The following is a 57,671-nucleotide window of genomic DNA, read 5'->3' as shown; positions in this document are numbered from 1 at the left end:
AGGTCTTTATCCGGAATCGTTAATCCTAAGAATTCAGCCTGAGAAACGGTAACGTCGATAAATCTCTGACGAAGACTGTCGTTACTTTCTCTTTTTACTCTGTAATTCATAGAGATTTTAGAGTTTGGCGAACTGTCATCGTTTGGTCCGAACATCATTAAAGCCGGCCACCAGAAACGGTTTAATGAAGCCTGAGCCATCTCTTTCTGCTGCTTGGTTCCCCGGCAAAGTGCCATTAGAATCTCATATCCCTGTCTTTGGTGGAAAGATTCTTCTTTACAGATCTTCACCATCGCTCTTGAATAAGGACCGTAAGAGTTCCCCATCAGCATTACCTGGTTCATAATGGCTGCACCGTCTACCAACCAACCGATGGCGCCGATATCTGCCCAGCTTAATGTAGGGTAGTTGAAAATACTTGAGTATTTTGCTTTTCCTTCCAGCATATCATCATAAGTAGCGTCTCTGTCTGCCCGGATACTTCCGTCTCCTAAAGTTTCAGTGGCAGAGTAAAGATATAAACCATGACCGGCCTCATCCTGAACTTTTGCCAAAAGGGCCATTTTTCTTCTCAATGAAGGCGCTCTGGAAATCCAGTTCGCTTCCGGCAGCATTCCTACAATTTCAGAATGGGCGTGCTGTGAAATCTGACGAACCAATAGTTTTCTGTAATCATCCGGCATTACATCTTTTGGTTCTACTTTATTTTCCTCGTGAACATATTGAACAAATTTTTCTAAGTCCATTTCTTTTGTTTTTTTGTATTAAAGTAAAATGTGGGGTGTACAATATATTTTGATATACTTTGTACATTTTACATTTTACAAAATATTAAACATCATAATTAAGCATCACCACATTCGTTGTCGGGTGACATTGACAGGTAAGAACGTAACCCCTGGCTACTTCATCTTCGGTAAGCGCAAAATTTTTCTCCATGAAAACCTCTCCTTCTAAAACCTGTGCTTTACACGTACAGCAAACACCTCCTTTACAAGCGAAAGGAACGGGAAGCTGGTCTTTCAATGCTTTATCTAAGATACTTTCTTTTTTAGAATTCAGGTGAAACGAATATTCATCATCATCGATAATTACCGTTACCATACTTTCTAAATTGGCAATCGCCTTAAACTCATCACTCATTTCCGCCGTATTTTCTTCGTCAGGAGCGGTGAAGTATTCAAATAGAACCTGGATAGCAGGTACTTTTTTATCTTTTTTCAGATAATCGGCAATTCCTTTAATCATTTCTGCAGGGCCACAGATGAAATACGTGGAATCTTTTACATCAATCTCTGTATATCTTTCAAATAACTGTTCCAATTTTTCAGCAGAGATTCTTCCTTCAAAAACAGGATCTTCATGCTTTTCACGGCTTACCAGGTAAATAACTTTAAGCCTTCCGTTGAAATGCTGCACCAGCTTATCAATTTCAGCTTTTCTTAAAATATGTTGCATGCTTCTGTTGCTGTAAAACAGATAAGCATTACTGTTAGGTTCCTGATAAAGACTTTCTTTAATATTGGATAAAACAGGAGAAATTCCGCTTCCTGCTGCCAAACCTACATACGTTTTCGTGTTGGTTGGGTGATAAGAGGTATTGAAACCGCCCATCGGAGGCATTACTTCCAGCATTTCATCCATATGAAGATGCTCATTGAAATATCCTGATACTCTTCCGTTTTCCAATAGCTTTACCAGTACTTCAAGTGTATTGCTTTTTTCACTTGGAGCATTACAGATCGAGTAAGAACGTCTCTCTTCATTTCCGTCAATCATCATTCGGAAATTAAGATATTGCCCCTGTTTGAATCTGAACTTATCTTTCAGTTCTTCAGGAATTTCCACCGCTACATTTACAGCATCCGGTGTATCTTTCTGAACTTTAACCGTTTTAAGTTTATAAAATGAATTCATTATTTTTTTAGTATTCTATTAATTTTTCCACCTTCGCACTTTGGCAAACTGTCCTGGGCATGAACTTTCACTGTTGTAGTGATGCCTACCCGTTTTTTTATTTCGTTTTCTATACTTTTTCCAAAGCTTCCGACAAAATTAAAATAATCATCGTTATTGGCGCCTATTTTTTGAACCTTTACAAATTCATCATCAATTTCTATATCAATATCCAGGGCTACACACATATGTTCTTTTTCGATGGGTGTCAGATAGTAATTGGGAACTACCCCTTTTACATAAGAAAAAGCATCTTCTATCTGGCTTGGGTAAACATTTACACCTCTTACGATCAGCATATCATCTGCTCTTCCCACAATTGGCTTCATTTTCACCATTGTTCTCTTGGCATTTTCGTCGTAGTAAAGACTTGTGATATCATTTGTCCAATATCGTAAAAGCGGCATTGCTTTTTTTGTCAAAGTGGTAATCACCAGGACTCCTTCTTCTCCAAATGGTACCGGCTGCTTGGTAATCGGATCTAAAATTTCAGGATAAAAGTGGTCTTCCCAGATATAGGCACCTCCTTTTTCTTCGAAATCCTCCATTGAAACTCCCGGCCCGATAATTTCGCTCAACCCATAAATATTAGTAGCATGAACTCCCAATCTCTCTTCAATATGGCCTCTTATAATTTCTGTCCAAGGTTCTGATCCCAATACAGCATATTTAAGACTGATTTCATCCGCTGAAATTCCTCTCCTGGCAAACTCGTCAGCAATTGTCAAGGCATAGGATGGTGAACAGCAGATTACTTCAGGTTTAAAATCCACAATCAGATCAACCTGTCTTGCTGTCATTCCTCCTGAAATAGGAAGAACACTCATTCCAAGCTTTTCTGCTCCGTAATGAAGACCAAGTCCTCCTGTGAAAATTCCGTAGCCATATGCATTGTGCAGCTGCATTCCCGGTCTTGCTCCTGCTGCATTTAAAGATCTTGCTACCACTTCACTGAAAAGATCTACATCTTCTTTTGTATATCCTACTACGGTTGGTTTTCCGGTTGTTCCGCTAGAACAATGAATTCTCTGAAGTTCATTCTTCGGAACTGTGAACAAACCAAAAGGATAGTTATCTCTCAGATCCTGTTTATAAGTAATCGGAAGTTTCGTGATATCTTCAACCGTCCTTATATCCTCTGGAGATATTTGCAATTCATCAAATTTCTTTTTATAAAATTCCGACTTCTCTCCCAGATAGCTGATCAGGCTGATCAACCGGTCGGTTTGAAGCTGTCTCAACTGACCCAGCTCCAGATATTCAACTGAAAAATCCATAAAACTAACTAACATTTGTTAGGTGTAAATTTAAAAAGATTTTGCTAGCTGGCAAAATTTTTATGACTTTTGTCATATTTTGAATCATTCTAAATAACGAAATAGAAGCTGAACGGCTTTATCTGTAAAAAGTATAATGTAAAATGTATTAATGATTTTCCTTTGCAGTAGGTTATTATTTCTGATTTCCTAATAAACCGAAAAGAATTTTCTCTCTGATTTCATCGGTGATTTCATCAGTGGAATCACTGCTTCTTTTGAACCAAAAATAGGAATTGTTAAGGGTATGAAGAATAAATCTTGTTGTAAATGTGGGTGATCTCAGCTCCCAATTTTCTGCCTGATAGATCTCAGAAATAAGTTCTTCCACTTCCTGCTGATAGTTTTTCCTTAATTCAACAAATTCAGGAAGCCTTTCTTCCAAATGCCTCCACTCATTGGAATAAATATGGGTCACATCACGATTTTTAAGAACCACAGATAAGTGTTTATCAAGGAATAAATTCAGCTTTTCTTTTGGAGGAATCGCTGTGTTTTTTACTTCCTGAAGCTCATCAAAAAACTCCTGAGCAATACCAAAACAGACCCATTCCAGAATTTCTTCTTTTGAACGGATGTGTGCATACAGTGAAGCAGCCTTGATATTAAGTTTCGTAGCAAGGTCTCTTACCGAACTTCCCATATAGCCCTTCTCTTTGAAAAGTTCTACTGCTACGTCTAATATTTTTCTTTGTTTTTCTTTAAGTTCCATCTGGTAAAATGCAAAAGTAATTATTCTAAAATAAAAAGCTGAAATTTAACACAGACATTCAATATATTCTCTGATTTTCAAATTTGTTTTCATAAAAACCATTCATGATATGACGTATTGTTCATAGGTTTCGAAGAGATAATGATCAAATCGGAAATTTTGTCAAGTTAATTTTCCGTTAAAAATAACAAATTCGGAAATTTTGTCCTATTTTTTTGTAAATTTAATAATTGAACAGTTTTTGCGATACAGTCATCGAATAATAATTAAATAATTGATGGCATTAAGAAACTGAGCCTCACAATTTAGTTTCTTGATGTTTTTTAAAACTAAATTTTAAACCAATCATAACCAAAAATACATACAATATGAACTTAAACCAATATACCGTAAAATCACAGGAAGCCATCCAGGCAGCACAACAGGTTGCTATGGAATTGGGAAATCAAAGTATTGAACCTCAACATCTCCTTGAAGGAATTTTTCAGGCAGATGAGAACATCTCCCCTTTCTTATTAAAGAAATCCGAAGCGGACGCCAATTTAGTAAGAGAGCGTAACCGTGAAAGTTTAGAAAAACTTCCTAAGGTACAGGGTGGAAATATTTATCTGTCTCAATCTGCAAACAAAGTTTTACTGGATGCTCCCAATATTGCTAAAAAGATGGGTGACGAATATGTAACGATTGAGCACTTATGGTTATCACTTCTTGAAACAAGCTCTGAAGTTTCCAAAATGTTAAAAGACATGGGTGTTACAAAAAGCCTGCTGGAAGGAGCTATTAAAGAATTACGAAAAGGAAGCAAAGCTAATTCTGCAAGTTCGGAAGAGACTTATCAATCCTTAAATAAATATGCTAAAAACTTCAACGAGTTAGCAGCTGAAGGAAAACTGGATCCCGTAATTGGGCGTGATGAAGAGATCAGAAGGGTTTTACAGATCCTTTCCAGAAGAACAAAAAATAATCCAATCCTTATCGGGGAACCGGGTGTAGGTAAAACGGCGATTGCTGAGGGAATAGCTCACAGAATTATCAATGGTGACGTACCGGAAAACCTGATGGATAAAACCTTATTCTCATTGGATATGGGAGCTTTGATCGCCGGAGCAAAATACAAAGGAGAGTTTGAAGAGCGTTTGAAATCTGTAGTGAATGAGGTTATCAAATCTGATGGACAGATTATCCTCTTTATAGATGAGATCCATACTTTGGTAGGAGCCGGTGGTGGTGAGGGAGCTATGGATGCTGCCAACATTTTGAAACCTGCCCTGGCAAGAGGAGAGCTCAGAGCAATCGGAGCTACTACCCTGAATGAGTACCAAAAGTATTTTGAAAAAGATAAAGCGTTAGAAAGACGTTTCCAGAAAGTGATGGTGGAAGAACCGGATACTGAATCTGCAATTTCCATACTCCGAGGTATTAAAGATAAATATGAAGCCCACCACAAAGTAAGAATCAAAGATGAAGCAATTATTGCTGCGGTGGAAATGTCTCAAAGATATATTTCAGACCGCTTCTTACCGGATAAAGCAATTGACCTTATTGATGAAGCATCTGCCAAACTGAGAATGGAAATCAATTCCAAACCGGAAGAACTTGATGTTTTAGACAGAAAGCTGATGCAGCTGGAAATTGAATTGGCAGCCATATCAAGGGAAGGCAACCAGACAAAAATTGATCATTTGAAAGAGGATATTTCTAAAATTTCCGAACAGAGAAATGAAATCAATGCCAAATGGCTGAAAGAAAAACAGAAAAGTGAAGATCTTACCCAGATCAAAAAAGATATTGAATCTCTGAAACACGAAGCAGAAAGAGCTTCCAGAACGGGAGATTATGCTAAAGTAGCGGAAATCCAGTATGGAAAACTTCGTGAAAAAGAAGTTGAACTTGCCAAAGTTGAACTTGAAATGCAGAACCATCAGAATGAGTTAATCAAAGAAGAGGTTACTGCAGAAAATATCTCTGAAGTGATTGGTAAATGGACAGGTATTCCTGTAACCAAATTACTACAGTCTGAAAGAGAAAAATTATTACATCTGGAATCTGAGCTTCACCACAGAGTTGTAGGACAGGATGAGGCCATACAGGCTGTAGCTGATGCAATCAGAAGAAACAGAGCTGGATTAAGTGATGATAAAAAACCAATCGGTTCATTCCTATTTCTGGGAACAACAGGGGTTGGTAAGACCGAGCTTGCCAAAGCATTGGCAGAGTTCCTGTTCGATGATGAAAATAATATGACCAGAATTGATATGAGTGAGTATCAGGAACGTCACAGTGTTTCAAGACTGGTAGGAGCCCCTCCTGGATATGTAGGGTATGATGAAGGTGGACAATTAACTGAAGCGGTAAGAAGAAGACCATATTCTGTGGTTCTTTTGGATGAAATAGAAAAAGCCCATCCGGATGTTTTCAACACCTTATTGCAGGTTTTAGATGATGGCCGTCTTACTGATAATAAAGGACGTGTTGTTAATTTCAAAAACTCTATTATCATCATGACTTCAAATTTAGGTTCTCATTTGATTCAGGAGAATTTTGAAAATATTACTGAGGAAAATCAGAGTGAAATTGTGGATAAGACGAAAGATGAAGTCTTCGATCTTCTGAAACAAACTTTACGTCCGGAGTTCCTGAATAGAATTGATGAGATCGTATTGTTCCAGCCTTTAACGAAAAAAGAGATTGGAAAAATCGTTCAATATCAGTTGAGAGGTTTCAATGAAATGCTTTCTAAACGAAATATCATTATGACTTTCACTCAGGATGCTGTGGATTATCTGATGGATAAAGGGTATGATCCTGCCTTCGGTGCAAGACCTCTAAAAAGAGTAATCCAACAGGAAGTGTTGAATAAGCTTTCCAGAGAAATCCTTGCAGGAAATGTAAATGATGGAGACAGAATCACTTTGGATTATTTCGTAGAAACAGGTCTTGTTTTCAGAGAGACCGAGCAATAAAATAGTTTTTTTCATATATATTATTTTTGTGAATAAGTGCTGTAGAGATATCTGCAGCACTTATTTTATTATTAAATGATGGCCTACGCTCAGGTTATTTTTGGAAGTCCTAGTTACAAAATAATCTATAATTAATAAATATATTATATCTATTAGTCGTGATATATAATTACCTTTATCATTCAAACAAATTAATAACTAAAACAAAATCAGTATGAAAAAGTTAAAAAGAAATGAATTAAAGAAAATTGACGGCGGTTTACTTCCACCAGTAATCATGTGTGATCAGGACTGGGGCTGCCCCACAGGTCTCTGCTGCACACCAGGATTAATTTGCAGAGATCCCAAGAAATATCCATGCATCTAAACCTAAACCGGAGATTTTTCTCCGGTTTTTCATTACTAATATTTACATTTACTATACAATCCGTGAAATCACGGTAAAATAAACAGTAAAATTCCCTATTTATTAATTTATTTTCTAAAGTATTTTTTTACGAAATTTGCAGATCATCTGAGATGTATATTATAAACAACTAAGCTATGAATACAGAATCAAACAATCCGCAACGACCAGGGATAATGTCAATCAACTTAATTCAACAACTGATTGACAATTACCGCCAAAATCATCTGAGTGCTATCAATAACACCCTGGGCATAGAAGATGCCCATTCCATCTGGTTTGACCTTCCTAAGTTGAAAAAATTCATTGCAATGATTGAAGAAGAAGCCAACAGAATAAATCCTGATACGACAGAAGAAGATCTGGGAATCAGATTCTACTACGCTTCTTACCCGAAAATAGAAAACTGGAACATTATGGAATCTCATCCCGTTCCCAAGGAATATGCTGAAAGACACACACTTGTAATGGTTCCAACGCTAAAAAAGGAAAATGAATCCGGTGATCTTCTTGACTATGATTTTAATTCTTTAGAGGCAAACGGAGAAAAAATATCTTTAGCACTAAATGCACGAAGACCTATGCTTCCTGATGATGGAGATGGTGATAATCCGGGACTTGGAGAAAATAATGGAACACTTACCCCTCCAGGAAATCCTATATCTGAAAAATTCTAATCTCAACTCAAAAAAGTATTTTCATAAACAATGACTGAATTCCAAAAGTTTTTTTCACAAATAATGTACGCAGGAGAGGGAATCGCTGCCGTGACATCTATTATCTATTTTAACCGTGTAAAAAAACAATATTGGAAATATCTCGCTTTATATCTTATCATTATTTTCGGGTGTGAATCCGCGGTAAAATGGGCAGAAAAACCTCTTCATATTGATAGAGTTAAATTTTACAATTACTTTGTCATGCCATTACAGTTTGTATTTTTTTATTGGCTTTATGCAAAAAAGTCATTAAAAAATACAACGCTGTTTTATATCTTTTCTGGCATATATCTTCTTTCATTTATACCCAATGCTTTATTTTTTCCGGATAATAAAATCGTTTATTCATTTAATTATACTTTTGGCTGTTTGTTTTTAATGATACTTGTTATCATGGAATATTACAAACAAGTTAACTCATCAGAGATCTTAAAATTCAGCACAAATAGAATGTTTTATGTCAACTTGGGAATTACTCTTTTTTATATTGGAACTCTTCCATTTATGACATTCATGTCGCTATTATGGGAATATAGAAATATCTGGGATTTATATTTCGCTTATTTTCAGATTTCCGGAGCTGTAATGTATATTTTATTTGCAAGTTCACTTATATGGGGAAAACAGAACTCTTAATTACGATCATTTTATTCAATATATTCTTCGTAATGTTTGTTGTTGCAGTAGTCATCTATATCAGAAATTACCAGCAGCGCAAGAAAGAATACCTGATTGAGATTGAGATGAAAAATGAAATTCATCAAAGAGAGCTTTTGGCTACTCAACTGGAAATTCAGCAAGCTACTATGCAGCAAATCGGGAGAGAGCTTCATGATAATATTGGTCAGAAGCTGACGCTGGTGAGTTTGTATGTACAGCAGATGCTTTACGAAAATAAAGTTCCGGAGGCCAGTGAAAGAATTGATCAGGTATCACAGATTATCAATCAGTCGCTTCAGGATCTTCGAAGTCTTTCAAAAACACTAACGGATGATAACATCAATCAAAAGGAAATTGTAACTTTGATACAGGAGGAGGTAAATAATACCAATTCTTTTAAAAAATGCAATATAAATTTTGAATACAACTTCAACCAGCTGGATTTAGGCTTTGTACATAAGAATATGCTTCTAAGAATTACACAGGAGTTTATTCAGAACAGTTTAAAACATTCCAACTGCAAAAATATCTACATCACCCTGAATACTTCTGAGGATATCCTTTGGGATCTTACCATTCGGGATGACGGTACAGGATTCGATACGACTCATATCACCTCCAATGGTATAGGTCTTACCAATATGAAAAACAGAGCTGAAATTATCGGAGCCCAATTCAGCATTGACAGCCAGAAAAATAAGGGAACCACACTTCATATAATTTTTAAAAAACAGTCATGAAAAAATCTATTGTTATCGTTGACGACCATATACTTATTGCCAAAGCACTGGAAGGAATTATTAGTAATTTTACTGATTTTGAGGTGATCTATGTCTGTGAAAACGGAAAAGATCTGATTCAAAAGCTTGAAGAAGGCAACAAAATTCCGGATATTATCCTTTTGGACATCAGTATGCCGATTATGGACGGTTTTGAAACAGCAGCCTGGCTCACAAAAAATCACTCTGACATTAAGATCATGGCTCTAAGTATGCAGGGCGATGACAACAGTGTGATTAAAATGATCAAGAACGGAGCAAAAGGATATCTTCTAAAAAACACCCACCCAAAAGATCTTGAAACAGCGCTTTCCAGATTAAACACTGATGGGTTCTTCTATCCGGAATGGGCTTCAAAAATAATTTTCTCCACCCTGAATAAAGATCACGAATCTGAAGTGGTTGTAAAAATTTCTGAACGTGAAAAAGAATTCCTGAAATATACTGTAACTGAGCTCAGTTATAAAGAAATTGCCGACAGAATGTGCTGCAGCCCAAGAACTGTTGAAAGTTATCGGGATCAGCTTTGTGACAAACTGGATTTAAAGACCCGTGTTGGTCTGGCGGTTTTTGCTATTAAAAATGGTTTTGGAACCTAACGTAACGTAAAAAATCCCTTAAAAACACAATACTGTATAATTATTTACATTAAAAATCACTTATTTTAGAAATATTAAAAACAAAATCACAAAATAAATTAAAATCAAAATAAAATCAAATAGATTAACTAAAAATCAACAATCAAACTAAAATATTACGAAATAACCACGTATTAGTTAAAAAGTTTGCGTATTAATTTTAATTAATATAAATTCACAGCCACAAATCCAAAAAAATAATAGTATATGAAAAAATTTCTTTTGGGAGCTGGAATTATATTTTTAGCTTCTTGCAGCAATGATGCAAATTCTACCACGGAGCAACAACCGACATCATCACCATCTGAGCAAATGGCCAGTAAAAGAGTTTGTCCTTCAGACTTAATGAGGGAAAACATTTTAAAAACAGATCCTGCTGCCAGAGCAAGAGTGGAAGCCATTGAACAATTTACTGAAAAGCGTATCGCTGATTTAAAAGTAGGTAAAGTACTCGCAGATGGAACGGTAGAAATTCCTGTCGTATTTAATGTTGTATACAATACAGCCAGTCAAAATGTAACGGATGCGAGATTACAGTCTCAGATTGATGTACTGAACAGAGATTACGGGAGTACAAATTCAGATGTCAACAATACTCCATCAGAATTTGTTCCTGTAAAAGCTGGAGATACCAAAATCAGATTCAGACTTGCCAAAACAGTAAGAAAACAAGTAAGCACCACAAGCTGGAATCCGGATGAAAATAAAATGAAATCTGCCACTACAGGTATTGCAGCCACTTCACCTGACAGCTATCTAAATATCTGGATCGTAAATAGTATGACTGGAGGTACACTGGGATATGCTTATTATCCGGGAACAATTACTTCTTCACTAGACGGTGTTGTGATTGCGGCTCCTTATATCGGAACAGGTTCCGGAACCTCAGCTCCGTTTAATCTGGGAAGAACCGCCACCCACGAAGTTGGACATTATCTGAACCTTCCGCATCTTTGGGGATCTACCAACACAGGATGCCAGACTGACTATTCTAATGATACACCAGCTTCACCTGGTCCTAATTATGGGATTCCTTCCTATCCTCTTTACGCTACATGCAGCGGTGTAAGCCGTTCTCAGATCTTTATGAATTATATGGATTATGTAGATGATAAAGTAATGGTTATGTTCACAGCCAATCAAAAACAAAGAATGCAGGCAGTAGTAGCAGCTTCCGGGCCAAGAGCAGGTTTGAGAGTTAACTAATAATTAATTACATTTTACTTATAAAAAAATTCATCTCCGTGGGGGATGGATTTTTTTTATATTTTTACGCCAGAAAAAACTTGAGGACACTAAGAATGAAAAAATTAGCACTAGCATCGGGAATACTATTGCATTTACACTGTTATAAAGCTCAGGATACTATCCAATCCAGAAACCTTCAGAAAGATCTAGCATTGATCCAGCCTGATATTTCAGTTCAGGATAAAACTCCTTTCTTGAAAAAAGAATGGGTAAGGAAATCAGTGGCCCCGGCCATACTTTTTACGGCAGCGGCAGCCACATGGGGAGAAAAAGAAAACATCCGTGAAGTCCGCAACCGATATCTTCCTAGCTTTAAAGCAAAATATGATGATTATCTTCAGTATGCTCCTGCAGCAGCTGTTTATGGATTAAAGCTTTCAGGAGTTAAAGGAAGAAACAATCTTGGAAGAGCCACTCTTTCCTATGTTACCAGTTTGGCTATCATGGGAATTCTGGTCAATTCCATTAAATATACGGCAAAAGTTGAGCGTCCGGACGGATCCAAAAACAACTCATTCCCTTCCGGTCACAGTGCTATGGCATTTACTAATGCCAGCTTTCTGCATAAGGAATACGGAATGGTAAACCCGGCATACAGTATTGCAGGGTATGGTAGTGCTGCTCTTACAGGACTTGGCCGGAATTTGAATAACAGACACTGGATTCCTGATGTTCTGGCAGGCGCAGGAATCGGGATTCTATCTACAGAATTAGGATATTTCTTTATTGATAAAATTTATAAAAACAAAGGAGATAACTTAGGTCTTCTATCTAAAATACAAGGAAATGAAAATCCTTCTTTTATTGCATTAAAGATGGGAGCCGCTCTTGGAACAACTGACTTCCTGAAAGAAATTGGTCTGGATAACAAAAAGCAGGTAGGTTTTGAAGGTGGATTGGAAGGGGCTTATTTCTTTTCAAAGAATTGGGGAATCGGAGGAGACTTCAGCTTCAGTAGCTTCCCTGTTAAGCCTTTAAAAGTACCTCTTGAGGATGGAGATAGCTTCGGCAATTACAGCATCATTACACAATCTATGGGATTTCTTAGCGCCGGATTGGGGCCATATTTTTCTCATGAATTTTCAGATAAATGGCTGCTTACCCTTAAGGCAACTGCAGGATATTCCGCTACAGCCAGTGGAAAGGTTTTTGTAAAGAGTGATAATGTGGAAGCCCCTAATCATGAACTTCCGATAGCCAGATATAAACCAAAACCGGCATTCCGATGGAATACGGGAGCTGCTTTGACGTACAAATTCAATCCGGAATTAGGACTAACTCTATATTCCGATTATAACCAGATAAAATCTTCCATTCGTTACCATTTCAGTGATAGCCTGGAAGACAATGATGAGCTAAACAATGAGCTTAATAATCTTATCACCAAAGAAAAGATCAACTATTTTACATTAGGTCTGCGATTGACAGCTTATTTTTAAACAAAAAGGAAATGTTTTTTAATGCAGGATAAAAATATTTTTTCACAAAATTTCAATTATCAGTCATGAAAGATTGTTTTTTTTATAAACAGATTGACGGCTGAAAAAAAATGCTCTATCACTTTTGACAGAGCATTTTTATCTTTACAGTGTTTTACTGTTGTCTTCCGGTGTATAATCCATGAAAATATCGCCATCCAGTTTTACAGATTTGACTTTTTTCTTAGTAGGAATCGCAAGATCAGCCTTTTTCTGGTCGTTTTCCCAGATAGAAGGTGAGAAATGCAGTTTTTCTGTTGTTCCGTCTTCATAAGTCAGTATGGCATCAAATGGAATAGCAAATCCGCCTGCATTCATTACATTTACGGTAAGCAGATCATTTTTCTGGGATGCCCCTGCTACTTTTAAGTCAATATAATTATTGGTATAAAACCAGTTATTGAAAAACCAATTAAGATTTTTTCCGGAACCTGCATTCATCGAATTGAAATAATCCCATGGAACCGGATGTTTACCATTCCAGTTATCCATATAATGGTGCAGTGCTTTTTTGAATAATTCATCTCCTAAATAATCTTTCAGTGCCAGATAAGACAGTGATGCTTTCACATAAGAATTATTACCATATCCTGAACCGCTTACCTGCGTACTCATAGTAATCACCGGTTGATCTTCTTCTGCAGACGGATCATTGATCCATCTTTTAACACGGAAATTTTTATAAAACTCTTTGGCAGCAGCTTCTCCGTTTTCATCAATCCCGATGAGGTATTCCAGAGTAGTTGCCCAGCCTTCATCCATAAAGGCATATCTTGTTTCATTGATTCCCATATAGAAAGGGAAATAAGTATGGGCAATTTCATGATCTGCCGTAAGCCTTGCATCACGAAGATCATCAGGAATACTTGTATCATTGATCATCATAGGATACTCCATATCTGCATACCCCTGGATGGCAGTCATCACATTATAAGGATATTCTACTCCAGGCCAGTTTTTAGAAAACCAATCCAGGTTATAACGCATCCAGTCCACATATTGTTCAAAATCTTTTGCGCCATTTTTATAACCTGCCTGTACACTGGCTCTCTTGGTTTTCAGCTGTACACTTGCAGCGTCCCAGACATAATGATTGCTCATTGCAAAACAAAAATCAGTGATATGATTGGCTTTAAACTTCCATATATTCCACTTGTTCTGGCGGGTTACTTTTCCTGACTTCATCTCCTGCTCGGTAGCAACGTGCATTACCTTGTCACTCTTTAAGGAAGCTTTATATCTTTTCAGGTATTCCGGCTGAAGTACGGCTTCCGGATTTAGAAAATCCCCGGTTGCCCAGACCACATAATTTTTCGGAGCCGAGATCGCAAAGCTATAATCATTGAAATCGTTATAAAATTCCTGTCTGTCTGAATGCGGAAGCATATCCCAGCCATTATAATCATCGTATACAGAAATTCTTGGAAAAGAATAGGCTACGTAAAATGTTTCAGGATCTATCTGACCTTCTCTTCCGCTCTGTACGGATAGAGGATATTCCCACTCTATTTTAACCTCAGCTTTAGATTTTGATTTTACAGCTGATTTTAATTTTACTTTTTCAACCGTTCCCCAATCGTCACTGTTGATATCGTATTTTTCACCATTCACGATAAAGGATTTAATCTTTAATCCTGAAGACAGAAAATCTTTAGACACCACGCCCGACCTTGGAGACTGTGGCTTGTGAAGATTATTCACAAATCTTATAGCCAGCTCATTAAGCTGATCAGGGCTATTGTTGCTGTACACAATTGTTTCTTTTCCTGAAACGACTTTTGTGCCGGCATCTACTTTCACATCTACATTGTAAATTCCCTTATTCTGCCAATAGTTCTTGCCCGGAGCCCCGGAAATATCACGCGTCCCTTTTTCATAGGCTTTTTTAATATTTCTGGGCATATATAACTCCTGTGCAGGTATCTGCAGCAATGAAACTACCATCAGCATTCCGGAAAAAATTTTCTTCATAACGCTATTTTTAAAGATAGGTATCAAAAATAGCGAAAATGTAACAGGAAGTTGTTCAATTCTTTTATAATAATGTTTTATAGATATTAGTTTTTTATATAATAGATTTTACATTCTCCCTTGTTCATCGGTTTTCTTAATTGGCTTGGCTGCTTTCACAGATTGATTTCCAAAGTTATACTTTAAAGAAATAGTAAAGTTTTGTGTATCTCCATAGTCAAGATAAAAATTATCCTGATTAGCATATTTTGTGCTAACCTTCTTTTTTGATGTTCTAAAAATATCATTGAACATAAGGCTCGTTTCCAATTTTTTATTAAATAATTTTTTATTCATTATCAAATAAGTAGAGGAAGAACCGGAGATTCTAAAAGTCCCCTGAATATGAGGCGAATTATATCTGTTTCCTATCTCTAGCTTCCACTCTGTAGCCTTATTCAATATAAAACTGGTAGAAATATCTGACTCCAGATTTACTATCTTATTTTTATGTAAAACAGCATCAACACCAATAAAATAATTTTCATTATGCTCCAGATTTTCAGAAATATTCAAAATCCACCATTTTTTAATTTGAAAATTTTTGTATAAACTAAACCCGAAAGCCTGTTCTTTTTCAATATTTGTCAAATGATAAATTAGATTATTATTGGTGGGATTCTGATATGAAATTTCCATTGATGGATTAATTTCCTTTCGGTAATAAAAATCAAGATTCCAATTTTTCCAGGTATAATTAAAATTTAAATTATGAATAATTGTTGCTTTCAGATTTGGATCTCCTTGAAAATAAGAGAATAAATTATAATATGACTTTGCCGGATTTAACCACGAATAAGATGGCCTGCTGATTCGTTTTCCATAAGACAATCCAAAATGATGATTGCTTTCTGTAGTATATTGAGTATATAGAGTTGGAAATAATTTCCAATATTTGTTTGTATTCACTTCATAAGGGTCTGAAACAACTCCCTGTATATCTGTATTTTCAGCACGTAATCCTCCTTTGAAATTCCATTTACCAATATTATAAGAAAGCGAGGTATAGAGTGCAAAATTATGTTCCTTATAATCAAAAATATTACTTTTATCATTTCGATAATTTAATTTTCCATTTTCATTGTCTGAAAAAACAAGTTGATTGCCGGTCTTTACAAAGCTGTATTTTAATCCAGATTCCAAATTCCATTTTTCTCCCTTCCATTGATAATCAAGCTGGGAAGAATACAATTCAATATTGCTTTTATTATTGGTGATAAAATTATTTTCTTTAGGAGATTGATTTGCAAAATTGAGAAGCGTAATAACATCTTGATAACTACAAGTATTATTTCCTGTAAAATAATTTGTCCAGGTTATCTGACTCTTTTTATTAAACTTTCTATTTATTTCAGCACTCAGAGCATTATTAGAAGAACTTGAATGATGATCATTAATTGTTCTATAATTAGACTCAACAATATTCTGGCTATTGTAGATCAATGTAGGAACATCATATCTCCCGAAAGATTTCGGTCTGAAGAGCCCTGAATAATTCAGGCTTAAATTTGTCAAGCTGTCAATCTCATATTCAACATTAAGGTTCACACTACTCTGGGACCTATTTTTATCTTTCCTATTCATTGTGCTTACCCATCTTGTCTGATCTTCTACATAATTAACCTGATCAATTCCTTCCCTAAAATAAGTCCCTCCATTCAGATAATAGCTGCCCATTAAAGAAAGTTTATCTTTTTTATAGTATTGAGAAATACCTACTTTTCCCTTTCCATATTGGGACTGTATATATTGGGAAAAAATACTACTGCGATAGCCTTTAATTTTATTTTCCTTCATCACAATATTAAGTACTGCACTGCCGGAAGCTTCATATTTTGCAGGTGGATTAGTTATCACTTCTACAGATCTTATATCTTGTCCCTGGGTATTTTCCAAAAGATTTTTGAGTTCATCTCCAGTAAGTATTACTTTTTTATCATTAATAGTAACTAAAATATTTTGACTGCCCTTAATTGCCAACTTTTCATTATTAACTGTAACTCCGGGGGTTTTTTGCAATATTTCCCAGGCACTGAGTGATGTAATATTGCTATTTTCAACGTTGAATTCCAAACGGTCTATTTTTCTTGTGACTAAAGGTTTTTTCTTGGTTAATACCACTTCCTGAATATCATGATCTTCCCTTTTCAGCACAACTTGAAGTATTTGACTTTGGCTTTTTATATCCAGTTTTTGCTCGTACGGCGCATACTCCAGCTCTTTAATTACTAGTTTTACAGAAGGATCTGCAATTCCATCTAAAATAAAATGCCCATCTTCATTGGTCCTGATAGTTTTCAGTAATAAATTTTGAAAATTATAAATATCTATGGGTACCAAAGAAAGTTTCTGGTTTTGTTCGTTTACAATGATCCCTTCTATTTTTTGTGTTTGGGAAAACATTACGGCAGGAAAACAAAGGAAAATTAGTAATTTCTTCATTATTTGTGTTATATATTAAAATATTTTAAGCCTTATTATTCTAGTTGGCTTCATTTTACAAATCTCCAAATTACCACGAAGAACTTCGGTTAACGGAAGGTTAAAGGACGGTTAATGTCAGTTTGGGAAAATTTAAAAATTTATCTTTGTACCCAATGATGTCAAAAAGTAAATTTCTTATTACAATTTTTTCTGGACTTTTTCTGCTTCTCCTTGGGATCCAGACCTATTTTATATACAAAACTTATCTGGTAAGGGAAAGGGAAATTTATAAGGAAGTATCTTTAAAACTAGAAGACTATACAATTCAATTAGCAAAAAAAAGAGGTGATGATAATGCTCAGAGAAAATTATTCATTGGTCTTAATAGCAACAGGATAAGCAAGCAGCAATTTCTGGATACCTTTGAAAAAAACAGAAAAAGCACAACCAATCAGATCAGCAACTATGTAGATCATGCATTTAAAAAGGAAAACTATAAAATAGCTTTAAGAGTTCGGTATATATCTATTATATTTGCTCCAACTGGTAATAAACTTATTGAAGAACCTATTATTATTTTCCAAACCAGAAATAAAGTTTCCAAACCAAGGCTCTCAAATTTCGGAACTTGGGAAACATCAAACAATAGTGAGACCTTTGTTATCCAAAGAGAAACTGATCTACAAATTCTGAATATTAAAAGTATTGTATTCAGGGAGCTTGCACTCTTAATACTCTGTTGTATAGCTTTATTAGCAGGTGTTTTGGTGTTGTACATTTTTACTACTAAAAATCTTATCCGACAACAGAAGCTTGTTGAAGTCCTGCATACTGCGGTTGATAATATTTCTCATGAATTTAAAACTCCAATTGCTACTCTAAAGGTAGCATCAAAAGCCCTAAAAAAGGAATGGAATCCGGAAACTCTCCCACTTATAGACCGGCAAATCTCCCGGCTTGAAAGTCTGATGTTTCAGCTTCATAAAGACGAAATCCCCAACGAACTCCTCCCTGTAAGACCTGAAGACTGGGATTTTTTCGTCCAGGATCTTACTTTTACCTACACGCAGACTAATTTTAAACTTGAAAATAAAGTGATGCACCAGCTTCCTTTTGATAAAAATCTCATGGAAACGGTCTTGAAAAATTTGTGTGAAAACAGTGTAAAATATGGTTCGTCTGCTGTACAGGTAAAGATTTTATCCTCACAACAAAATCTTGAAATTATAGTCAAAGATAATGGACAGGGTATTGAAAGAAAGGAACTCAAAAATATTTTCGAAAAATTTTATAGAATACAATCCAATAATATCCATAATACAAAAGGATTAGGGCTCGGTTTATATTTTGTTCAGAAGATTACAAAAAAATATAAGGGTACAATAGAAGTTACCAGCCAGCCTAAAGAAGGAACAACTTTTAAAATAAATATGCCCTATGAAAACTAAAATTCTTCTGGCAGAGGATGATCCGGACTTTGGAATGATCCTGAAACAATATCTGGAACTGGAAGATTTTGAAGTCACCTGGTTTCAGAATCCTGAGGATATTGTGGACCTCATCACTTCTGATTTTCCTTTTCAGATAGGTATTTTAGATGTAATGATGCCTAATATTGACGGTTTCTCACTGGCTAAAATGATTTTAAAGGAAAGAACGAAGTTTCCATTATTATTTTTAACAGCAAAAAATCAGAAAATTGACAGATTAACGGGTTTAAAAATCGGTGCGGATGATTATATTCCAAAGCCATGCGATCCGGAGGAACTGGTTTTAAGAATTAGAAATATATTGAAAAGAACCTTACCCATCAGTACGGAAACCCGGATAAAAATCGGACAATATCACCTGGACACGCAGAAACTTCAGCTTTCCCATCCCAAAGGAAATGTACGGTTGACGGTTCGTGAACAGGAACTTCTTCTATATCTTCTGAGGCATAATCATTCTACAATAACAAGGGATAATATTCTGGATAATCTATGGGAAACCAATGACTATTTCACAGGAAGAAGCCTTGATGTATTTATCAGCAGGCTCCGAAAGTATTTCATCAATGATACAGAAGTAAAAATCCAATCCCTCAGAGGAATTGGATTTGAAGTTGATTTTCCAACCAGTTAATTTTATAAAGAAAGATTTACAATAACCGGGAAATGATCTGATGGATAGAGAAGATTTTCTCTTCGGTCATTGATGTGTCTGTGAGATTTTATACTGAATCCTTTTGTGAAAATATAATCAATTCGTTCTTTGGGCACTTCATTTACATTAAAACCGGTAAAAGTTCCTACCGGACCATAGTGTTTGCTCTCAGAATGGTAAAAACTGTCTTTCATATTCTGAGAAAGGATTTTAATGGGTTCTGTATCGTCTGTAAGGTTAAAATCTCCGCTCAAAGTTACCGGAAGATTCTTAGGGTTGAGCTCTTTGGTCTTTTTCAGGATCAGCTCAGAAGATTTTACTCTTGCTACATTTCCTATATGATCAAAATGAAGATTCATAGCCAGAAATTCTTTTTTTGATTTTTTATCTTTAAATAAGGCATAGGTACAAATCCTGTTCAATGCTGCATCCCATCCTTTTGAAGGCTTTTCCGGTGTTTCAGACAGCCAGAATGTTCCTGATTTTACGATATCAAGTCTTCTCGTATCATAAAAAATCGCTGAAAATTCACCCTTTTCTTTCCCGTTATCTCTTCCTACCCCAACGTAGTCGTAGTTCTTTAATCCGTTTTTGATATCTTTCATCTGTTCCGGAAGCGCTTCCTGTACACCGAAATAATCAGGATGATAATAGGTTATTAAATCTGCAACGTCCTGCTTTCTCTGAGGCCATGCATTTTCTTTATCCGACTCTACATTCAGTCTGATATTAAAGCTCATTACGGTAAAATCCTGTGAAAATCCCAATGCAAAATACATCAGGAACACCATTGAAAATCTGAAATTCATATGCTATTTTATCAATAAGAGACAAAAATAAGGCTTCTCTGTCATAGAGAAGCCTTATTTATATGATTATATTGTTAAATTACGATTATTCTTTACTGAATTTGGTAGCTCTTCCCGCTTCTGTCAGAGTCATTTCTTTTTTGTCTTTACTGAAAACAATATCAAGATCGGACTGATCAGAAATAAATTTATTATCTCCCACATATTCAAGAGGAAATTCATATTTTTCCGAAACCTGCGCAGAGAGTTTCCCGCTGTGTTCAACGAAAGTTATCTTAAATTTAGTTTTGTCGTTCTTATAACTTCCTGTAAAATCTTTCACGTTAATTTTTTCAACCGGTTTTATATTGGAAGATAACCAAACATTATTTGCGGCATTAACATCCGGAACTACAGCATCGGGATCCAGTCTCACTTCACTGATTTCTTTATCAGAATCTACTCTGAAAGTCCATTCTGTATTTCTTTTCCAGACTTCCACAGGGATTTTTACAATTTTTGCTGTCCCATCTTTAAATTTCATCTGTACTGTAGTAGGCATTGGCATCTGTTCAATATTTTCAACAGTAATCTGAGCTCCGTTTTTAAAGTCTCCATCTACATATTTTACATTCTTAATCCCCTGATCAATTTTCCATTTATTAAAAAACCAACCCCTCCAAAACCAATTCAGCTCCTCACCGGAAACATTTTCCATAGTATGGAAGAAATCCCAGGGAGTAGGATGTTTGAAGGCCCATCGATCGATATAGGTTTTAAATGCTTTGTCAAATTTTTCAGGTCCCAGAACCGCTTCTCTTAAAACAGACAATCCTGTTGCCGGCTTATAATAAGCCAGAGATCCAATATTTCGTTCTCTCATATTATCAGGTCCTACCATAACGGGCTCCAGATAATCTCCCATAAGATAACTTCCTGACCGGGCAAGATTTGGTTTTCTGTAATATTCACCTTTATTAAAAGCTTCTGTTGAGAGTCCGTTGATAAATGTATTAAAGCCTTCATCCATCCATGCAAACATTCTTTCATTAGAGCCTACGATCATAGGAAACCAGTTGTGTCCAAATTCATGATCTGTGACTCCCCAAAGATCTTCTCCTTTGGAATTCATATGGCAGAAAACAATACCCGGATATTCCATTCCGCCCTCGTTCCCAGCAACATTGGTGGCAGCCGGATAAGTATATTCATACCATTTTTTCGAATAATGTTCTATGGCAGCCTTGGTATATTCTGTAGATCTGCCCCAGGCTTTATCACCAGCGCTTTCTACAGGGTATGCAGAAATGGCTAAAGATTTCTTACCGCTGGGCAGATCAATTTTTGCGGCATCCAGAATAAATGCGGCAGATGATGCCCAGGCAAAATCTCTTGCTTGTGTAATTTTAAATTTCCAGGTCTTTGTACCGGAAGGTTTATTTTTTCCAATTTCAGATTCGGAACGGATTGTTACCGTTTTATCACTGTTTCTAGCCTGATTCCATCTGTTGATTTCTTCTTTACTGTAAACCGCTTTTTCATTAAGCAGTTCTCCTGATGCTACTACATAATGACTGGCAGGCACTGTAATATCAGCAGTGATATTTCCATATTCTAAATAAAATTCAGAAGCCCCAAGATAAGGCATCGTATTCCATCCCAATACATCGTCATACACACACATCCTCGGATACCATTGTGCCATAGTAAAAACCTTACCGTTTTTGGTTTCCTGAATACCCATTCTGTCTGATCCGTAATCCGGAGAAACAAAGGAATAATCAATCACAATTTTTGCGACTCCTCCTTTTGCTTTTAATTCTTTAGCCAGATCAATCTGCATTCTTGTATCTGTAATGGTATATTTGACGTCTTTGCCATCAAGTCTTACTGATTTAATAGTATACCCTCCATTAAACTCTTCGCCGTGAGCCCCGTTTCGGCTTCCTGAAAGCGGAACTACTCCATTTCCGCGGGAGTCTTTCGAAAACAAGTTCTGATCCAGCTGCAGCCAGAGAAAACTTAATTTATCCGGACTGTTGTTTGTATAGGTAATTTCAGAGGTTCCTGTAATTTCTTTTTTATCTTCATTCAGGCTTACATTCAGATGATAATCTGCTGAATTCTGCCAGTAAGCATGCCCAGGCTGCCCGCTTGCAGAACGGGTTTCAGTTCCGGTTTGAGGGTAGAAAAACGGTTTGAACGCTTCTACATAATCATATTTTGGTGTTTCCTGTGCATAAGCAGATCCTGAAAACAGTAAAACGGCCACTGCGGAAACCAGGGTTGGAAGTTTAACATTCATTTGAAAAAATTATTACTTGGTATATAGGTATAAAAAACTCCCGGAATTGTTACATCGCCGGGAGTCTTTTATATAAGTTTAATTAATTTGACTTTTTGGCTTTAATCATCGCCTCCAACGCATCCCACATTTCACCTGGGATTGCTTCAAGCATATTGAATTCTCCCGCTCCCTGGAGCCATTCTCCCCCATCAATGGTTACCACTTCACCGTTCATGTAAGCAGAATAATCTGAAACCAGATAAGCAGCAAGGTTAGCAAGCTCCTGGTGTTCTCCTACTCTTCTCAATGGAACTTTCTTTTTCATATCAAACTTCTCCTGAAGATCTCCCGGAAGAAGTCTGTCCCATGCTCCTTTCGTAGGAAAAGGTCCCGGAGCAATGGCATTGAAACGAATTCCATATTTAGCCCATTCTACAGCCAGCGATCTTGTCATTGCCAGTACCCCGGCTTTTGCACAGGCTGATGGAACTACATAAGCAGAACCTGTCCAGGCATATGTAGTAACAATATTCAGAACGGTTCCCGGAGTTTTAGAATCTATCCAGTGTTTACCAATAGAAAGGGTACAGTTTTTTGTCCCTTTTAAAACAATATCAAGAATGGAATCAAAAGCAGAGTGGGTTAATTTTTCTGTTGGAGAAATAAAATTTCCGGCAGCGTTATTAAGAAGGATATCAATTTTACCAAATTCCTTTAATGCAGCTTCTTTCATTGCTTCTACCTCATCCCAGTTTCTTACATCACAAGCTACACAAAGCACCTTACCTCCCGTTTCTTCTTCCAGTTCTTTCGCAGTGGTCTGTAATTTCTCCAGATTTCTGGAAGTGATTACCACATGGGCTCCCAGTTCAAGAAAATATTTGGTCATTGCTTTTCCAAGCCCGCTTCCGCCACCTGTTACAATTGCTACTTTATCTTTTAGTGCCCCTTCGCGAAGCATTGGCTGTGTATATAAGTTCATAATTCAGTAATTTTAAATAAATATATAATATAATCTCTACAGGCGACAAAAGATTCCCGCAGAAAATCAAATACCTTTTAATACGGTGTATGTAAATTTAATATAATTATTTGTCTTGGCATTTTTTTAAATTATGCACGAGATAGCAATACAAAAAAAGCCGTTTCACGGATAATGAAACGACTTCTGTTATTATTGAAATATGAGTTATGAAACAACCACTCCTTTAAACGAAAGTGTTTTAGGAGATTTGCTCTCGCTTGTTGTAACGTTTACAGTTTTCATAAATGCACCTGCAGCTGCCGCATTATAACTAGCTTCCACAAATCCTTTTTTACCAGGCTGAATAGGCGTCTTTGTATAATCTGCTGTTGTACATCCACATGAAGGTGCTACATTTTGTATGATGATTGGTTTTGAACCTGTATTGGTAAATTCAAATCTGATCAACTTTGGTTTACCCTGAGGAATATTTCCTACATCGATCGATTCTGATTTCCATTTAATAGCATCAGCAACCATTTTCACAATTGAAGTACCTTCAACAGGAAATACATTTGCATAAAACGGAGAGAAAGCTAAAACTGCTAACACTGCTGTGATTTTTAATTTTTTCATGAGTATAGATTTTTATTAATTTGAAGTAATAAAAGAACTTATTTTCTTTATGGTGAAACAAATGTAAAGCAGATCGACCATATAATTTGTTAACTGCTTTCAAACATTTGTTAACAAGTTGTTAATGATAAATGATTAATAGATATTTTTGGATAATATTGTTTGGGAAAATGAAAATAAAAAAACTCAATATCATTATAACGCTGGGATTCATTGCTATTATTGGAATTTTAATAGCTCAGCTAATGTGGACCCGGCAGGCTTATAATCTTGAAGATAAAAAATTTAATCAGAAAGTAAATATTGCATTATTAGAAGTTGCTGAAAAATTATCCGGAGGAAAAAATTCTTTCACGGAAAACCCTGTACAAAATATAGCTAATGACTATTATGTGGTTAATATTAACAATGAATTTCATCCTGTAGTTCTTGAGTATTATCTGAAAACAGAATTCACCCGTTTCCAGATCAATACAGATTACGTATATGCTCTTTACAACTGCCACAGTGATAAAATGATCTATGGGAAGTATATTTCCAGTCATCAGGAAAGCCCGAGTAACAAAGTGATCAATTTTCCAAAGCATAAAAACCTGATTTATTATTTTTCTATACGTTTCCCCGATAAAACAACGTATCTGATCAGCTCATTAAGGTTTTGGTATTTACTCACTTTTGCTCTTATTATTATTCTCCTTGTATATGTCTATTCTATTTATACAATCATTCAGCAGAAAAAGTTTTCAGAACTGCAGCGTGATTTCATCAATAATATGACCCATGAGTTCAAAACACCTTTATCATCAATACTTTTAGCTTCAGAAGCCCTCAACAAGCAAGATCTGATACAGGAGAACTACAAGTTGCAAACCTATACATCTATTATTATCAATCAAAGCTATAAGCTGAATAGTCATATTGAAAAAATATTGAATATCGCCAAAAATGATGCTTCGGGATTGTCCTTAAAGCCTCAAAGAATCATCCTCTTCCCATTTATTCAGGAAATTGCTGACGCCATACAGCAAAAAAATGAAGACCTCAGCATTTATATAGAAATAGAAAACAATACTTCAATAATGGCGGATGAATTTCACTTCACCAATATTGTATATAATATTTTGGATAATTCCATTAAGTATTGCGAAACAAAACCTAGTATTGTAATTTCGTCCTTTAAAGACTCAAAAGGTTTATATCTGAAATTTAAAGACAACGGAATAGGCATTCCACCTAAAAATATTCCTCAGATTTTTGAGAAATTTTATAGGGTAAGTACTAAAAAAAGCGAAGAGGTGAATGGCTTTGGATTAGGATTATTTTATGTAAAAAAAGTTGTACAGCAGCATAACTGGAAAATTTCAGTGGAAAACAATACAGACAAAGGAATTACTACAACCCTCTTTTTTCCATTTTAAATTTAATAATAGCGAAGTATGGAGAAATCTAAAATTTTATATGCGGAAGATGACAAGACGATTGCATTCCTGATACAAGACAGCCTTGAGAGCTATTATGACATCCACTGCTACCCGGACGGAAAATCTGCACTGGAGGCCTATCACAGTCAAAACTTTGACATCTGTCTGCTGGACATTATGATGCCTGAGCTGAACGGATTTGAAGTGGCAGAGCAGATCCGCCATAAAAATTCTGATATACCCATCATCTTTATTTCCGCAAAAGCATTAAAAGAAGATCGCATCAAAGGGCTTAAGATAGGAGCCGATGATTATCTGGTAAAACCATTCAGCATAGAAGAACTGATTCTGAAAATTGAAGTTTTTCTCAAAAGATCAAAGAAAACCAATACCTATTCCTCAAGTTATAAAGTTGGCAAATATGACTTTGATCCCAAAAACTATACATTACAAGATGCTATAGCGACTATTACCCTTACCCAAAGGGAATCCGACCTGCTGTTATATTTTATCCGAAATAAAAATACGGTTCTGAAAAGGCAGGATATCCTGAAAGCCATTTGGGGTGATGATGATTATTTTATGGGGCGGAGTCTGGATGTATTTATTTCCAGGTTACGAAAGGTATTGGCAGATGAACAAAATATTCTGATCGAGAACCTGCACGGAATAGGTTTCCGTTTTTCCGAAAAGAATAAATGATATACAAATTTCGTCCACAACAGCGCAGTAAATGATGATTTTAATTAATTTTAATCTTTGAAAACCTATCATTAATGAAAAATCACGGAACAACTGTTTTTCTGTTTCTTTTATTTTTCAGCTTACATTTTAAAGCTCAAAAATTTGAAAAATTAATACAATATGTCAATCCTCTCATCGGGACTGAGAAAATGGGGCATACTTACCCTGGCGCTACTTCTCCTTTCGGGGCCGTACAGTTAAGCCCTGAAACAGATACTATTTCCTATGAACTCAATGGGAAGTATAACGGGGAGGTTTACAAATATTGTGCGGGTTACCGTTATGAAGATAAGACGATTGTAGGTTTCAGTTCTACCCACTTCAGTGGTACGGGACATTCCGATTTAGGGGATTTTCTCATTATGCCTACTGTAGGAAAACTACAGCTTAATCCGGGGACTGCTTTGCATCCGGAAAATGGCTACAGAAGCAGCTTCTCTCATCAGAATGAAACGGCAGAAGCGGGTTATTATAAAGTAAAACTGGATGATCATCATATTTTGGCAGAGCTCACCGCAACATCAAGAGTGGGGGTCCACCGTTATACCTTTCCAAAGTCTGATCAGGCACATATTATTCTGGATCTGATGGCCGGAATCTATAATTATAACGGAAAAAATGTATGGACCTACGCCCGTGTTGAAAACGGAAATACAGTTACAGGATACCGCCAGACCAATGGCTGGGCACGAACAAGGACTGTTTATTTTGCTATGAAATTCTCAAAATCTTTTAAAAATTATGGTCAACAAAACTATGATGGAAAGCAGGTTTATAATGGATTCTGGAGAAAATTTGACCAGACTAAAAACTTCCCTGAGATTGCAGGAAAGAATTTGAAAATGTATTTTGATTTTGACACTCGTGAAAATGAAGCTATTGAAATCAGACTTGCCATTTCACCCGTAAGCCAGGCCAATGCTATGGAAAATCTTGAAAAAGAAACCGGAAATTTATCCTTCGATCAGGTAAAAGCTCAAACTCAGGATAACTGGAATAAAGAATTAAACAAAATTCTCATTAAAGGTTCTGATACGGAAAAGACTAATTTTTATACAGCAATGTATCATACTTTTATTAATCCTACAACATACATGGACGTCAATGGAGAATATAAAGGGTTAGATCAAAACGTTCATAAAGCAACAGGATTTACCAATTACACAACATTTTCTCTCTGGGATACCTATCGGGCTTTACATCCGTTTTTTAATATTATTCAGCCAAAACGGAATAATGATATGGTAAGATCAATGATGGCTCATTACGATCAGTTCTCTATGAAGATGCTGCCAATCTGGTCGCATTATGCCAATGACAACTGGTGTATGAGCGGTTATCACAGTGTAAGCGTGGTGGCAGATGCTATTATCAAAGGAAATTATAATGGAGATCCGAAAGAAGCTCTGAAAGCCTGTTTAGAAACAGCCAGCAAAAGAGATTATGAAGGGATTGGACCATACATCGACCTGGGTTATATTCCCGCTGAAAAAAATGGAACTTCGGTTTCAAATACACTGGAATATGCCTATGACGACTGGGCGATTGCCCAACTGGCTAAACATCTGGGGGAAACAGAAGTTTATAATCAATTTATCAAACGTTCTGAAAACTGGAAAAATAATTTTGACCCCACAAGCGGCTTTATGCGTCCCCGATTGGCTGATGGAAGTTTCAAAAAAGATTTTGATGTACTAAGCACCCACGGGCAAGGTTTTATTGAAGGAAACTCCTGGAACTACAGTTTCTTTGTTCCACAAAATCCTGATGAGCTTATCAAAATGATGGGAGGCAAAAAGAAATTCGCTTCAAGACTGGATGAATTATTTTCCATGCATCTTCCTGACGAGTTTTTTGCAGATACTGAAGACATTACAAGAGAGGGAATCATTGGAGGATATGTCCACGGAAATGAACCGGCACACCATGTAGCCTATCTTTATAACTGGGCAGGGCAGCCATGGAAAACCCAGGCTCAGATCCGCCGTATTTTAGAAATGCAGTATAAAGCTACCCCTGATGGATTGGGAGGAAATGATGACACCGGACAAATGAGTGCCTGGTATATTTTAAGCTCATTAGGTTTTTATCCTGTTGCTCCCGGATCGGAAGATTATTCTATCGGAAGTCCTGCTGTTGACCATGCTATATTGAATCTGGAAAATGGAAAAGTCTTTGAAATTGAGGCGGTCAGTCAAAGTCCAAAGAATGTATATGTTCAGAAAGTTCTTTTGAATGGGAAAGAGATTAAGAATTTTATTTTGAAACATTCTGAGATTATGAATGGAGGGAAAATCACATTTTATATGGGAAGTAAGCCAAAGAAGTAAGATATCCAGATTGAGCAAATGATTAAGTTTAAAAATCTGCTTGACTTGTGTAATCTATGAAAGATAAATAAGTTTTGGCTAAATAATCAACAGGAGCGGGTTAAAGCCCGCTCCTGTTGTATGATCATAATCCCCGATATTTTACAGAGTTTATTATAATTTTGTATTTCCTTTTCAATTACTCTACTTCAAAAAGTAAACGTTCCCCGAATTTTTCTTCTGCAATTTTACCCTGATCATAAACCAAATGTCCATTGACAAAAGTATGCGTAACTTTAGAATGGAATTTCATCCCTTCCAGTGGGCTCCATCCACATTTGTATAATAAATTATCTTTGGAAACCATCCAGTCTTCATTTAAATCTACCAAAACAAGATCCGCTTTATACCCTTCTTTTACAAAACCCCTCTTTTCTACCCTGAAAAGGATGGCAGGATTGTGGCACATTTTCTCAACGATTTTTTCCAGAGAAATTTTCCCGTTTTTATAATTTTCAAGCATTACAACAAGCGAATGTTGTACTAATGGGGCTCCTGAAGGACATTTTGTGTAGACATTGTCCTTTTCCTCGGCTGTATGAGGAGCATGGTCCGTAGCAATAACGTCAATTCTGTCATCCAGAAGTGCTTCCCAAAGTGCATCTTTATCCTTCTGCGTTTTTACAGCTGGATTCCATTTGATAAGACCTCCTTTTGTCTCGTAATCTTCATTAGTAAAGGTCAAATGATGAACACATACCTCAGCGGTGATCTTTTTATCTTTTAATGGAATATCATTTCTGAAAAGTTCCATTTCTTTAGCCGTTGAAAGATGGAAAACGTGGAGCTTAGCCCCTGTTTTCTGGGCAAGTTCCACCGCTTTTGAGGAAGATTTATAGCATGCTTCTTCACTTCTGATCAGATGGTGAAACTTCACCGGAATATCATCTCCATACTCATCCATATACTTTTGTGTGTTGGCTCTGATGGTTGCTTCGTCTTCACAGTGAACAGCAATCAGCATTTTTGTATTGCTAAAAATATTTTCAAGCGTTTCAGGATTATCTACCAGCATATTTCCTGTAGATGAACCTAAGAATAATTTAATTCCGGGAACATTTCTTGGGTTTGTTTTTAAAACTTCTTCAAGGTTGTCATTCGTTCCCCCCATCATGAACCCATAATTCGCATACGCTTTCTGAGCTCCGATCTCATATTTATCTGCCAGTAGTTCCTGAGTAACAGCATTGGGAACAGTATTAGGCTGATCAATAAAGCTGGTAATCCCACCGGCAATTGCTGCTCTTGATTCACTTTCGATATCGCCTTTATGAGTCAGGCCCGGTTCACGGAAATGTACCTGATCATCAATCACTCCCGGAAGAAGATATTTCCCTGCCCCATCGATGATCTGATCGGCATTTTCAGAAATACCGGCACCTATTTTAGAGATTAGATCATTTTCTATTAAGATATCGCCTTCAAAGATTTCTCCTTCATTGACGATTTTTACGTTTTTGATAAGAACTTTCATTTCAATTTATTTCCTGGTAAAATTAAGATTTTATGTTTTAATTAGCTTCAAAATCACAAAACGAATCCTTAAAGTTTTACATTTGTAAAAAATTTCGACTTTGTACAAGAAACTATTAGGACAAACAATCATCTATGGAGCGGGGGCAATAGCACCAAGAATTATCTTATTCATCCTTAATCCTCTTTTGATTTATAAAATCCCCAATGAAGGCTTTGCCATTTTCACGCAGCTTTATGCATGGATTTCATTTGTGAACATTATACTTTCTTTTGGTTTTGAAACCGCTTATTTTAGATTTTCTGCCGAAGATGGTAATGAGAAAAAGACATTCAACACTTCGTTTTGGTTTTTGTTTTCAACTTCCACCATTTTTCTCGCATTGTGCTACCTTTTCAATCAGCCCATTGCTGATTATGTAGGGTATCATGACAATCCTGAATATATTAAATGGTTTGCTTCAATTGCCTTTTTCGACAATTTACTGGTGATCCCTTTTGCCTGGTTGCGTTTTCATAACAAACCTATTAAATATTCTGCAGTAAGGGTAGTTCAGGCAATATTTCAGGCAGTATTTACAGCCGCTTTATTCTTTTGGATCCCTGAAAACATATCAAAAAGTTTTGGTCTGGACCAAAATGTAGATTTCCCTTTCTTCAGTAACTTAGCAGGAAGTGCTTTGGGTTTATTACTATTGCTACCTATTATACTAAAAGTAAGATTTCAATTTGTAACTTCTTTGTTTGGACGCATGATTAAGTATTCCTTTCCGCTTATGCTGGCAGGTCTCGCCTTTATGGTGAATGAAAACTTCGACAAATCCATCCAGAGAAATTATATTTCAGACGAAGAAGCAGGAGCCTATGGAGGCTGTTATAAACTGGCTGTGCTGATGACCTTATTTGTTACAGCGTACAGAATGGGTATTGAACCGTTCTTTTTTAAACAAATGGACAAAGGTGATGCTAAAAAAACGTATGCTAAAGTGGCAGAATACTTCGCCTTTTTCGCCTGTGCTGTAGCATTAGGAATTATCGCTAATATTGCGTGGCTGAAAGACGTTTTTATCCCCAACAAATCTTATTGGATCGCCATAGATATTATCCCGATCATTGTTGTTGCCAATCTTTGCTTTGGAATTTACTACAACTTTTCCACGTGGTACAAAGTAACCGACAGAACCAGTGTGGGAACTGTCATTTCTTGGCTCGGAGCAGGAATCAATATTGGTCTCAACTTTTTAGCTTTAACATACTATCGCAGTATGATAGGTTCTGCATGGGCAACTTTCGGGGCCTATGTAATTATGATGATTGTCTCTTATCTGCTAGGTCAGAAATATTATCCTATCCCTTACAGAATGAAGAAAATGTCTTTCTTTTTGCTATTGCTAGGAGTTTTCAGTTTTATCATTGTAAAATACCTCAATTATAATATCATCACGAGTAATGTATTGTTTTTAATCTTCGTCGGAATTTTGATTTATTCTGAAAAAAACATGATTTTATCAAGAATCAGAAAGAATTAAACTTTGGTCTTTATTTTGATACTACACAAATCTGTTATTAATTTAAAAATAGATAATCATACTCCAACAAGGGTTTTAATTACTATCTTTAACCTTCATATTTAACTAACTACTAAAAACATCTTTTATATAATTTATGAAAATTATTGTTCCTATGGCTGGACGTGGTTCCAGATTACGTCCCCATACACTGACAGTTCCAAAACCTCTTATTCCTATCGCTGGAAAACCTATTGTCCAGAGATTGGTGGAAGATATTGCTAAAGTTGCAGGAGAAAATATTGAAGAAGTAGCTTTTATAATCGGAGATTTTGGTCCTGAGATTGAAAAATCTTTGATTCAGATTGCCGAAAAATTAGGAGCAAAAGGAAGTATTTATTATCAGAATGATCCACTTGGAACTGCACATGCAATAAAATGTGCCGAGCAATCAATGACAGGAGATGTGGTAATAGCTTTTGCAGATACCCTTTTCCGTGCAGACTTTGTTTTAGATAAAAATTCTGACGGTGTTATTTGGGTGAAAAGTGTAGAAGATCCTTCCGCTTTTGGAGTTGTAAAGCTAGATAATTACGGTTTCATTACCGACTTCGTTGAAAAGCCACAAACTTTCGTTTCGGACCTTGCCATTATTGGTATCTATTATTTCAACAGTGGTGAAAAACTGATGGATGAGATCAACTATATTATGGAAAACAACATCAAAAACGGAGGAGAATATCAGCTGACAACAGCTTTAGAAAATCTGAGAGCAAAAGGAGCCAAATTCACTTTAGGAAAAGTAAATGACTGGATGGACTGCGGAAACAAAAATGCTACTGTAGAAACCAACAGTAAGATTCTGGAATATGAAAGAGAATCAATGTCTCATTATCCAGCTTCTGCGGTAATTGAAAACTCTTTGATCATTCAACCTTGCTTTATTGGTGAAAATGTAAAAATTTCCAATTCGAAAGTAGGACCTGGTGTTTCATTGGGTAACAATACTACAGTTGTAAATTCTAATATTGAAAATTCTCTGATTCAGGAAAACACAAGAATCAATCACGGAAACCTTTCCAATTCTATGATCGGTAATTCCGCTCAGTATTTTGGGGTGGCCAGAGAAATTTCTTTGGGAGACTACTCTGTTTTAGATTTTCTTTCTAAATAAATTAAGATCAGAAATTCTTTCACTTACATAAAACATAATCAAACCACACAATATATTTTGTGTGGTTTGGCTTTAATATTGCTGAGTTTTTTAAACAAAAGTTAAATACATGAAAAATTGGATATCCTTATTTTTACTGCTTCTTGCCTTGTCATCCTGTAAAACCCGTACTACCGCCCAAGGTGATACAGGTAAAACTCAGGATAGCATCACCATTACAAAAGATAACGGAAATCCAAAAGATGTCAATGAACCGGTTCGGGATAAATACACTTTTTTTGAACACGCATTAATCCCTCCAAAATTTGAACAGATTAAAATCGACAGTAAGGTGCGGGTAGAAACAGGAAGTTTTATACCTACCCTAGATGCTACTATTTATATTGAAAATGACAAAAAGGTATGGATGAATCTGAGAGCACTCTTCATCAATGCTGCCAGAGGAATAGCAACCCCTGAAGGAATAAAAGGCCAGGATAAAATAAATAAAACTTATATTGATTCTGATTTCGACTATCTCAACAATCTCCTGAATGTCAATTTCATTGATTATAAATCACTGGAAAAAATCCTTCTGGGCCGTACTTTTGTAAAGATCAACGACAGACAGTTTGATCTTACCCAGAATGCCCAGGGATTCAAAATGGTATCGAACATCAACCAGAAAATTGTAACAGACGAAAAAAACAGAGAGTATAAGATTACTCTGCAATATGATACCAATTACGATTTATTGAATGTCAATTTAAAAGATATTCTGTCTTCTGATGAGCTTGACATTTCTTACAGTGATTGGGACGAATATAATGGAGTGCGCCTTCCTAAAAATGTTAAAATAATTATAAAAGGGTCAAAATCTAGTCAGATTTTAATTGAAAATACGAAATTTGACTTTTCGAGGATGGAAACACCTTATTCTGTACCATCCAGTTATAAGAAAATTGAGATTAAATGATTAAAAAATTTAGCTTTTTAATAGGTGTTTTGATGTTCGGACTGCACCAGGGCCAGCAGAATAAAGAACAGCTGCAGAAGCAGAATGCCGAACTTAAAAAACAAATTGCACAAATAAATTCCGATTTAGCCAAAACAAGAAGTGAATCTAAACTTTCTATAGCCTATCTTTCTAGTGTCAATCAAAAATTGGTGTTAAGAGAAAAGGTATATAATAATACCCAGAAAGAAAAAAGATTCATTGAGGATGATATCTATTTACGTCAGCTGGAAATTAACCGCCAGAATAAAGAACTGGCTGTTTTAAGAAAAAACTATTCTGAAGTTTTGGTCAATGCTTATAAAAATAAAGGTGTACAGAACAAAGTAACATTTATTCTTTCATCCAAAAATTTAGGAGAAGCTATACGAAGAGTACAGTACCTGAAGCAATATTCCGATTATCAGGATAAAAAAGCAGCTGAAATCACCGATGCAGCCAATCAAATCAAGAAAAGTATCGCACAAAAGCAAAGCTCTGTAAAAGAGAAAGAAAACCTTCTTGTCAATCAACAGAAGGATTTGGCGACAATCAATGCGGAAAGAGGGCAGAAAGAGCAGCTGGTAACCGAGTTCAAAAAGAACGAGTCTAAGCTGACTGCTGAACTAAAACAAAAACAAGTTCAGTCTAAAGCTCTTGAAGGACAGATCAGAGCTATTATTGCTGAGGAAATAAGAATTGCCAAAGCAGAAGAAGAAGCAAGAAAAAAAGCGGAAGCTGAAAAAATACGTTTAGCTAAAATAGCTGCGGAAAGAGAAAAAGCAAGAATTGAAGCTGAGGCTAAAGCAAGAGCTGAAGCCCTTGAAAGAGAGAGAAAGCTGGCTGAAGCCGAAGCTAAAAAAGCAGCTGATCTTGCAGCAAGAAGAGCGGAAGAAGAGAGAAAGCGTAATGAAGAAGCTGCAAGAGCAGAATCCAACGCAAGAGATGAAGCAAGAAAAGTTGCCGCAAAAAAAGCATCAGACGAAGCTAATGTAAAAGCAAAAGAAGCGGCAGATAAATTAGTGGCAGCCAGAGCAGCTGAAACAGCACTTGCCAAGAGAAAAGAAGAAGATAAAAAAGCAGCTGAAACGAAAGCTATGACCAGCTATGGCGTTTCTACAGCAGCAGGAAACAGTTTTGCCGATAACAGAGGCAGACTTGGCTATCCTGCAGACAGAGCAGGGCAAATTACCCACCGTTTCGGAAGACAGCCCCACCCGGTTTTCAAAAATATTACTGAAGAAAATAATGGGATCAAAATCTCTGTTCCTTCAGGCACAAGAGCAAAGTCAGTATTCCCGGGATCAGTATCTTCGGTATTGGCTAATAATGACGGAACAAAGACTGTTATCATTAAACACGGAAGTTACTTTACCATTTATTCCAACTTAGGAAACGTAAGTGTCTCCAAGGGACAACAGGTTTCCTCAGGGACTCCGGTAGGCACTATTGCTCAGGATTTTGATGGTGCTTATACCCTTGATTTCCAAGTATGGAACGGAAGTACACCAGTTGATCCATTAGGTTGGATTTCATATTAAAAAAAGTGTAACTTTGTAAAAATTTTAAGAGATGAATACACTAACTATACTTGCCTTATCTTGGCAGCACATCCTTATCGTAGCAATACTTTTAGTATTACTATTTGGAGGAAAGAAAATTCCGGAACTAATGAGAGGTGTTGGTTCAGGAATCAAGGAATTTAAAGATGCGGTAAAAGAAGAAGACAAACCAGGTTCTGAAAACAAATCTTCTTCTACGGACAATAATACATCCAGCAACTAAAAAATTCCTTAGAATTAATGAAATTTACTGAGACTGCATGGAAAGTCTTCAATCAATCTATTGAAGACTATCACGTGTCTGATGACGTTAACACTCTAATTAATAACCCGTTCGAAAAAGACAGTTTGGAACGGATTTTGTATGCAAAGAACTGGATTGATACCGTTCAATGGCATCTGGAAGATATTATTAGAGATGAAAATATTGATCCGGCTGAAGCTCTTCAACTCAAGAGAACAATAGACGCCTCCAATCAGAAAAGAACTGATCTGGTAGAATATATTGACAGCTGGTTCCTTAACAAGTTTGAAAATATAACTCCTAAACCTGAAGCAAAGATAAATACAGAGACTCCCGCATGGGCAGTAGACAGATTATCAATTCTTGCGCTAAAGGTTTACCATATGTCATTAGAAGCTAATAGAGAATCTGCTTCTGAAGAGCACAGAAACAACTGCCAGGCTAAACTGGATGTACTGCTTACTCAGAAAGAGGATCTTACAACTTCTATTAATCAGTTGCTTGCTGATATTGAGAACGGTAACGTTAAGATGAAAGTATACAAACAAATGAAAATGTATAACGATGAAAGTCTTAACCCAATCCTTTATCAAAAAGGGCAACAGAAATGAAAAGACTATTTTTTTTTGGAGTACTTATCATACTAACATCTTCCTGCGCAACGGAAAAGCTTAACCTTTCTCCGCTGTCAAACAGTTTTTACAGTGATACTAAAGGCTCTGATTCTGACCGAGGGTCCAAGAAGGGTTTTAATATCAATATTAAAGAAAATGTAAATGCTTCTGAAATTTCAAATATTATCTCCACTTTTCCTAAGTTTAAAGACAATGGATTAAATGACGAGGTTGTAAACTTGAAATACAGCCTTCAGAATTATTTATATGCTATTGATGCTAACAATTCTGCCGGAAAGAAAAGAGCACTTAAAAGCTTCGAAAAATCATACAAAAAAATTCAAAAGCAAAGACAAAGTCTGAGTAAAGATGATGACGAAGTTCTCAACAGATATTTGGTTCGTTTAAAAACCAATATTTCTGTCATTGAGGATACTTTACCAGGAAGTTAAAAAACAATTGACTATTAATGATTAAAATTCAGGCGGAAGCCAATGTTCCTACAGAACACGGTAATTTCCGAATGATTGCTTTCTCCGAAAATGAAAACGACTGGATGCCTCACATGGCTATCCTCGCAGAAAATACAGATTTCTCAAAACCTGTGAATGTTCGTTTTCATTCAGAATGTATTACCGGAGAAGTTTTCCATTCAAAAAAATGTGAATGCGGCCAACAGCTTGATGCTGCGATGAAGTACATCCATGAAAATGGAGGAATTATCATTTATCTTCGTCAGGAAGGAAGAAATATAGGGATTATCAATAAGCTTAAAGCTTACTCTCTACAGGAAAAAGGTTTTGACACTGTACAGGCCAATTTGCAGCTGGGACTTCCGGCAGATGACAGAAACTTTGGAGTTGCTATTGAAATCCTTAACCTGTTAGAAGTAAAAGATATTAATCTTCTTACCAATAACCCTGAAAAGGTAAAATATGTGGTAGACAGCAATATTCATCTTAACTCAAGAATACCATTACAGATTCCTGCCAACGAAATTAGTAAAGGCTATCTGAAAACAAAGAAAGATTTCTTTGGCCATCTTCTGGATGACAATGATAACTAGATAAAATAAGAGCTTCAGAATGTATTCTGAAGCTTTTTTATTATGTTACTAATACCTCATCATTTTAACTCCAATATAAACTATTAGCTTTCGCCAAAGCTCTTAATTCTGGAAAGTAGATTTATTGGACCCAATAGCTATTACTCTTGACCTACCAAAGTGCTTCATTCCTCATAAAAATCAAAAGCTCCGAGATTTCTCCCGGAGCTTTCTTTAATTATAAAAAACTGAAAAGATATTTCTTAATATTTAGTCTTGATTTTAGACTCGTCAATATTGTAATATTTAATTACACTCTTGTAATCGTTGTAATCTACAGCATTACCTTTAGCTGATTTTCCTGTTCCTGTTCCATTAGCTGGAAGAATAAGAACTCTGAAATTTTTATTCTGGTAGTACGACGGGTTAGCTGTTAAACTAAATGTATTGGTAGAATTAATATTGATGGTAGCACTATTCTTAGTGAATTCATAAATATAATCTACAGCATCATTATTTACATTACCGACATAATAAGTATATGGTAGAAGCTTCCAGATAGGAGCGCCACCTTCAGTTCCAATCTGCATATAAATAAGGACCATATCAGATTGTACTAATGGACTATTGAAATTGTCTTTCCATCTGTAAAGATTGTCACTAACTTTTGTAAAAGTAGGACTAATATCAAATGCCTGATTTATTGTATCCTGACCTTGTTGTACCACAACATCATCATCTTTATCACAGCTATAAGCAGTAAAACCTACAGCACCCAGGAATAAAAAGAGAAGTATTTTTTTCATTTCTTATTAAAGTTTAGTTATTATTTATATTGCGTATTCAAATCATATACCAAAAATTGCAAAAACATTGTTTTCGTCGTTTTTTTAATCGTATTTTTGTTCTTATTCAAAAAGTCATGAAGAAATTATTATATACTTCACTCTTTATTGTTGCATTGATAAGTCCTAAGTTGAATGCTCAGTATCAGCCTAAAAATGCGTCCAAAGAAGATTTGAAAAAGGCTCAGCAATGGGTTGATAAAACCTATAAAAACCTTTCTCAGGATGAAAAATTGGGACAGCTCTTCATTGTGGCACTTTACACCAATAAAGGAGAAGAATATATCAGCCAGGTAAGAAACATTGTTGCTAATGATAAAATTGGCGGTCTGATTTTAATGCAGGATGATGCTGCAAGAGAAATTAATCTGGTCAATGAATTTCAACAAACATCTAAAATTCCTTTAATAATTGGAATGGATGCAGAATGGGGCTTGTATCAAAGAATTGCAACCGCTCATAAATTCCCATGGGCTATGACCTTAGGGGCTATTCAGGATAAAAACCTGGTATATCAGATGGCGGCAAAAATAGCAGAAGACTGTCACAGAATGGGGATCAACTGGGATTTTGCTCCTGTAGTAGACGTTAATACCAATCCTAACAACCCTATTATCGGAAACAGAAGTTTTGGTTCTGAAGTAGATAATGTAATCAGCTCTGCCCTATCCTATTCAAATGGGTTACAAGATAACAATATCCTTGCTGCTATCAAACATTTTCCTGGTCACGGGGATACCAGTACAGATTCTCACCTGGACCTTCCGGTAGTGTCTCACAGTATGGAAAGGCTTAATACTATTGAACTTGCACCATTCAAAGCCTTGATGAACAAAGGAATTGGCGGTGTAATGGTCGCTCATTTATACGTTCCCAGTTTAGAATCAGGAAAAGGAATTCCAGCTTCTGTTTCGAAAAATATCATTACAGGATTACTGAAAGATAAGCTTGGATATAAAGGCTTAATTATTACAGATGCTTTAAATATGGGTGCTGTAGCTAACAAATACAAACCGGGAGAACTGGATGCCATGGCTTTCAAAGCTGGAAATGATATCATGCTTTTTTCACAAGGGGTCTCTGAAGGTAAAAAACTGATCCAAAAGGCAATAGACAAGGGAGAAATTTCTCAAAACAGAGTGGAAGAAAGTGTGAAGAAAATTTTATTGACTAAATATTTTCTTGGACTAACTCAGTACACTCCAAAAAATCCTGAAAATATCAATACTGATCTTAATAATGATTCTCACAAAGCTTTGGTACAGAATCTATATGTGAACGCTCTGACTTTATTAAAAGACGAAAAAAAATTACTTCCTATTACCGGAAAACAGATTTACTACGTTCCTTTGGAAGAAGCCCCTTATCAGACTTTTGCGGATAGATTGGGAGCCAGTGTAATGGTAAAAAAAGCAAGTGAAATAAATACAATACCAGCAGGATCTACAGTAATTGTAGGTTTCCACAAGGATAATTCAACAGCTTATAAGCCTTATAAAATATCTCCGGAGTCAAAAAAAATCCTTACAGATCTTACCAGAAATCAAAATGTAATTCTTAATGTATTTGGAAGTGCATATGCTTTAAAAGATATTGATATCTCTAAGGTTTCAACAGTTCTTGTTTCTTATGAAAACAATGACGACTCTATGAATGCCACTGCGGATGCATTAAACGGAAAAACAAAAATAGGAGGCAGACTTCCCGTATTGGTAAATGACCAATTGAAACCGGGAATGGGAATAGATCTGAATTCTACCACCTCTTTACCAAATAATACAACATCAAAACAACAATAATCCAATGAAAATAGGCATACTTTGCTATCCAACATATGGTGGAAGCGGAATTGTAGCAACAGAATTAGGAATGTCTCTTGCCAATAAAGGATATGAAGTACATTTTATCAGTTCTGCACTTCCTGCAAGGCTTGATATTACCAATCCTAATATTTTCTTCCACCGAGTAAATGTTCAGACCTATCCTCTGTTCCAATATCAGCCTTATGATATTGCATTAAGTTCTATGATCTACAGGGTTGTAAATCTCTATAAACTTGATCTGCTACATGCTCATTATGCCATCCCATATGCGTATGCTGCATTTACAGCTAAGCAGATGCTTCAGGAGGACAATAATGACATTCCTTTGGTGACTACCCTTCATGGTACTGATATTACCCTTGTGGGCCAGCATCCAAGTTATAAACATGCGGTAGAATTCTCCATCAATCAGTCAGATGCTATTACGTCTGTTTCTGAAAGTCTGAAAAAAGATACCCTTCAGTTTTTCAACATCAAAAAAGAAATTCAGGTAATTACCAATTTTATTGACAATTCTGAATTTGATGACTGCTCTGAGTGCCAGAGAACACAGTTTGCCAATCCTGACGAAAAAATACTGATCCACGTATCCAATCTACGTCCTGTAAAACGTGTGGATGAAGTACTGCAGATCTTTAAAAATGTAGAGAAAAAGGTGAAATCTAAGCTTATCATCATTGGCGAAGGTCCTGATATGGAAAAGGTTAATCAGTTTCTGGAAGAGAATCCTGAGCTTATTTCCAAAATTCGTCTTTTAGGAAAGGTAAATGATTTATATAAAATCTTACAGCTTTCAGATGTATTTCTTCTTCCTTCGGAGCAGGAAAGTTTCGGTTTGGCAGCGTTGGAAGCTATGGCAGCTTATACACCGGTAATCAGTTCCAATGCAGGAGGAATTCCTGAAGTGAACATTCAGGGAGAGACAGGATATCTGGCTGAAATTGGAAATGTAGAAGCAATGAGCAACTACACCATCAAACTATTGAGCAATGATGAACTTTTAGCCAAAATGAAGCAAAACGCGAAAGAACAGGCGATAAAATTCGATTTGAAAAACATTCTTCCTATATATGAGAAAATGTATAGAACAACCATAGAAAATTTTAATAAGGAGCTGACGAAAGTATAATATTTCTATTATATTTATCGTCATACTTATGACGGAAAAACTACTTCAATATCTTTGGAACTATAAGGTTTTCAAACATTTTAACTTCAAGGATATTGAAGGAAATTCCGTTGAGATCATCCATTTTGGAAAATGGAATAAAAATGCAGGTCCGGATTTTCTGGATGCAAAAATAAAAATCAACGGCTTACTTATCGCTGGAAACATCGAACTCCACGTCCGTTCTTCAGACTGGATTTTCCACAATCACTCTCACGATCCCAACTATCAAAACATTATTCTCCATGTCATATTTCAGCATGATATAGAAATCAATGTGCTCAGTGACAAAAATGTTCCTGCTTTGGAACTGAAAAATTATATCGATGAAAATACTTTATGGAAATACGAAAGACTCGTTGATAACAATCAGTTTATTCCTTGTGAAGGTATTTTTGACAATAATAAAATTCCAATCAATTTTCATGAAGGAAATATTCTGAAAAAACTGGAAGAGAAATCTTTGGAACTTGAGCAGTCTTTAATACAACATAAAAATAATTTTGAAGCGGTTCTCTTTCATAGTTTTGCATATTCTTTCGGGCTAAAGGTAAATGCTCCTATTTTCAGGCAGATTGCAGAAAGTATAGATTATAGCATTGTTAATAAAATCCGTCAAAATCCTTCTCAGCTCGAAGCTTTATTATTCGGAATTTCCGGGTGGCTTGACTCTCCGAAGGATAATCAGATGAAAACCTGGAAAAGAGAATTTGAATTCATAAAGACAAAATTCAACATTTCTGATTTTACACTACATCCAAAGTTTTTAAGATTAAGACCTCCCAACTTTCCTACCATCCGCTTATCCCAACTGGCAGATCTTTACTTTCAGCACCAAAATTTATTTTCAAAAATCATAAGTGCCCGCAAGGCTGATCAAATTTATGAAGTATTTAATCCGGTAACAGCTTCAAAGTATTGGGATACCCATTTTAATTTCGGTACAGTTTCAGCATTTCATCCTAAAACATTAAGTAAAGATTTTATAGATCTCATCATTCTCAATACCATTCTTCCGTTACAATATGCTTATCACAGATATCACAACGAAGAAATAGCTGATGAAATCATAACATTCTACCAAAGTATACCTGCTGAAAAAAACTCGGTAACGCAAGGCTGGAAGAAACTGGGCGTAAGAATCAACAATGCTCTTGAAAGCCAAAGTTTAATCTATCATTATAAGAATAGTTGTGAAAATAAAAGCTGTCTGGCCTGTGGTATTGGGCTTAAGCTTTTGAAAGAATAAAAAGAAAATTACCTTTAAATAGCGAATGAAGTATTCTGCACCTGAAACATCTACGTTTGCATTTCCAGTGAAAATTATCACGTATTTATATGAATTTTTACAGAAAAAAAATGAAAACTATTCTCATACCGATCTTCATTCTTATGATGGGGTTTTGTACTGCCCAGAGGTATACTCAACAAAAAAAAGAAATAGAAAGTATCATTACAGCAGTGAAAGAAAGTATCATTAAAAAAGATACAGCAACTTTCAAGAGCCTGTTTACGAAAGATTCTTTTAACTGGACCGCTGTCATTACGGATAAAACCCAGCAAAAAAGGATCGAAAAGGATCCTAAAGCAACTAACACTTTCACCAAAAATTTCAGCAATTTTCATTCTTTTCTTTTGGATAAGGGAGAACAGGAGGAAATATTCAGAAATATTTCTATAGAAAATAATGATGTGATTGCTTCAGTGATTTTTGATTATTCATTTCTTTCCAACCGTAAGGCATCAAATTGGGGGAAAGAATTCTGGCATCTGGCAAAAATAAATGGTCAATGGAAAATTATCAGTGTCATCTACAGTCTGGAGTTTAACAACTAATCTTCCTACGGATCAAAATCCTTTCTCAAAAAAATTGCTTATCTTGCAGTATTGGATTTAAAAGAATCTTAAAAATGCTAAGTAATATCCGTCATAAAATGGAAAGAGAATGGTTTGGTGTACTCACAAGAACCGGTGCCAAACTTGGGATTCCCGTGTCTAAACTGAGGATTTTCTTTATCTACTCTACTTTTGCTACAGCGGGCTTTTTCTTTTTAATTTATTTAGGATTGGCATTTACAATCTGGATTAAAGATATTTTCATCACAAGAAGACCCAGTGTCTTTGACTTATAAATTATGGAATTTTTACCGATTACTTCTGCGGAAGATCACAGAGTTCAGGAAATCTATACTTCTTATACCACTACTTTTCCTGTAGACGAACAAAGAGACAGGAAACAGTTTACCGCATTATTTTCCAATCCGAAGGTAAGATTCATGTCTGTAGTGCATGAATCGGAAGCTGTTGGCTACCTTATTTTATGGGAACTGAGCTCCTTTGTTTTTGTGGAACATTTTGAGGTGTTTGAAGCCTTCAGAAGTAAAAAGCTGGGTTCTCATATTATGGGCTATTTATTGGAAAACTATCCTCAAATTATCCTGGAAATTGAACCTGCAGAACTTAACGAAGATGCAGCGAGACGTTATTCTTTTTATCTGAGAAATAATTTCAGCCTGATAGACACCACTTATGTCCAGCCAAGTTATGGTGAGGGAAAGCGGTCTTTGAACTTATGGCTGCTAGCCAATTACTCTCCTGAAAATATAGAGGAAATTAAGAACGAGCTCTGTGATACTGTGTATCCTTAAAATATAAAACGCCGGAATTATTCCGGCGTTATTTTTTGATCTATTTTTTAAATTAGAGATTAATTAATTCACCTCGTATTCAAGCTTTATTGTAATACTCGCTTCTTTCTCTTTTGAAGAGGTATTGAAGGTTCCTCCATAGGAATAGTCTTCATTGGAATTGGGTGCTGTAATCTGAATAACTCCCATTGTTGCTTTCTTCAGACTGCCCAAACTGCTTCCGGAATTTTCTGCAATTTTCTCAGCACGCTCTTTGGCATCTTTGGTTGCCCCGGCAATCATTTCCTGTTTCACAGTCGCCAGTTTGGTATAGAAATAAGCGGGTGAAGAAGAGGTAAACTCAATTCCACGGTTGATGATTTCGGTAATATTTCTGGAGAGATTTTCAATTTTCCCAACCTCTTTACTTTCAATGGAAACTTTTTGAGTCAGATTATAACCGGAAAATTCTCCCTGCACATAATTTCCGTTCGAATCATTATAGCTTCTGAATTGTTTCTGGATATCCACAGATGAAAATACAATCTCGTTCTGTTTTATTCCTTTTGAAATCAAGTAATCATTGATCACTTTTCTGTCAAGTGCCAGCTCATCATAGGCAGATTTCAGATCCGTATTGTTTTTCGAAAAACTTCCGGACCAGGTAATAAGATCTGAAGTAAACTGTTTAGTCCCCAGACCGGTAACGGAAATCGTATTTTCAGATTTGTTTCTGTTTTTTATCGCATTTCCAAGAAATCCGAGGCCGATTACAAAGCCTAAAGCTCCTACTGCGACCGCAATAATATTTTTATTCATAAAATTTGTGAATTGGATTTGTTTTTAAAAGGTATTATATCAATTTCCATTCCACTATTTTAAGATATTTTTAACAGGATAAAAAAGAAGACAGAACTTGCTAAAGCGCAGACAATGGAGTGAAACACACTAAAAAAAAATTAAAGTCTATCTTAATTACCTTTAATTTGTTTTAACCTTTCTATAAAAAGGGGTATTGTTTCTTCCATTCTCAACATTACACCAGATAAGTTTTTAGCTTTTACATAGGTACGTACCTGAGGCTTTGCAGTAAATGAAAATGCAATAAACTCTGAGATTCGGTCGGCAGGAATTCCTGCTTTGATAAAGTATTCATCCTCTACTCTATTCCGAACCCAAAGAATATGCTCCTGGAGATCATCATACCTGTATTGTCTTTTCTGCCGCCTTGCCTTACCGCTGATCAGATCATAAACGCCTTGTACATTCAGGTTTCCTAACAGTATTGGTAATAGAACACTTTTCACTTCTGCCGGCTTTTCCCTCATCTTTCCTACAGGCTGCGGAAGGCCTACAGCATCTCTCACCTGTTCTCCTTTATCTACCTTTGCCACGATACGGGAATCTACCTCCAGGTCACCTGAAAGCTTTTTGACAATCTTTACCTCACCTATGTCTTTCGGAATCTGAAACAAGGTAACTAACAGCTGATTATTCACTCCATCAACAAGAACTTTTCGGGATGCTCTTCTGAAATCTTCTTTTACAAATCTCAATTCATCATTGGGACTGGCCTCAATGGAAAAATCCCCCTGTGAATTGGAATAGACTTTTTTGTCGGTAGACATATTAATGATAATGACAGCTCCAAGATTATCACCATTATCATCCACAACTTTTCCTGTCACGGTCTGCTGTGAAAATAAAAGGCTGGTGCATAGAAAGGCTATGAAAACAAAAAATTTTACGGGTTTCAATGTATATTTGTTCAATTTTTATTCTGTCTAAGAATTAGTCTTTGTTGTTACTTCCTTCCAGGTTATTTAATTTTTTATATTCCGCAAATGCTACTTTAATTTCATATTCTATGACATCAATTTGGAAATCTTTGCGGTTCTTTTTGGCGAGTAAACGGTTTCCATTGGCGTACAGCAGAAATTTATCGATCTGCTCTTCATCCATTCCGTATTTTTTCAGAAAATCCAGATTGATTTCTCTTTTTACTCTGGCCAGGAAATCCTGTGTCTCAAAATAGCTGGCTTTAGTAATCTTCGGTTTATTTGCTTTCTTGACCAAACCTGAGAAAGTTCGAAAAACACCTAATAAATCAACCTGTCCTGCTTTGAAATCGTGTCCTGTAAATGTTTTAGACACCGTGTTATCCGGCAGAGGTTCATTAAGAGGGCCAAGCATATATTCTCCCAATTCAGATTTTAAGTTTCTCAGCTTCGTGGACTCATTTAAATATTGATTGTCTTTCGCCAGATTTCCTGTAGGATTATATTTAATCTTAACTTCAGCAATCTCAATCTCCATTTTTTTGAGGCTTATCCGGAGTGGGGCGTTCAAATCTTCACGGGTAATCTTCTTACTGGTACGGTAATATCCTTCTTTTACAAATCTTACTTCATCATTTTCTTTGGCATCAATAGCAAACCTTCCTGTATCATCGCTCTGTACACTGGCATTATTTGTGATATTCACAACTAATACGGAACTCATATTTAAAGTTCCTTCATCCGTAATTCTACCTGATATTTTTTGTTGTGCAAAAACAACAGTTCCCATAGAAATCAGAGAAAAGCAGAAAGTTTGTTTTAGACATTTTTCCATATCTGCTTATTTTTGAGTTTGCGGTGCACGATAAGATGATATTCTTGTCAGTACAAAACGCTGAAATCTATATAGATCTGCATCACTGCAAAATCCATATTTCAGGATCTTTTTCCTTTCAAAGCCTCCAGCAAAAACATAATAAATGAAATGATCTATCAGTGGTTTCTCTATTTTAAGATCTGTGAAATATTCTTCTCCAAGACTTTTTTTGATATAACTCATCAGATCAATATCATCCCACTTGTCTTTTACCTTTCCAATGCTAAATCCTTCTCCTTTTGGCTGCACAAATTCTCCTGGTCTTGCTGCCAGGATTCTTGGATCTGATTTCTGTGAGATATACCGATCCATTTCTGCTGTCAGTTTTTCAACTTTTTTAGGCTTATTATAGTTTTTCGTGTCTATTTTAAGGTTTCCAGTAAGTCCCTTCTTTACTTCAACTTCAGGAATTTGAATGGTTGTACGCAAAAGGCTTATATTCATAGGAGCCTGTATATTTTCTGACGCTACTTTCCTTGTCAGACGTTCATAGCCCACTTTTATAAAACGTAATTCATCTCCTGCTCTCCCGGAAATCATAAAATGCCCATCTCTGTTTGAAAGAACCATTTCATCCGTCCGGATATTAATCACATTTACATCCTGCACTTCTGCACCATCTTCAGAAGTTATCTTACCAAAAATATAACTTTGGGCATGGGTATGAAGGAAGAAGATAAGAGATAAAAAAAAGAATAGTTTAAATTTCACTGGTTATTTTTTATAAAGCAAAGCTAAAATTATTTTTAATTTTTACCATAAGTTTAACCACAGTTAACGTGTTTTAATATTTCTTTTTAATTTTTACCCTGGAAACTGTTAAATAGCCATTCTAAATTGTTAAAGTTTCTTTTAAATTTTAGTTAACTTGCAGTTTCAATTCTCCTTTAACAATGCAAAATTCTTATACAGTTATCAATGCTTCTGCAGGATCCGGCAAAACCTACGCTCTGGTTCAGAGACTTCTGATGATCTGTCTCCGTTATCCTAATCAGCAGCAATCGATCAGGAATATTCTCGCACTGACTTTCACCAATAAGGCAGCCAATGAGATGAAGGAAAGAATACTGTCCTGGCTGGGAAGCTTTTCTACCAGTGAATATATAGAGAACACCGATCTTAAAAACATCCAGAAAGCATTTGAAGAACAAGGTTTAAAAATTACTATTGATGAACTTCACCATCGCTCAAAAAAGCTGCTGGATTATATTCTTCATAATTATTCTACTCTGAATATTGGGACAATTGACCGCTTTAATTCAAGGCTGGTAAGAAGTTTTTCTTATGAATTGGGACTTGCCAAGAATTTCAATCTTGAAATTGAAGCTGAGCCATTTTTGATTGAAGCAGTGGATAAAATGCTGGATCAGATTGGTGAAAATGAAACGATCTCCAATTCTTTCATGGATTACGTAGACTACAGTCTTGAAAATAATGAAAGAATCAACCTTAACAAAAATCTTTATGACTCTGCAAAAGAGTTTGTAAAAGATATTCATTATGAACATTTGAAAAACAATAAAAGTTTTGATGATGCGAGTTATGAAAATATAAAAAACACGCTCCGAAAAGAGATTGTTCTCAATAAAAAGAAATCTGCTGATCTTGCCGTCCAGTCTGTTGAGTTATTCAAATCCAGGAATATTGATATCGAAGATTTTGCACAGGGGAAAAACGGAATCGGAGGTTTCTTTACGAAAGTAACAGACTTTTATCAGCAGAAAAGAGCTGGTTTTCCTTTTCCCACCACACAGGAAGAGTCCGTTGTCAATAATTACAGAAAAGGAGCATCTTCGAAAGCAAAGCATAAAGAGTCTGAGATTTTTGAGATTCTTGATCAACTGATTGAAAACAGGATGCAGCTTATTCTTTTGTATATTGAAACTCAAAAAAAAGAAAAGGTATTGTCTGCTCTTCTTCCTTTAAAAGTCAATAAAGACATTCAGGATGAGCTTCAAAAAATTGAGGAAGAAAATGATCTTGTTCTGCTTTCCAAGTTTAATATTCTGATTAATGAAAATCTGAAGAATGAGCCTTCTGCTTTTATTTATGAAAAAGTAGGTTCCCAGTTTCAGCATTTTTTCTTTGATGAATTTCAGGACACCTCAGAACTGCAGTGGCAAAATTTTGTTCCCCTGCGGGACCATAGCGTTTCTTCAGAATATACTTCATTTACTTTGGTTGGAGATCCAAAACAGAGTATCTACAGATTTCGGGGTGGAGAAAGCAAGCTGATGCTTGATATCATCAATAAAAAAGAATTTTCCCCTAAACAGGCAGATCTTCTTGTTTTAAAAGATAACTGGAGAAGTGCCAGAAATATTGTACAGTTCAACAATGAATTATACCGCTACCACTCTGAAGGATTGGAAGAGGAGCATAAAAATATTTTCGGAATTGATGCCGAACAAAGTCCTAAATCGAAAATTGACGGCCGCGTAAAAGTCAATCTGATTGAAAACCTTACCAATGAAGAGTTTTATGATGACACTTCTGAAAGAATGAGGAAGGATATTCAGGAGTGTCTTAGCAATGGTTTTAAATTTTCGGACATTACGATTCTATGCCGTGGAAATTTTGATATTTTCAGCTATTCTCAAAAACTGGGAAATTTAAAAGTAACCTATCATGGCGAGGAAACCAATATCAAAACAATATCCGACAAAGGTCTTACTCTGGAACTTTCCAATACTTTAAAAGCGGTCATTGAGTTTTTAAGATGGGAAATCAATCCTAAGAATAAAACCTGCCTGATTATGATGATGTACTATCTGAATACTCTGGGGAAAATTAATATGCCGGATTTCAGTCTGGAAATGAAAGAGATTCTGGATATTGAAACTCATGAAGAGATCCTTCAGTATCTTCATCACAAATATTCGTTACAGCTTAAACAGGATCATTTTCCAAGATTCAATCTGTACAATTTCATAGAATATTATGTCAACGAATTTTCAGTAGAAAACAAGGAAACAGATTTTCTTCTCAACTTCCTGGAAATGCTTTTCAATTTCACACAAAATGCAGGCGCCAGTACAAAAGAGTTTCTAAAATATTGGGATGAAGAAGCTTCATCTTATACCATTCAGGCCTCAGAAAATATTGACGCTATTCAGATCATGACTATTCATAAGTCTAAGGGGCTTGAATTCCCTATTGTTTTCATCCCGATGATCAATAAAAACAGAGATAATGAATTTACCAACTGGTTTGAAACTAATGAAAGTGATGCTTTAAAATCGGTTAACATTAATCAGTTCAGTAAAAATCTTGAGGTGTATGATGAGGAGATTCAATCTTTTAACAAGAAAAACTCGTACAAAAATCTTATTGACAGACTATGTCTGCAATATGTTGCTACAACAAGACCGGTTGAACAATTATTTTTCTACCTTCAAAAAGCTAACAAAACTTCCAACAATCTTGAACTTCTGGAGTTCCTTCAAACAAAAAATACAGAGAACTCTGATGAGTTTGATTTGTATGAGATAAATCCGGAGATGCTGAAGAAGCATTCAAAAACCAAAAGTTCTTCATTTAAGACAAAAAATATCCAGGATCTTAAAAATGTCAGTGAAAAAAGTACTTCTATAAAAATTGCTACTCCTTCCAAAAACTATCAGGTTCGAAATGAGAAAGTGAGAATAGGGTTATTTGTACATGAACTTCTCTCAAAGATCAATACTGAAAAAGATATTCACAAAGTATTGGAAGGCTATGCGCTGGAAGGGCAAATTACCCTGGAAGAGAAAGTTGAAATAGAGGCTACTTTACAGGATATCGTAAGAACTTATTCTGAGTTCTTTGATGAGAAATGGGAAGTTATCAACGAAAAAGATATTATGATTTCTGAAAACGGAGAAAGTCATATCTTCCGTCCGGATCGTATTTTAAAGAATGACGAAGGCTATATCATTGTTGATTTTAAAACGGGAGAACAGAAAAGTAAAGATGAAGCGCAGGTGGAAGGGTATAAAAACATTCTCGAAAGACTGGGAAAAAAGGTTCTTAAAACTCAGATTATTTATCTATAAGTCCTTCAGCCACGGCATTCACAAAATATTACTTTATAATTTGCTAAAATGCCTCAAAAATATAAAAGGAATCATTATTTTTAATCAGAATAAACAATATACGATCAGTCATTTATTTTGATTACAGCTAGCCATGAAAATATATTTAATTTCCTTTGTTATAAGTTTGGTCATCATGCTGATCTCTGCAGTTGTCACCTATAATATTATTGATTGTATAGATCCGCCGGTCACGGAAGATAGTCACCGGAACATGCCCACTGAAAATATTGCAAAATCCTTGTTTCTCAGTTTTATATTGGGCGCAACAGTTTTTATTACAGCTATTAAGATCCTGAGGCGAGGACAGAAGAAATAATTATCTACAGCAGACAGGCAATGCAAACAATCTATTCTGCTAAGAGGATTCAAAACTCGTGACGTTAAATCCTTACAAAAACAAAAACCGCTATTTCCCTAAGGCAGCGGTCTTATATTTTGAAGTTTTTTCGATCTTAAGCAGTCGTAGCAGGAGTAAATACTCTCTGGGATAATTCCTGATCAAAAAGATACAATGCTGATGGGTTATCACACACCATTTTGATCTTCGTCACATACTGAGAAGCACTTGCTTCTTCTTCTACCTGCTCATTGATGAACCACTGCATGAATGAAGTTGTTGCAAAATCACCTTCTTCATTAGCATTCTTTACAATATTGAAAATACTTTTAGTTACTATCTTCTCATGTGCCAATGCTTTCTCGAAAATATCTGTTGCACTATCGAACTCATGCGGAGGTTTTGCAATCTCCCCGATAATGATTTCCCCGCCTACATCATTTAAATAATCAAACATTTTGTCTGCATGCATCAATTCTTCTTTGCTCTGTACTCTGAAGTAGTTGGCAATTCCGTCAAGGTCTTTTCCTGAAAACCATGCAGACATTGAAAGATAATATTGAGCGGCATATTGTTCGTGGGCAATCTGTTCGTTAATTAATTTTGCAATTTTTTCGCTAACCATACGTATTAAATTTATAGTCAAAAATAGTGAATAAAAGCCCGTAATCAAAAGTTTTACGGAAAATTAATACAAAAAGGATGGAAAATCATCCATCCTTTTAACACTCAAAAATAAAAATTACTATCTATTATTTTGCTTCCGGAGCAGCAGTATTCATCGGTTTTCTCATCATTCTTCCATCTTTCATAGCTGTTTTTCTCTGCTCCATTTTAGCAGTTCTGTCAGCCTGCCATTTATCATATTGCTGAGGAGTAAGGATTTTTTTCATATCTGCATCCATTTGTGCTCTGTTGGCCTTCATTTCTTCCATTTTAGCCTGTCTATCGACTTTATTTTTTTCAAACTGAGCTTTCATTTCAGATTTTCTTTTTTCCTGAAGCGATTTTATCTGACTAACCTGAGACTGATTAAGATTAAGATCTTTCTGCATCTGTGCCAGATGATCCTGTTCTCTCTGCTGCATTTTTTGCTGCATTTCAGCTCTTCTAGCCTGTTTGTCCTGTGGAGTTATCTGTTGTGCCATTGCAAAACTTCCCATCCCGATAAATGCTATTGCCAAAACTAATTTTTTCATCTTTTAAAATTTTATTAATTGTTATTATACCTTTTTGATAATGAAACAAAAGACAAGTTAAATTAACATAGTCATAAATAATGTTAAATTTTAACTAAAATAAAATAATCATAAACAAAAAAAAGGACAGATTACAAAAACCTGTCCTTCACACCACTTAAATATAATATATGAAAATTAATTCTTTACCAAACTTCCTCTAAATCCTCCTCCATTGCTACGAGAGTTCTGGCTTGGAGCTGAACTTTCCGTTCTTTGCTGTCTGAATCCTCCTCCATTATTTCCGCGGAAACCTCCGTTGTTATCTCTTGACGGAGCAGGAGCGCTTTCTCTTCGTACTTCACTGTTTCCTCTAAAGCCGCCACCATTATTACCTCGGAAACCTCCGTTATTATCTCTTGACGGAGCAGGTATATTAGTTTCTGTTTTCACATCACTATTCCCTCTAAAGCCTCCGCTGCTATTTCTGAAACCACCATTGTTATCAGTAGTTCCTCTGAAACCGCCATTATTATTTACTCCATTGTTCTGGTTTCTGAAACCGGAATTATCATTTCTCCCGTTATTATTCTGTCCGCGGAACCCTCCTGAGTTTCCTTCAGTTCTTGTATTTTTGAATCCATTATCCGCTCTGTTATCTCTTCTGATGATATCAAAGGTAGGATTATCTGTTCTACGGAATCTCGATCTGTCTACTCTGTAAATATTGATATTAATATTTCTATATCTTGGCATTACAGTATATCTCGGGACATAATATGTTCTCCTGTAGTTCTGGAAATATATAATCGGGCTCGAACCTCTGTAATAGTTATTTTGGAAAACAACAAATACTCTTGGCCCCAAAATTCTTTCCATTGCATAAAACCTGTCGTAATACCATCTGTCTGGGTTATATCTATAGAAATTATTCCAAGCTGCAAAACTTGAGTATAGATTATTCAGTCTTATTATCTGATCGATCTGCCATGGGTTCAATCTATTTTGCACGAAAAACCCATTCCAGTTAACATTCACAATACTGTTTCTATAATCGTTATAATAACTTTGATAATAATCGCTTGGATAATAATCCTGCGGGTAGTTGTAATAATAGTCATCAGGAAAGTAATTTCTATCATCCTGATCAGTATAGTAGTCTCCTCCATTCTGAGAATAACCATCATTTCCCCAACCATTATTCGGATACTGCTGCGCAGACGTCAAAACGCCTAAAACAAAAGCTAATCCTAAAAATATTTTTTTCATCCTTATAGTCGTTAATTGGTTAATATATAGTAGAATATCTCAATTCTATCTTTTTGATACAAATAAAAAAAAGAAGTTAAATCTTTAGATCAAACTTCTTTTAAAATATAATTAACTAACTGATAATCAATTGTTAAATTTACACTCTACCACTATCTTTTACCCAAAAAGCAATTTTTTCGTTAAAAGCATCTTTTCTTTTTAAATCTTCCAGATTAATATGCATTCTGTATCGCCAGTAATGTGGAAAAACTGCGGGATCATTGATTCTTTCGTTATCCATATTTATATTTGATAATTCTTCATCCGTTGCCATGAACTCCTGAATAGGGAAAATAGCCAGCATAGCTTCGTTATACAGATGCTGCTTCATAATAATTTCTGCCAAATGAGGAGTTAGGTATTCAGGTGCTTTTCCATACTGAACCAGTTGTTGGTTATAGTATTTCTGTGTCAATGCAGGGTCTTCTTTCCACCACTGCCGCAGTGTTGAACTATCATGTGAAGAGGCCGTAACCACATTCATATAAGTGGCATTTCTGGGATCATAGAACGGAATGTTTTCAGAAGGCATACGCTGAACTTTCAGAGCAATGATAGCCAATTCATCCATTACTACCGGAACACATGCAGGAACCATCCCCAGGTCTTCTCCACAAATCAGCATTTTGGTGGCATTCAGAATTACGGGAAGTTTTTCCATAGCTTTCTCATACCATAAATGGTCTTGTCTTCTGAAAAAATAGTCGTGATACAGTTCGTAAATACTTTTCTGTTCTGCTTCTGACAGGAACTTGTAAGATTCTGTATTGTATACATTAAATCGGGGGTGATAAACCGTTTCACCCTTTCTTTTCTCTGTCAGAAACAGAACATTCGCGCAAAGTGAGATCAGCTTCTCTTCAAGCGGGCCGTGTGGATTTTTCTTAAAGAAGTCGACCAGTTTTCTCTGTGTATCAAATTCTTCTTTCAGAGAATAAGTACCATCTTGCTTCTTTTCTAAAAACTCAAGTACTTTTCCACTATCTTTTTCAAAGTAATCCCACAAAATCTCATTGTTGATAAATGGCTTACAATATCTATCGAAGTCGAATGGAATTTTCAGTGCTTTAAATTCATCAAGAGTAATAGGAACAGCAGGATAAAAATATCCTAAAATTCCCTGCACAGCAGAAATCGGCATCCTCCATATTCTGAAGAAACCAAGAATGTGATCGATCCTCATTGCATCGAAATATTGCTCCAATGCTTTGAATCTATTTTTCCACCATTTATAATCATCGTTTTTCATGGCTTCCCAATTATAAGTTGGGAATTCCCAGTTTTGACCGAGCTCGGTAAATTGATCCGGCGGTGCTCCGGCTTGGAAATCCATCCCGAATAATTCAGGCTCAGTCCAGGCTTCTACAGAATATCTATAGATTCCAATGGGAAGATCTCCTTTCAGTGAAATTCCTAAACTATGGGCATAATCAACAGCGTCTTTTAACTGTATATGAAGCTGGTATTGTACCCAGGCATGAAGCATTGAAAGATCATAATCCTTACTTTTCGTAGTAAAGAATTGGGAAATCTTTCCTGCTATATATTTCTTATGGGTTTTCCAGTCGTTGAAATTTGGAGTCTTATATTTATCTCTTAATACACAGAATGCAGCATAAGGAACAAGCCAGTATTCATTGTCTTTTATAAATTTTTTGAAATTCCGGTCTTTATAAATCTTATCCTTTTGCGTATTGAAAACAGCAGTCAGGTATTTCCATTTACTTGTGATCACCTTTTCATAATCAACCAGATCAAGAGCGTTTAAAGCTTCTTTTTCAACAAGATAAGAGTCAACTAATTCTTTCGGTAAAGAATAATTAAGGGTTTCTAAAGAAATATACTGGGGATGCAGAGCATATACTGATACTGCTGCATAAGGATAGGAATCCGTCCATGAATAATTTGCAGTAGTATCATTAATCGGAAGAATCTGAATAATCCCAAGATTAGTTTCCTTCGTCCAATCTGCTAGTTTTTTAATATCAGCAAATTCTCCCACACCGAATCCATCTTCACTCCTCAAAGAAAATACGGGAACGGCAACTCCCGCATCGTGATACATCTGATATCCCTTAAATCTAAAATAATGATTGGAAACGATCTGAAGAACATCTGATAACGGATTGGCTGTTGTAAACCTATTTTCCCCGGTTTCAACGTCAATAACTCTTTTCTGCTTTATATCGTAAATACAATATTTGAACTGGATCCACTCATTTTCAGGAATCTCAACGGAAACTTCCCAAAGTCCAAAATCTGTCTGCGTTAAAGGAATAGCCTTATCATAATCCCAGCCCCCAAGGGATGCTGTATTTCCAAATAATACAATTCTCCAATCTGAATTATAAATGGGAGCTTCTATCCTAAATAAGTGAGTATGCTTTTTAAGAACAATTTCTCTCTCTGAAACAAAGCCGTGTAGTTTATTATAAAGAATCTTGTTATTTAAATAATTCTCAGGGAAGTTTTTATTATTCCATTCATCAAAAATAACAAATTCCTTGTAGTTATGTGGAAAATTAAGATGATGCTGAACAAATTCTTCTCTGATAACATTTCCTTTTTCATCTACAACACGGTATTTATACGAAACAGACTTTGAAAAATAATCTACTTCACATTTCCATAAACCATTCTCTGCATAAAACATAGTATGGATATGAGCAACAGTACCTTCCCCACCAATGGCGAGTTCAATATTTTCTCCTGCTTTTACAATATATCCTACGTTAAAGTATAGCTTCATCTATATTTTTTTATAAAAGTACATTATAATATCCAAAAATAAAACTTATTAAATATCAAATAATCATTAAAAAAACCTTTTCAATCAACTTGAAAAGGTTGTATTTGACACTTTATATTTATCGTATTTTATGGAACCAATTATTTGGTAATAAGAACTTTTTTATTAAAAATCACCTTACCTGATTCGTCATTAAGATTTATAATATACGCACCAGTTACCAGTTCTTTACAATCTATTTTCTGATCCAAAGAACCGTTTTTCACAAATAAGCTCTGATTCATCACCTTCTTTCCTGACATATCAAAAACATTCAGCTTAACATTTCCTTTCACATTTTTATTATCAATATGAACATTGACAAAATGCTCGTCAACTCTGGTTGGATAAATATCCACATCAGTCAATGTATTAGATACCGATTTTTTTTCATTGACAAAGTACTTACTTGCCAGGTCATAGATATGTAGCCCCTTCTCACCAGAAAGCTGTTTCGCCTGTAAAGTCTGTACATCAACTTCATATAAAGAATCTCCTTTAGCACTGGCTATAACGACCTTTCCCTGCGCATTTACTGCTGAACCGTTCACCGAATAATTATCTGGAATACCGGTAATCTTACCTATAAACTTTGCCTTTAATTCTTTCGTTGAAACCTTGAAAACATTTCCTGAGGCAGAAAAGATATAAAAGTTATTATCGGTATCAGCAATCATATCTCCGCCAAAACCAGTTTCAACAGCCGTAAAGGAATTCTTACCATTTGAAACATCGTCTTTAATGATTCCCAGGTCTATAACAGCATATTGTCCGTTTTTTTTGCTGATTTCCAGAAACTGTGTTCCAGCATTATTAACTGCGTAAATATTGCCGTTATATCCGGTTGCCATTCTCGTGATATGAGAATTAATATCACATGAAGATACTCTTGCTACATTATTCTCTACCAATGTAATCTCTTTTGTTTGGGGCTGCAATACATAAATATTTGATGAAAACATAGGCATATACACCAAATTATTATTAGATGGATCATAAGCCAGCGCTGCCATCGTTATTGCCTGAGAATTACTATAAGAATTTTTATCTTCCGCTACAACAGCTTTTCTTCCTTGTGAATATACCTTTACCGAAGTATCAGCAGTAAAAATTTTCTCACCGGAAGTTCCATTTGCAACGTCTATTACACGAAAATCATTGAAAGTTATACTTTGCGTATCTTTTCCTGTAATTGCAAACAAATCTTGCTGTGCCTGTGCGTTAGCACTTAATAATAACAAAAATAGAGGGAATAAATGTTTTTTCATAATATGTAAATTTTTGATTTGTAAAAAATTCAATATTACTAAGTTACGCAAATTATAGAGTAAAAAATAAATATTATCCAGTATTTAAATAAAATTTACAACAAATGAATATTAATAGTAAGAGTATGATAAAGGAATATTGTATTGTCTTAATTAGACTCAAAAAGACCTTTCAAGCGTTTGGATCTCTATGGGGTAGTCATCCAGATGGCTATTATGAATCATCTTAATCATAAGGAAGGAGTTATAAGAAAGACTATCCTTATTCAATAGAAGCGGGCTTTAGCCCGGTTGATATAGATTATGATTAGATTAGACTAGATCAGATCATATAGATAC

Annotated in this window: 48 protein-coding genes (1 of these 48 running past the window's edge); 27 read left to right on the top strand and 21 right to left on the bottom strand. The window is 35.7% G+C overall.

Annotation, left to right across the window (positions count from 1 at the left end; genetic code table 11):
- The 4 genes from paaA to AC27VX_RS20990 form a co-directional block, all read right to left on the bottom strand.
- Nucleotides 1–746, bottom strand: partial view of a 1,2-phenylacetyl-CoA epoxidase subunit PaaA gene (gene paaA / locus AC27VX_RS21005; protein ID WP_236857254.1) — the 5' portion only. It extends 193 nt beyond the left edge of the window; the window shows 746 of its 939 coding nt (coding positions 1–746); it begins with the start codon at nucleotides 744–746; its stop codon lies beyond the left edge, outside the window.
- 85 nt (nucleotides 747–831) lie between these two features.
- Complete coding sequence (locus AC27VX_RS21000) at nucleotides 832–1,917, bottom strand: 2Fe-2S iron-sulfur cluster-binding protein (RefSeq protein ID WP_236857253.1); 1,086 nt, start codon at nucleotides 1,915–1,917, stop codon at nucleotides 832–834.
- The gene (locus tag AC27VX_RS20995) at nucleotides 1,917–3,233 is read right to left on the bottom strand and encodes a phenylacetate--CoA ligase family protein (protein WP_488697761.1); all 1,317 of its coding nucleotides are present in this window, start codon (nucleotides 3,231–3,233) and stop codon (nucleotides 1,917–1,919) included. The genes AC27VX_RS21000 and AC27VX_RS20995 overlap by 1 nt, the downstream gene beginning before the upstream one ends.
- A gap of 175 nt (nucleotides 3,234–3,408) precedes the next feature.
- A complete protein-coding gene (locus AC27VX_RS20990) occupies nucleotides 3,409–3,984 on the bottom strand; it encodes a TetR/AcrR family transcriptional regulator (protein ID WP_236857251.1) in 576 nt (191 codons plus the stop codon).
- A gap of 368 nt (nucleotides 3,985–4,352) precedes the next feature.
- On the opposite strand from AC27VX_RS20990, the gene clpB reads away from it, so the two are divergent.
- The 7 genes from clpB (at nucleotide 4,353) to AC27VX_RS20955 (ending at nucleotide 12,836) form a co-directional block, all read left to right on the top strand.
- Nucleotides 4,353–6,947, top strand: a complete 2,595-nt coding sequence (clpB, locus tag AC27VX_RS20985) for an ATP-dependent chaperone ClpB (protein WP_236857250.1) — start codon at nucleotides 4,353–4,355, stop codon at nucleotides 6,945–6,947.
- Nucleotides 6,948–7,161: 214 nt separating this feature from the next.
- A complete protein-coding gene (locus tag AC27VX_RS20980; RefSeq protein WP_236857249.1) occupies nucleotides 7,162–7,314 on the top strand; it encodes a hypothetical protein in 153 nt (50 codons plus the stop codon).
- Nucleotides 7,315–7,490: 176 nt separating this feature from the next.
- Nucleotides 7,491–8,030 (top strand): hypothetical protein, encoded by a 540-nt coding sequence (locus AC27VX_RS20975; protein ID WP_488697758.1) that lies wholly within the window; start codon nucleotides 7,491–7,493, stop codon nucleotides 8,028–8,030.
- Between the two features lie 656 nt (nucleotides 8,031–8,686).
- The gene (locus AC27VX_RS20970) at nucleotides 8,687–9,472 is read left to right on the top strand and encodes a sensor histidine kinase (RefSeq protein ID WP_488697757.1); all 786 of its coding nucleotides are present in this window, start codon (nucleotides 8,687–8,689) and stop codon (nucleotides 9,470–9,472) included.
- The gene (locus tag AC27VX_RS20965) at nucleotides 9,469–10,110 is read left to right on the top strand and encodes a response regulator (protein WP_488697755.1); all 642 of its coding nucleotides are present in this window, start codon (nucleotides 9,469–9,471) and stop codon (nucleotides 10,108–10,110) included. The genes AC27VX_RS20970 and AC27VX_RS20965 overlap by 4 nt, the downstream gene beginning before the upstream one ends.
- 246 nt (nucleotides 10,111–10,356) lie before the next feature.
- A complete protein-coding gene (locus AC27VX_RS20960) occupies nucleotides 10,357–11,355 on the top strand; it encodes a zinc metalloprotease (protein WP_300685206.1) in 999 nt (332 codons plus the stop codon).
- Between the two features lie 95 nt (nucleotides 11,356–11,450).
- Nucleotides 11,451–12,836 (top strand): phosphatase PAP2 family protein, encoded by a 1,386-nt coding sequence (locus AC27VX_RS20955; RefSeq protein ID WP_488697753.1) that lies wholly within the window; start codon nucleotides 11,451–11,453, stop codon nucleotides 12,834–12,836.
- A 144-nt stretch (nucleotides 12,837–12,980) separates the two neighbouring features.
- On the opposite strand, the gene AC27VX_RS20950 is transcribed toward AC27VX_RS20955, so the two are convergent.
- Together AC27VX_RS20950 and AC27VX_RS20945 are read right to left on the bottom strand one after the other, a co-directional pair.
- Nucleotides 12,981–14,846, bottom strand: a complete 1,866-nt coding sequence (locus AC27VX_RS20950; RefSeq protein ID WP_300685203.1) for a M1 family metallopeptidase — start codon at nucleotides 14,844–14,846, stop codon at nucleotides 12,981–12,983.
- A 108-nt stretch (nucleotides 14,847–14,954) separates the two neighbouring features.
- Entirely contained in the window at nucleotides 14,955–17,327 is a 2,373-nt protein-coding gene (locus tag AC27VX_RS20945; RefSeq protein ID WP_236857239.1) for an outer membrane beta-barrel family protein, read from the bottom strand.
- A gap of 158 nt (nucleotides 17,328–17,485) precedes the next feature.
- Here AC27VX_RS20945 and AC27VX_RS20940 point away from each other — a divergent pair, with 158 nt between their 5' ends.
- Together AC27VX_RS20940 and AC27VX_RS20935 are read left to right on the top strand one after the other, a co-directional pair.
- Nucleotides 17,486–18,757 carry a sensor histidine kinase gene (locus tag AC27VX_RS20940; protein ID WP_488697750.1) on the top strand — a complete coding sequence of 424 codons (1,272 nt, stop codon included), beginning with the start codon at nucleotides 17,486–17,488 and terminating at the stop codon, nucleotides 18,755–18,757.
- Nucleotides 18,747–19,433 carry a response regulator transcription factor gene (locus AC27VX_RS20935; RefSeq protein WP_236857236.1) on the top strand — a complete coding sequence of 229 codons (687 nt, stop codon included), beginning with the start codon at nucleotides 18,747–18,749 and terminating at the stop codon, nucleotides 19,431–19,433. Before AC27VX_RS20940 ends, AC27VX_RS20935 begins: the two co-directional genes overlap by 11 nt.
- Nucleotides 19,434–19,435: 2 nt before the next feature.
- Here the strand turns inward: AC27VX_RS20935 and AC27VX_RS20930 are convergent, their stop codons facing one another.
- From AC27VX_RS20930 to AC27VX_RS20915, 4 genes are all read right to left on the bottom strand, one after another.
- A complete protein-coding gene (locus AC27VX_RS20930) occupies nucleotides 19,436–20,263 on the bottom strand; it encodes an endonuclease/exonuclease/phosphatase family protein (protein WP_236857234.1) in 828 nt (275 codons plus the stop codon).
- An 85-nt stretch (nucleotides 20,264–20,348) separates the two neighbouring features.
- Nucleotides 20,349–22,547, bottom strand: a complete 2,199-nt coding sequence (locus tag AC27VX_RS20925) for a M1 family metallopeptidase (protein WP_300685196.1) — start codon at nucleotides 22,545–22,547, stop codon at nucleotides 20,349–20,351.
- 82 nt (nucleotides 22,548–22,629) lie between these two features.
- A complete protein-coding gene (locus tag AC27VX_RS20920; protein ID WP_236857231.1) occupies nucleotides 22,630–23,511 on the bottom strand; it encodes an SDR family oxidoreductase in 882 nt (293 codons plus the stop codon).
- Nucleotides 23,512–23,718: 207 nt separating this feature from the next.
- Entirely contained in the window at nucleotides 23,719–24,129 is a 411-nt protein-coding gene (locus AC27VX_RS20915; protein ID WP_236857230.1) for a DUF1573 domain-containing protein, read from the bottom strand.
- A 170-nt stretch (nucleotides 24,130–24,299) separates the two neighbouring features.
- On the opposite strand from AC27VX_RS20915, the gene AC27VX_RS20910 reads away from it, so the two are divergent.
- From AC27VX_RS20910 to AC27VX_RS20900, 3 genes are all read left to right on the top strand, one after another.
- Nucleotides 24,300–25,547, top strand: coding sequence for a sensor histidine kinase (locus AC27VX_RS20910; protein WP_488697746.1), 1,248 nt, complete (start codon nucleotides 24,300–24,302; stop codon nucleotides 25,545–25,547).
- A gap of 18 nt (nucleotides 25,548–25,565) precedes the next feature.
- Complete coding sequence (locus tag AC27VX_RS20905) at nucleotides 25,566–26,252, top strand: response regulator transcription factor (RefSeq protein WP_236857228.1); 687 nt, start codon at nucleotides 25,566–25,568, stop codon at nucleotides 26,250–26,252.
- Nucleotides 26,253–26,326: 74 nt separating this feature from the next.
- Nucleotides 26,327–28,624: a GH92 family glycosyl hydrolase gene (locus tag AC27VX_RS20900; protein ID WP_488697744.1), complete on the top strand. Its 2,298-nt coding sequence runs from the start codon at nucleotides 26,327–26,329 to the stop codon at nucleotides 28,622–28,624.
- 178 nt (nucleotides 28,625–28,802) lie between these two features.
- Here AC27VX_RS20900 and AC27VX_RS20895 read toward each other — a convergent pair whose 3' ends face one another.
- The gene (locus AC27VX_RS20895; protein ID WP_488697742.1) at nucleotides 28,803–30,137 is read right to left on the bottom strand and encodes a dihydroorotase; all 1,335 of its coding nucleotides are present in this window, start codon (nucleotides 30,135–30,137) and stop codon (nucleotides 28,803–28,805) included.
- A 100-nt stretch (nucleotides 30,138–30,237) separates the two neighbouring features.
- Between AC27VX_RS20895 and AC27VX_RS20890 the strand changes: the two genes are divergently transcribed.
- The 8 genes from AC27VX_RS20890 to ribA all read left to right on the top strand — a co-directional run bounded on the left by AC27VX_RS20890 (nucleotide 30,238) and on the right by ribA (nucleotide 37,277).
- Nucleotides 30,238–31,665 carry an oligosaccharide flippase family protein gene (locus AC27VX_RS20890; RefSeq protein WP_488697740.1) on the top strand — a complete coding sequence of 476 codons (1,428 nt, stop codon included), beginning with the start codon at nucleotides 30,238–30,240 and terminating at the stop codon, nucleotides 31,663–31,665.
- A gap of 136 nt (nucleotides 31,666–31,801) precedes the next feature.
- Nucleotides 31,802–32,818: a sugar phosphate nucleotidyltransferase gene (locus AC27VX_RS20885; protein WP_236857220.1), complete on the top strand. Its 1,017-nt coding sequence runs from the start codon at nucleotides 31,802–31,804 to the stop codon at nucleotides 32,816–32,818.
- Nucleotides 32,819–32,927: 109 nt separating this feature from the next.
- Nucleotides 32,928–33,773, top strand: coding sequence for a lipoprotein insertase outer membrane protein LolB1 (lolB1, locus tag AC27VX_RS20880; protein ID WP_236857219.1), 846 nt, complete (start codon nucleotides 32,928–32,930; stop codon nucleotides 33,771–33,773).
- Entirely contained in the window at nucleotides 33,770–35,332 is a 1,563-nt protein-coding gene (locus AC27VX_RS20875; RefSeq protein ID WP_236857218.1) for a peptidoglycan DD-metalloendopeptidase family protein, read from the top strand. Before lolB1 ends, AC27VX_RS20875 begins: the two co-directional genes overlap by 4 nt.
- Before the next feature lie 31 nt (nucleotides 35,333–35,363).
- Nucleotides 35,364–35,576 (top strand): twin-arginine translocase TatA/TatE family subunit, encoded by a 213-nt coding sequence (locus tag AC27VX_RS20870; protein ID WP_236857217.1) that lies wholly within the window; start codon nucleotides 35,364–35,366, stop codon nucleotides 35,574–35,576.
- A gap of 17 nt (nucleotides 35,577–35,593) precedes the next feature.
- Nucleotides 35,594–36,208: a DUF4254 domain-containing protein gene (locus tag AC27VX_RS20865; protein WP_236857216.1), complete on the top strand. Its 615-nt coding sequence runs from the start codon at nucleotides 35,594–35,596 to the stop codon at nucleotides 36,206–36,208.
- Nucleotides 36,205–36,663, top strand: coding sequence for a hypothetical protein (locus AC27VX_RS20860; RefSeq protein ID WP_236857215.1), 459 nt, complete (start codon nucleotides 36,205–36,207; stop codon nucleotides 36,661–36,663). The genes AC27VX_RS20865 and AC27VX_RS20860 overlap by 4 nt, the downstream gene beginning before the upstream one ends.
- A gap of 17 nt (nucleotides 36,664–36,680) precedes the next feature.
- Nucleotides 36,681–37,277, top strand: coding sequence for a GTP cyclohydrolase II (ribA, locus tag AC27VX_RS20855; protein ID WP_300685041.1), 597 nt, complete (start codon nucleotides 36,681–36,683; stop codon nucleotides 37,275–37,277).
- Between the two features lie 242 nt (nucleotides 37,278–37,519).
- Here the strand turns inward: ribA and AC27VX_RS20850 are convergent, their stop codons facing one another.
- Nucleotides 37,520–38,062: a hypothetical protein gene (locus tag AC27VX_RS20850; RefSeq protein ID WP_488697736.1), complete on the bottom strand. Its 543-nt coding sequence runs from the start codon at nucleotides 38,060–38,062 to the stop codon at nucleotides 37,520–37,522.
- A 116-nt stretch (nucleotides 38,063–38,178) separates the two neighbouring features.
- Here AC27VX_RS20850 and AC27VX_RS20845 point away from each other — a divergent pair, with 116 nt between their 5' ends.
- From AC27VX_RS20845 to AC27VX_RS20820, 6 genes are all read left to right on the top strand, one after another.
- A complete protein-coding gene (locus AC27VX_RS20845) occupies nucleotides 38,179–39,900 on the top strand; it encodes a glycoside hydrolase family 3 protein (RefSeq protein ID WP_488697735.1) in 1,722 nt (573 codons plus the stop codon).
- A gap of 4 nt (nucleotides 39,901–39,904) precedes the next feature.
- A complete protein-coding gene (gene bshA, locus AC27VX_RS20840) occupies nucleotides 39,905–41,053 on the top strand; it encodes an N-acetyl-alpha-D-glucosaminyl L-malate synthase BshA (protein ID WP_236857210.1) in 1,149 nt (382 codons plus the stop codon).
- 28 nt (nucleotides 41,054–41,081) lie between these two features.
- Nucleotides 41,082–42,341 (top strand): DUF2851 family protein, encoded by a 1,260-nt coding sequence (locus AC27VX_RS20835; protein WP_488697732.1) that lies wholly within the window; start codon nucleotides 41,082–41,084, stop codon nucleotides 42,339–42,341.
- Nucleotides 42,342–42,451: 110 nt separating this feature from the next.
- Nucleotides 42,452–42,928: a hypothetical protein gene (locus AC27VX_RS20830; RefSeq protein WP_488697730.1), complete on the top strand. Its 477-nt coding sequence runs from the start codon at nucleotides 42,452–42,454 to the stop codon at nucleotides 42,926–42,928.
- Between the two features lie 74 nt (nucleotides 42,929–43,002).
- Nucleotides 43,003–43,224 carry a PspC family transcriptional regulator gene (locus AC27VX_RS20825; protein ID WP_167032978.1) on the top strand — a complete coding sequence of 74 codons (222 nt, stop codon included), beginning with the start codon at nucleotides 43,003–43,005 and terminating at the stop codon, nucleotides 43,222–43,224.
- 3 nt (nucleotides 43,225–43,227) lie between these two features.
- Complete coding sequence (locus AC27VX_RS20820) at nucleotides 43,228–43,740, top strand: GNAT family N-acetyltransferase (protein ID WP_236857207.1); 513 nt, start codon at nucleotides 43,228–43,230, stop codon at nucleotides 43,738–43,740.
- A 63-nt stretch (nucleotides 43,741–43,803) separates the two neighbouring features.
- Here the strand turns inward: AC27VX_RS20820 and AC27VX_RS20815 are convergent, their stop codons facing one another.
- The 4 genes from AC27VX_RS20815 to AC27VX_RS20800 all read right to left on the bottom strand — a co-directional run bounded on the left by AC27VX_RS20815 (nucleotide 43,804) and on the right by AC27VX_RS20800 (nucleotide 47,085).
- A complete protein-coding gene (locus AC27VX_RS20815; RefSeq protein WP_236857206.1) occupies nucleotides 43,804–44,538 on the bottom strand; it encodes an SIMPL domain-containing protein in 735 nt (244 codons plus the stop codon).
- A gap of 152 nt (nucleotides 44,539–44,690) precedes the next feature.
- On the bottom strand, nucleotides 44,691–45,491 hold the full coding sequence (locus tag AC27VX_RS20810) for a carboxypeptidase-like regulatory domain-containing protein (protein WP_236857205.1): 801 nt from the start codon (nucleotides 45,489–45,491) through the stop codon (nucleotides 44,691–44,693).
- A gap of 19 nt (nucleotides 45,492–45,510) precedes the next feature.
- The gene (locus AC27VX_RS20805) at nucleotides 45,511–46,332 is read right to left on the bottom strand and encodes a peptidase associated/transthyretin-like domain-containing protein (RefSeq protein ID WP_488697727.1); all 822 of its coding nucleotides are present in this window, start codon (nucleotides 46,330–46,332) and stop codon (nucleotides 45,511–45,513) included.
- A gap of 6 nt (nucleotides 46,333–46,338) precedes the next feature.
- Complete coding sequence (locus AC27VX_RS20800; RefSeq protein WP_236857203.1) at nucleotides 46,339–47,085, bottom strand: carboxypeptidase-like regulatory domain-containing protein; 747 nt, start codon at nucleotides 47,083–47,085, stop codon at nucleotides 46,339–46,341.
- A 182-nt stretch (nucleotides 47,086–47,267) separates the two neighbouring features.
- Between AC27VX_RS20800 and AC27VX_RS20795 the strand changes: the two genes are divergently transcribed.
- Nucleotides 47,268–50,408 carry a UvrD-helicase domain-containing protein gene (locus AC27VX_RS20795; protein ID WP_488697725.1) on the top strand — a complete coding sequence of 1,047 codons (3,141 nt, stop codon included), beginning with the start codon at nucleotides 47,268–47,270 and terminating at the stop codon, nucleotides 50,406–50,408.
- A gap of 494 nt (nucleotides 50,409–50,902) precedes the next feature.
- Here AC27VX_RS20795 and AC27VX_RS20790 read toward each other — a convergent pair whose 3' ends face one another.
- The 5 genes from AC27VX_RS20790 to AC27VX_RS20770 all read right to left on the bottom strand — a co-directional run bounded on the left by AC27VX_RS20790 (nucleotide 50,903) and on the right by AC27VX_RS20770 (nucleotide 57,332).
- Nucleotides 50,903–51,412, bottom strand: a complete 510-nt coding sequence (locus AC27VX_RS20790; RefSeq protein ID WP_236857201.1) for a ferritin — start codon at nucleotides 51,410–51,412, stop codon at nucleotides 50,903–50,905.
- A gap of 127 nt (nucleotides 51,413–51,539) precedes the next feature.
- Entirely contained in the window at nucleotides 51,540–51,986 is a 447-nt protein-coding gene (locus tag AC27VX_RS20785; RefSeq protein ID WP_488697723.1) for a DUF4890 domain-containing protein, read from the bottom strand.
- 177 nt (nucleotides 51,987–52,163) lie between these two features.
- Complete coding sequence (locus AC27VX_RS20780; protein ID WP_488697721.1) at nucleotides 52,164–53,234, bottom strand: hypothetical protein; 1,071 nt, start codon at nucleotides 53,232–53,234, stop codon at nucleotides 52,164–52,166.
- A 139-nt stretch (nucleotides 53,235–53,373) separates the two neighbouring features.
- Nucleotides 53,374–56,025: a 4-alpha-glucanotransferase gene (locus AC27VX_RS20775; RefSeq protein ID WP_488697719.1), complete on the bottom strand. Its 2,652-nt coding sequence runs from the start codon at nucleotides 56,023–56,025 to the stop codon at nucleotides 53,374–53,376.
- A gap of 140 nt (nucleotides 56,026–56,165) precedes the next feature.
- On the bottom strand, nucleotides 56,166–57,332 hold the full coding sequence (locus AC27VX_RS20770) for a T9SS type A sorting domain-containing protein (RefSeq protein ID WP_488697717.1): 1,167 nt from the start codon (nucleotides 57,330–57,332) through the stop codon (nucleotides 56,166–56,168).
- Between the last annotated feature and the right edge of the window lie 339 nt (nucleotides 57,333–57,671).

The organism is Chryseobacterium sp. 14P4.3.2 (assembly GCF_057799275.1).
The sequence above is the reverse complement of the archived record's forward strand: the minus strand, read 5'-3'. Positions and strand labels throughout refer to the sequence as shown.

Bases quoted from the DNA above. Each gene is read 5' to 3' on its own strand.
- AC27VX_RS20960 (WP_300685206.1), top strand. From the start codon at position 10,357: ATGAAAAAATTTCTTTTGGGAGCTGGAATTATATTTTTAGCTTCTTGC.
- AC27VX_RS20860 (WP_236857215.1), top strand. From the start codon at position 36,205: ATGAAAAGACTATTTTTTTTTGGAGTACTTATCATACTAACATCTTCC.
- AC27VX_RS20875 (WP_236857218.1), top strand. From the start codon at position 33,770: ATGATTAAAAAATTTAGCTTTTTAATAGGTGTTTTGATGTTCGGACTG.
- AC27VX_RS20965 (WP_488697755.1), top strand. From the start codon at position 9,469: ATGAAAAAATCTATTGTTATCGTTGACGACCATATACTTATTGCCAAA.
- AC27VX_RS20915 (WP_236857230.1), bottom strand. From the start codon at position 24,129: ATGAAAAAATTAAAAATCACAGCAGTGTTAGCAGTTTTAGCTTTCTCT.
- AC27VX_RS20835 (WP_488697732.1), top strand. From the start codon at position 41,082: ATGACGGAAAAACTACTTCAATATCTTTGGAACTATAAGGTTTTCAAA.
- AC27VX_RS20865 (WP_236857216.1), top strand. From the start codon at position 35,594: ATGAAATTTACTGAGACTGCATGGAAAGTCTTCAATCAATCTATTGAA.
- AC27VX_RS20820 (WP_236857207.1), top strand. From the start codon at position 43,228: ATGGAATTTTTACCGATTACTTCTGCGGAAGATCACAGAGTTCAGGAA.
- AC27VX_RS20940 (WP_488697750.1), top strand. From the start codon at position 17,486: ATGTCAAAAAGTAAATTTCTTATTACAATTTTTTCTGGACTTTTTCTG.
- AC27VX_RS20980 (WP_236857249.1), top strand. From the start codon at position 7,162: ATGAAAAAGTTAAAAAGAAATGAATTAAAGAAAATTGACGGCGGTTTA.
- ribA (WP_300685041.1), top strand. From the start codon at position 36,681: ATGATTAAAATTCAGGCGGAAGCCAATGTTCCTACAGAACACGGTAAT.
- AC27VX_RS20845 (WP_488697735.1), top strand. From the start codon at position 38,179: ATGAAGAAATTATTATATACTTCACTCTTTATTGTTGCATTGATAAGT.
- AC27VX_RS20920 (WP_236857231.1), bottom strand. From the start codon at position 23,511: ATGAACTTATATACACAGCCAATGCTTCGCGAAGGGGCACTAAAAGAT.
- AC27VX_RS20975 (WP_488697758.1), top strand. From the start codon at position 7,491: ATGAATACAGAATCAAACAATCCGCAACGACCAGGGATAATGTCAATC.
- AC27VX_RS20785 (WP_488697723.1), bottom strand. From the start codon at position 51,986: ATGAAAAAATTAGTTTTGGCAATAGCATTTATCGGGATGGGAAGTTTT.
- AC27VX_RS20900 (WP_488697744.1), top strand. From the start codon at position 26,327: ATGAAAAATCACGGAACAACTGTTTTTCTGTTTCTTTTATTTTTCAGC.
- AC27VX_RS20780 (WP_488697721.1), bottom strand. From the start codon at position 53,234: ATGAAAAAAATATTTTTAGGATTAGCTTTTGTTTTAGGCGTTTTGACG.
- AC27VX_RS20990 (WP_236857251.1), bottom strand. From the start codon at position 3,984: ATGGAACTTAAAGAAAAACAAAGAAAAATATTAGACGTAGCAGTAGAA.
- AC27VX_RS20830 (WP_488697730.1), top strand. From the start codon at position 42,452: ATGAAAACTATTCTCATACCGATCTTCATTCTTATGATGGGGTTTTGT.
- AC27VX_RS20895 (WP_488697742.1), bottom strand. From the start codon at position 30,137: ATGAAAGTTCTTATCAAAAACGTAAAAATCGTCAATGAAGGAGAAATC.
- AC27VX_RS20970 (WP_488697757.1), top strand. From the start codon at position 8,687: ATGGGGAAAACAGAACTCTTAATTACGATCATTTTATTCAATATATTC.
- AC27VX_RS20770 (WP_488697717.1), bottom strand. From the start codon at position 57,332: ATGAAAAAACATTTATTCCCTCTATTTTTGTTATTATTAAGTGCTAAC.
- AC27VX_RS20775 (WP_488697719.1), bottom strand. From the start codon at position 56,025: ATGAAGCTATACTTTAACGTAGGATATATTGTAAAAGCAGGAGAAAAT.
- AC27VX_RS20935 (WP_236857236.1), top strand. From the start codon at position 18,747: ATGAAAACTAAAATTCTTCTGGCAGAGGATGATCCGGACTTTGGAATG.
- bshA (WP_236857210.1), top strand. From the start codon at position 39,905: ATGAAAATAGGCATACTTTGCTATCCAACATATGGTGGAAGCGGAATT.
- AC27VX_RS21000 (WP_236857253.1), bottom strand. From the start codon at position 1,917: ATGAATTCATTTTATAAACTTAAAACGGTTAAAGTTCAGAAAGATACA.
- AC27VX_RS20930 (WP_236857234.1), bottom strand. From the start codon at position 20,263: ATGAATTTCAGATTTTCAATGGTGTTCCTGATGTATTTTGCATTGGGA.
- AC27VX_RS20825 (WP_167032978.1), top strand. From the start codon at position 43,003: ATGCTAAGTAATATCCGTCATAAAATGGAAAGAGAATGGTTTGGTGTA.
- AC27VX_RS20925 (WP_300685196.1), bottom strand. From the start codon at position 22,547: ATGAATGTTAAACTTCCAACCCTGGTTTCCGCAGTGGCCGTTTTACTG.
- AC27VX_RS20805 (WP_488697727.1), bottom strand. From the start codon at position 46,332: ATGGAAAAATGTCTAAAACAAACTTTCTGCTTTTCTCTGATTTCTATG.
- AC27VX_RS20790 (WP_236857201.1), bottom strand. From the start codon at position 51,412: ATGGTTAGCGAAAAAATTGCAAAATTAATTAACGAACAGATTGCCCAC.
- AC27VX_RS20850 (WP_488697736.1), bottom strand. From the start codon at position 38,062: ATGAAAAAAATACTTCTCTTTTTATTCCTGGGTGCTGTAGGTTTTACT.
- AC27VX_RS20815 (WP_236857206.1), bottom strand. From the start codon at position 44,538: ATGAATAAAAATATTATTGCGGTCGCAGTAGGAGCTTTAGGCTTTGTA.
- AC27VX_RS20995 (WP_488697761.1), bottom strand. From the start codon at position 3,233: ATGGATTTTTCAGTTGAATATCTGGAGCTGGGTCAGTTGAGACAGCTT.
- AC27VX_RS20885 (WP_236857220.1), top strand. From the start codon at position 31,802: ATGAAAATTATTGTTCCTATGGCTGGACGTGGTTCCAGATTACGTCCC.
- AC27VX_RS20795 (WP_488697725.1), top strand. From the start codon at position 47,268: ATGCAAAATTCTTATACAGTTATCAATGCTTCTGCAGGATCCGGCAAA.
- lolB1 (WP_236857219.1), top strand. From the start codon at position 32,928: ATGAAAAATTGGATATCCTTATTTTTACTGCTTCTTGCCTTGTCATCC.
- AC27VX_RS20905 (WP_236857228.1), top strand. From the start codon at position 25,566: ATGGAGAAATCTAAAATTTTATATGCGGAAGATGACAAGACGATTGCA.
- AC27VX_RS20945 (WP_236857239.1), bottom strand. From the start codon at position 17,327: ATGAAGAAATTACTAATTTTCCTTTGTTTTCCTGCCGTAATGTTTTCC.
- AC27VX_RS20955 (WP_488697753.1), top strand. From the start codon at position 11,451: ATGAAAAAATTAGCACTAGCATCGGGAATACTATTGCATTTACACTGT.
- AC27VX_RS20870 (WP_236857217.1), top strand. From the start codon at position 35,364: ATGAATACACTAACTATACTTGCCTTATCTTGGCAGCACATCCTTATC.
- AC27VX_RS20950 (WP_300685203.1), bottom strand. From the start codon at position 14,846: ATGAAGAAAATTTTTTCCGGAATGCTGATGGTAGTTTCATTGCTGCAG.
- clpB (WP_236857250.1), top strand. From the start codon at position 4,353: ATGAACTTAAACCAATATACCGTAAAATCACAGGAAGCCATCCAGGCA.
- AC27VX_RS20910 (WP_488697746.1), top strand. From the start codon at position 24,300: ATGAAAATAAAAAAACTCAATATCATTATAACGCTGGGATTCATTGCT.